This is a genomic window from Haloarcula laminariae (assembly GCF_025457605.1).
Classification (GTDB): domain Archaea; phylum Halobacteriota; class Halobacteria; order Halobacteriales; family Haloarculaceae; genus Haloarcula; species Haloarcula laminariae.
The window spans coordinates 1-57671 of the sequence record NZ_JAMZFY010000005.1; the positions used below are offsets into that span (position 1 = coordinate 1).

Consider the following 57671-nt stretch of genomic DNA (forward strand, 5'->3'; position numbering starts at 1 on the left):
TCGGCCGAGCACGGCTATCGAGGTTGCGTGCGGAGGAGAAACGAATGTTGTACGTCGCCTGTACCCGCTCGCGGGACCATCTAATACTGGCTGGGACCCACGATGCATCACTCGGTGATGAGGGTCATCTCCATCTCGAATCCTGCGAACCCGATGCGGCGGATTCCTGGCGAGATCTGATACAGCCCCACCTGCTCGATGACGAGATACTGCTTGACGAACTGCTCGAATCGGGCGTGGCGCGACGGACTCTCCCAGGCGAGCTCCAGCGAGCCGGATCGGAGACCGACGCCGAGTACATGGTCCGCCTCCCAAGTGAATCCGTACCGGTGGCAGACGATAGCCTCGCGACAGTCCCGGAGCTGGGGCCGACCGTCGATCGACCGGCACAGCCGGATGTGACCTATGCAGTCTCGCCATCACAGATTGCAGACCTTGAGGGGGAGCAGCCCGATGGGCGACTGACCCTCGATGATTCCTCCCGAACGGTATCCTACGAGCGGTTCGATGACGATGACGGTGCGACGACCAGCGGGGAGCCGACGTCCAGGATGGACCCCGACGAACGGCAGCTTTATGGCCGTGTCTTCGGCGAAGCTGTCCATCGGATATGCGAGCTCCGCCCCGGGGATGGCGGCCGGGATGCCGTCATCGATGATACCCTCGTCGAGATGGAGTACGACGGTGAGATTATCAGTGCCGACCGCGAGGCCGTCTTCGACCACGCCGACCGGGCTATTGCGTACGTCGAGAGACAGATGGAAGGCGGGACCGCACGGTACGACGAGCTGGAGCTGACGGCCAACCTCCCAGGTGGGGAGCTGTACGGCTTCATCGACTGTCTCCTGGTCACGGGTGACCGGTATCACATCATCGATTACAAGACCGGAAATCACGATACCGCTGACCTCGAGGCCAAGACAGACTATTATCAGGCTCAACTGGACGCGTATGCGGCCATGCTGGAGGCCACAGGAGACCCGAACCGGGTGACGACATCACTGTACTACACAGCCTGTGATGTGGCCCATTCGAAGACGTACGACAGTGAGGAACTGTCGACCATCGTCGATGATATCGACCGTAGGATACGGGGCCTATGTGACATGGATATCCCCAGCTGAAGCTGGGAAGAAGTCCGACCAGGATCGAAAATTCTTTAATAGAGGGCACCGTGGCCATGGTATGTCCGACGCACCGACTGCTATCGATTTGTTCTGTGGTGGCGGTGGCTTCAGCGAAGGAATGCGACAGGCCGGTTTCGAGATAACACATGCTATAGATATCGAGCCGAAGGCCTGTGAGAGCTACCGGCATAACCATCCCGAGACGGAGGTCATCCAGGCGGATATCCTGGAGTTCGACCCCAACGAGTTTCCCGATGATGTTGATGTGGTGTTCGGGTCGCCACCGTGTACCGAGTTCTCGTGGGCCAAGCAGGGCGGTGGTGGGGACATTGAGGAGGGTATGAAGTTGGTCAAGCGGTTCATCCACTTCGTCGGCGAGCTAGAGCCCGACTACTGGGTCATGGAGAATATTCCACGACTTGACAACTACCTTCCCGAGACCATTGATTTCACCGATATTCCGTGGTCCGACCGGACCGATAGCATCGACATCGAGAAGGCCATCCTGGACGGGGATGACTACGGGACTCCACAGCGTCGGAGTCGGCTCTTCTCTGGTGAGTTCCCGGTTCCGGAGCCGACCAACGAGGACGTTCCATCTTTTGGTGCCATCAGCGAGGCGTTCCCACCATCGACCGACGGTATCCCCGAATCAGGAACCGTCACGGACCCGACCTACGGTATCGAGCTTCCCGCCGCGGAACTGACCGACCACTACTACATCAGTCACGTCACCAACCGAGAGGCCGAAGAAATTCGGGTCCGGAAGGAAGACCACTCGTTCTACGGGAAGATGAGCTTCCCGGACGACCCGGAGGTTCCCTCCCGGACTGTACTGGCGACGAACCGCCGTGTGGCGCGTGAGACACTCGTGATGGAGGACGACAAGGCACCGGAGGGGCTGAGTCGCTTCCGGAAGCCGACAATCCGAGAGATAGCGACCATCCAGGGCTTCCCCATCACGTACCAGTTCACCGGAACCTCCCAGGCACAGAAATGGCGGCGTGTCGGTGATGCAGTGCCGCCGACGATGGCGTTCCGGGTCGCGTGTTCACTCCTCGACGCACTTGGAGAATCAGCCCCGGAGGAACCCGATATCCGGACCAGCACTCCGAAGCCAGATACCAATCTTAACGACCGGGACCTCTCGTACAAGGGCCGTCGAAGCCTGAGTATCTCACGGAACTTCCGCCATCACGTTCCTCACGACAACAAGCAGTCGTTCCGTGTCGACCTCCAGACCGACAAGGATGCAGCGCCACCCCATCCCCTCGACGGAGTCGTCAACGCCGATATCACCCATCCTGTCGAGTTCGAGGTCGAGCTCTACCGAGGCTATTCGACCGATGTCGTCTCGACAACTATCGATCTGGAGGAGACGCTGGCATACATCGATAGACTACGCGAACAGCACCCCGAGCGGGAATCGGATATCGAGGCCATCGCTGAGCAGATACTCGAACGGCTCGGTCCAATGACACCGGATGCGACGACGCTGCAAGGTATCCGGTCTCGGCGGGCAGAACGTGATGAACCCCTGGAGTATGAACTACTGCGTACCATCTCCGACTACGACGACTCCGGCATCGTCGATGCTGTCATCCCCCGTGACCAGATGGAGGAGCTGGAACCACTGGAGTGCCCCGACCTCTTCGATGGTACCGAACTGCCGGTACGTGTCCTGTTCAAGCTGCTATGTGCAAACTATCTCTCGACCAAACTCAACAGGTGTGGTACCTGGGTCCGAGATGGCCCGGAGGATGTGTTCCTCTCGGAGGAAATCCGAGAGGCAATCGATACCGAGAGTATCGACTGGCAGGGCGCAACCTGCCAGGGAGTCTGTGTGGATAATCAGCTCCGCGAACGATATCTGGAGTCCTCCATACCAGAGGCACCTGCCTCGACCGACTGACCGTCGGCCTCAGTCGAGACTTCGGCCACGGTACCTTGCAGTCCGCGGTCGGGAGTCCTCTCTCGGCAATGGGTAGCGATTAATCGATATCACCGGCCAACGAGTGTCCAGCTCTGGTAAGGTCGGTTGCAGCCTTGCCGGCAGCCCTGAGGACATCTACGGCTATCCGTTGTCCGATAAATCGGCAGCTTCGCTCTATGCAGGGCCCTCCGGTAGGTAGCTATCGATAGCAATCGCATCCGCTGCGCGTTCTTTCGAGCGCGCCCAGAGAGCATCCTTCTCGATGTATTGGGACCGGCCATAGTCGATGAGTTCGAGGTCGGCATCCTGGGCGAGCATCTTGACCAGGAACCGTGTCGGGATGCGCCAACTTCTCCGTTCGGGTTTCTCGAGTGTCGGGTGGTCGTTGTTCTTGATGAACGAGCCGGGTTCGTTACTCGAGAAGTCCGAGTTGTGCTTCGGGCAGGTCTGGAGGATATCGTTGCCAGCTTCGCTCTCGCTGAGGTGTTCACCCTCCAGTACCTGGCGACGAATCTCCTCGTACTCCTCTTGTATCTGCTCGTCGAGTTCGTCCGACGGGGACCAGTTCTGCCACCAGACGAAGGGCCACTCACTCCGATTGCCATCGTCATGGACGAACCAGACGATGAACAAATCGAGGAACTTCTTGCGGAGCTTTTCGATGTCGCGCCAGTACTCGGTCTCGGCGAGCTCGCCGTAATCGATGATACCGACGCTCAACGGCTCCTTCGGGTAGAAATAATCACCATAGGAGGTCTTGAGCGGTTTGCACTTCAGTTCCTTCTCGATTTGCCGGAAGTCTGGGTCGGGGTCGTTGTCGTGGTCCATCCCATAGTAGGTCTCGAGGAGCTCGCCGAGCTGGCCCTTGAGCTTCGTCGCATCGTGGTCGGCCATCTCGGTCTGTGCGATGTCACCGAACGTGTGTCCGAGCAGCGCGTTCGACGCTGCCTCTACTTCGGCCCAGGTTGCATCTCGACCTATCGCGTCGCCGTCCATAGGGAACAGAATGAGGTTGATATAGAAAGGCGTCTAGGTATCGCTATTTCGAGTCATCGTGGCACAACACAGTCACGACGTTCATCGGGATTCGAACCGGTAATCTGACGACCGGCCGGTGTCGCGATGAGAGTCGTACTGATTGCTGTCGTGTTCAGGCCGTTGCTTGGATTCCAAGAGCAGCTACTCGCTCGTACTACCGAATACGAGCCCGGAGTCACTGTCCAAGTCATCTGGCGACTGCGTGAGTGTCCGCCCCATCTGCTCGACCAGTCCGACGACCAGCGCGTTCCCCATGCACGTGTACCGCCAAGTTCGTGACATCCCGGTATCGGTCCAACCGTCGGGAAATCCCATCAGCCGTTCCGCCTCGATGGGTGTCAGAATACGGAGGTCGCCGGTCTCTGGATCTTCGACGACGTGTTTCTCTCGTCCAGGGCCCGTAGTCCCCTCGCTCGTGAGCAGCGTCCTAGAGGGACCATCGAGATTGTCCGGGAAGGGAATCGCACCCTCACTGAAGGTGTACTCGTAGCCATCATCCGTGACACGGTCTTCCTCCTTCGCTCCCTTCATGTACTCCCACCGATCCATATCCTCCTCGTCTAAGAAGAACTCGTCGTCGACACCACCCGTCTGGAGTACATCACCGAGTGTCTCCCCCTCGATGTCGATGGGGTCGACATCGCGGGTCCAGATGCCCCCATCGACCATCGAGCCAGCGTGCTCGAAGTCGAACTCGAACTCCTCGCTCGTCTGTTTCGGGTCCCCGAGGAGCTCAGTATCGGGCTGTCTGGCGACCGGGAACTGCTGCTGACCGGAATCGACCGGGAACTCACGGGGGAAGAACCCACGTTGAGTGAAGTAGTGTGGCTGGTCGGCCTCTTCGTCGAGCCATCCGCCCCAGTCGGTATCTCGACGAGCTGCGAAGATGAACACCCGTCGCCGCTTCGTCGGATACCCATAATCGGCCGCATTGAGCATCCGCCACTCGACGTTGTAGCCCAGGTCATGAAGACAGTGGAGTACAACCGCGAAATCGCGTCCACGCTGGTCCGTCGGCGAGCGGAGAAGTCGGTTGACGTTCTCCAGAAGGAGGTACTTCGGGCGCTTCGCACGGGTGATACGTTCTATCTCCCACCAGAGGACACCCTTCTCGCCTTCAATCCCCTCGGCGCCGGTCTGGGCGACTGAGTAGTCCTGGCAGGGGAAACCCCCCACGAGCAGCTCGTGGTCTGGCACGTCCTCTGTGGGGACATCGTTGATATCGATGTTGGTGTGGTCGTCGGCGCCGAAGTGCTTGACGTAGCAGTCTGATGCGTGTTGGGCCTGGATGCTCGGTTCCCATTGGTTGCTCCAGATGACCTCGTGGCCCGCTTCTTCGAGTCCGAGGCGGAAGCCACCGACCCCAGCAAAGAGTTCGACCGTATCCAGACCCATCTTGGATGGTCAATTGCGGAAGGGAGGGTTCAATCTATCGCTTCCTATACTGTCGTCTAGTGGATACGGCTCTGGACCGCTCGAGACTGAGTGACCTTCGATTCATCTCTCAACGGCCATCATAATGGAGATAGAGAGCGTATAGATATCAGCCCCATCTGGGGTCTTCGTACCCCAAGACCGCAATATCCTCGACGAAGAGCACACTCCGGATGAACTCTAGGTTCCGCGTGGTTGCACGATGGAGGTCTCTGGACCCACCATAGTTCGTCGGGACGATGAGGCAGCCAAACTCGATTGTCTGTCGCTTCTCCCGCTGTGTCTTGCCACCCCTGATGAACTTGAGGATGTCGTCGCTGACTCGTTTGGCCTCACTCTTCTCAATCTCGATTGCGATTCGCTCATCTGCGTTGTAGAGGTCGACGCTGTGATCGAACCCCGCATCCGCCCAGAGCTTACAGGCGGAGTTGCGCCCACTAGAATCATCGTGTTCGTGGTCATATCCAGGCAATTCAGATGCTATCTTCGAATCGAACTCCCGTAGCTCGATGCCCTTCTGATGTTCGTGAAATACATCGGCCGGGACTTCCTCGACAGCGGCTTCGATACTCCTGTAATCGCTATCTGGAAACTCTCGGTACTTGCTCTGACCTCTGATATCGCTCAGGAATGCCGTCTTCTCGATTCTCACCATGTGCTATCAGGCCCGATGTGGGGCCGTGCAATCAAGCCAGGGGTCGTTCTGTGGCTGGCAGTATCGAATACGAACCCTTGATTAGCTTCGGACGGAAGAGTTGTTTCCGGCCGCCTGACTCGCAATCCGCGAAGAACGAGAATCGTGGCCCGCCTGGTGCTCGCTGTTACCTATGTTACTCTTGGGCGTATTATTTTAAAATTGGTCTGTGTTACCAGGAAAGTTCATGCTGGTAGCTGTATTCGGTATCGGGGCTTGCTCTACGAAATCAATGCCTGCTTCGCAAAAACGGATTGATCCGTGTTGCTCGATTCAAGCCACACGAGGCGTAGTGGGAGCCCCCGCTATTAACAGGCTCTGTGAGCCAATGTCCATACCAACAATGCGATTTGGAATCCTCAGTACGGCTAATATCGGTGTGACATCGATGATTCCGGCGATTGTCGCAAGTAATCACGAGGTCGGGGCCATCGCCTCACGTGATGAAGGCGCCGCACAGGATGTAGCCGACAAGTTTGGAATTCCAGAGGCCTACGGCAGCTACGACAGACTCATCGCAGAAGCCGATATCGACGCGGTGTACATTCCGCTGCCAAACGGGCTTCATGCCGAGTGGATTCGAGCCGCCGCGGACGCTGGTTTGCACGTCCTTTGTGAAAAGCCGCTCACCGGCGACCCGAGCGAGACAGCTGCTGTCTTTGACTACTGTGAAGATCGTGATATCACCCTAATGGAGGCATTCATGTATCGCTTCCACCCACTCACTGAACGCGCCGCTGACATCGTCGCGAACGAACTCGGTGAGGTTCGCGCAGTCACGTCGACGTTCACCTTCCGGATGCCCGACGGTGCCGAAGACATCCGACTCGACCCGGATCTCGACGGTGGGTCGATACTGGACGTGGGGACCTATGCTGTCAGCGCGGCACGTCTCTTCCTCGGGGAACCCGACCAGGTGTACGCAACTACTCACGACAGTCGTAACTGCGGCGTCGACACCGAGATGGCTGGCATCCTTGAGTACGACTCCGGCGCCGTCGCTCGGGTCCAGTCAGGCTTCGAGACACCACTAACCCAGTACTACCGTGTCGAGACGACCGATGGCTGGCTCCGCGCCGAGCCCACCTTCGACGTCGGTGTCGACAGCCAGACATCGCTCACTTACGCCGTCGACGGGCGGGAAGTGACAGAACGATTCGACGCCGCAGATCACTATCGCTTAGAGGTGGAACATTTCGCCGAGTGTGTCGAGCGCGGCGAGACACCAAGAATCGACCGCGAAGAGAGTGTCACCCACGCTGAGACACTGGCGGCGATAGGTGAGTCTGCACAGTCAGGTAAACGTGTTGTCGTCGGCGAGTAGCAGAATCCGACTTAGTAGTATTGAGAAGACGATAAGCGAGCGGTAAGACGGCTGGCCAAATAGGATAGTTAACCAACATCTATAGGTTTTGCGGCCTCTGTTGGTTAGTATATGGATGACCGAGACCACGCAATCGAGGCGCTCGAACATCTCCGTACGATGGAGTCAGCTGAGAGCGGTGGGTCAACTATAGAACAGCATCGCCAGAACGCCATCGAACACGTGGAAGCACTGGTAGCAGAACTCGAGAAATCGACCCAAGTCGAGACATCTGAGGAGTCAGTTGAGATCCCGGACAACTGGGACGATGATGAGGAGTGGGAGAGTAAACTCGAAGAGGCTCGTGAGAAGGCTTCAATATCTTCATCGAAGGGGACGCTGACGACGAAAACAATCAACGGACGGGAATACTACTACCTCCAGTGGCGGGAAGGTGAAAAAGTCAGGAGTCAGTACATAGCTCCAGTTGACCCCACCTGAGACGACTCCACAGATTATAGGTTGAGTGTTCCGGCGTTCACCGATATGACACACACACACCAGATTCCGAGTGAGTGAGTGATTTAGGGACATCCCCCTGTTCAGATGGGGACTGGGTGGTTGAAGGACTCATTTATAGCGGCTATTGGGGGGAGAACGACCGACTTAACCAACGTTTAGGAAGAGAGGGACGGTTTGTTGGTTAAAACTGAGGAACCCCTACCACACACACCCCCCATTTCGAGTGTTAACCGGTGAGAATCCGTAGGTGGGGGAGTAGCATCGAGATTGTCGATTTGTATATAAAGAGTGGGTACACCACACCCCATTTCGAGTGTTTATCGAGCGGGAAAGCGCTCTACTACTACTACTAACACTAGCTAGTAGAAAGAAATATAAATAAAGGAAAAGACGACAGACAGCTCTCCAGGAATCGCACCGCTTCTAGTAATCGGTGTTCACAACTAAGAAGGCTGCTACAACCTGTTCTCGACATAAACTTGACCTCGATATGTGGCCCCACCCTCCTCATACTAAGAACACTCGAAATGGGGGGTGTGTGTGCCTCCCCATCTCTCCTCCAGACAACACTCGAAATGGGGGGGCACATTTCCGTCAGGGTTTCAACACAAACTGAACTATCCGGTATACTGCTTTTATGGGCTCTATAGCCGATGTTTACACTCGAAACGGGGGGCGTCAATAACCCTTTCAGGTACGAACACCGGAAACACTCGAAACACTCGAACTAGCATTTTATGTACCATCATGATAAGTTCTCAGATAAGATGGATTCGCCGTTCGACGACCCGGGAAAAATCTTCGCCGATAAACGTCCCTTCGACGAAGGGTATACGCCGGAAACGATTCTTTGCCGAGATGAGGAAATCAGTCGCTACTCCGAAGCACTCCAGGACGTTGTTGAGGGATTCGGTCCGAACAACGTTTTCATCTATGGGCAGACGGGCAACGGCAAGACCGTCGTCACGAAGAAGATGATGGGTTTTCTCCGCGAGGAAACCGCACAACACGATATCCCACTCACAATTCTGGAGGTCAACTGCAACAAGGACGATAGCATCTTCAACGTCCTCATCTCGCTTATCAACCAGCTTCGGCCGCCAGATGATCAGGTTCCCGAACAGGGCCCGACGAAGGGCTTTCTCTGGTCGACGCTGTATGAGGAACTCGACCAGCTCGATGGCGACGCGGTCGTCGTCCTGGACGAAATCGATATGCTCGGTGCCGACAACGACAAACTCCTCTATGAGTTTCCTCGGGCGCGGAAAATGGGTTCGCTCGAAGACACTCGTGTTGGCGTGATTGGCATCTCGAACAACCACATGTTCAAGGACTCATTGGATCCTCGCGTCAAGAGCACGCTCTGTGAGTACGAAATCTTCTTTTCGCCCTACGACGCCAACGAGCTGACCGAGATTCTCGACCACTACGCCGAACTCGTGTTCCGTGAGGGGACAATCGATGAGGGAGTCATCGAACTCTGTGCGGCCCGGGCTGCCCAGGAACAAGGTGACGCTCGCGAAGCTCTCGATCTTCTGGAAACAGCTGGGAATATCGCTCGGAAACAAGACGCAACGCAGGTCACACAGGCACATGTCGAAGAGGCTGGCAGCCGTGTCGAGGAACAGCGCGTCCTCACCATCGTTCGCGACCAGCTCACCTCCCAAATGAAACTTGCCTTGCTCGCGACGACGTTCCTCAATCTTGATGACGAATCTTCGCCACGAGCGAAGAACATCTACAACGTCTATGAGAACATTTGTTCGGTCTGTGGCTACGAACCCCGTTCGAAGCGTCGCGTGAACGACTTCCTCGATTCGATTCGTCTGTATGGCCTGCTCGAGCGCAACGAACGCAATCTTGGCCGTGCAGGTGGACGCTCATACATTCATACGCTGGAAGTCTCGCCCGAACTCGTCTTCGAGGGGCTGAAATACGATCAGGAAGGCGCCGAATCGATGCTCGAGCGCTATGATCTCGTTCCGGATCCTGAGGATGCAGACCAAGCACGACTGACTGCATATATGTAATCTCGACGAGCGAGCGTGCCACCCAAATCGGCGTCACAACCCATACCCTCGTGAACAACGAGGCGTTCTTCGTCGCCCTCGAAGTGGCCGGCTTGCTCAAGCGTGTGGACCTCGACACCAGCAACGCCACGAGGTAGTGGATTGACTTCCGTTTCGAGGTTGAGCGACGGTTTTCGACGGCTGACATCGGAGAGCTGTCAGTATATTTTAACCAGTCAACTGCTGTGAGTTGTGTCGTGCTGGTCCCGTGTGTCAACTCGCTATATGACAATATAGATGGAATCGTTGTAACTAAGATGAATTAACAACCCAAAGACACCCTCTAAATACCGATATCGGTAGATAGAGTGGATGAAGAGCCAGATTAGATTACCAAACTCGATAAGTAATTGCAATCTTCATACCAGCTACTAGCATGATCTCACGTCGGGAATTGCTCACGACTTCTTGTATTGGACTTGCGGGGCTAGCCGGCTGTTCGGGCGGTGATGATGGCAGCTCTAACGGTGATGGTGGTGAGAACGGGGCGACTGGAACTGTAACGACAACGGAGGACCAGGGAGAAACCTACCTCATGGGCGTTGGGGCAGATGGGACGTCCGTTGCGGTATCAATCAGTGATGCCGAAACGGTGGCGTCGGTGAATGCAGTTCGCGAGGACGGGGAACTGTTCGCTTCAAAGAAAGTGAATACTGGCGTTTCACAAGTCTCCTTCCCAATGGTTGAAGGTGGCCCTGCTCCAGAAGAAATTGTGTCTCCTGGAGCGCAGCTCACATTCGTAGCTGTCAATGGAAGCGGGGACGAACTTGACTCACTCGAGTGGGCGTATGAACCTCGGCTTGAACTTGCACGGGCATCGACCGGGCAGACGGACTATCCTGAACGTGAGTACTCGGAGCGGTGGCTTGTTGTCGAGATTGAAAACACTGGCACGGGCCCTGCTATCTTTAATGGTATACAACTTGAACATCTAGAAGCGCAGGATGTCAACCGTGTCGAAAAGCCCATTGTTGACAGCTTCATGAGTGACCGGGACCACCCCGCGTGGAACCTGTCTGGTTACACAAGTAATTGGTCCACTCCGGTTCCTTCTGATAATCTTGACGAATTTATAACCCCTACTGACTCGTCTGAATATGCTATTCCAAGCGGTGAATCTCGCAAATTTGTTTATACAGGAGTGTTCATGAGTGGCCGTTCCTACGCAAACCTTGAACAATCTCCCGACTACGAGCGCACATTCGGTGTTACAGTGCGCTCAATCCCAGAATATAATTCTTTTTCGTCGTATGAGGTTACCGTCGAACTATCGGGAGAATTTAACCACCAGGGGCGCGCTACGAGCCTGAAGTTTTGGCCGAGTGAAACGCAAGTAATCTCAAAGACGGAGGTTGACGGGTCTTCTTTTGGTGAGTGATATCCGGGCAGCTTCTTCAGTTCTATTCACTGCCGGTACGGTCTCAGGTCGCATTTCCAACGCCGTTTCTCGTAGGTGTCGTGTGTTGTCCGCCCTTCCTGAGATCTCCATCCACCGCCGACGGAATCGTCATAATTCTCACCTTTGAACTCTGCTACTGGATATGCAGGTCGGTTGAGCAGCGAATTCTCTTAGCCGACACTGAAACAAACCGACTTCCACAGTAGTGACTTGTTTCACAAGCCGTGAATCGGTCAGTACAGGAGAACCACTTAGCAGTAGGTACTTCATCCAACTCTCTTGATTTACGGTATGGTTTCCCGCGAGACTCAGATAATGGTCGCTTCTGCCGTGGTAGCCCTCGCTATTCTTTTCGTCCTACGGGCATTTACGAAATTAGGGGTGTTGCCGAGGTTTGTGATTGTCGTCATCGCTATAATCGTTACACAATCGGCCCTCAAACAGTGCTCTCAGTAAGCAGGTCGATTGAGCAACGAATTCTCTCAGCCGACTCTGAAACAATGAGACTTCCACAGTAACGACTTTTCAGACAAGTCGAAACAAACGCAGATTGTGGTGTTGAAAATCCCAACCCAGAGGCTACCGCTCCGACAACGCGTATATGTGATCACTCCAGATGTACACCATCCTATCCACCACTGTCGGCGATGATCGCACAACGTCCCCTGTCTGATGTGCCCATTGCTCGGTTCCATCGGCTGCCGACAACGCGTACACGCTGCCGTCGTCACTCCCGACGTAGACTGTCCCATCCACCACTGTCGGCGACGACCGTACCTCGTCCCCAGTCTCATATGCCCATTGCTCGGTTCCATCGGCTGCCGACAACGCATACACGCTGTGGTCGAAACTTCCGACGTAGACGGTCCCATCCGCCACTGCCGGTGAGGAATACACCGCGTCCCCGATATCATATGCCCATTGCTCGGTCCCGTCGGCTGCCGATAACGCATACACGCTGTGGTCGTAACTCCCAATGTAGACCGTCCCGTCAACTACTGCCGGCGACGAAACCACATCGTCACCAGTCTCATATGCCCATTGCTCGGCTCCATCGGCTGCCGACAACGCGTACACGCTTTGGTCGGCACTCCCAATGTAAACTGTCCCATCCACCACTGCCGGCGACGCATGCACCGAGCTCCCAGTCTCATATGCCCATTGCTCGGTCCCATCGGCTGCCGACAACGCATACACACTGTCGTCGAGGCTACCGACATAGACCGTCCCATCAACGACTGCTGGCGATGAATACACCCGGTCCCCGGTCTCATATGCCCACTGCTCGGTTCCGTCGGCTGCCGACAATGCGTACACACTCCCGTCGGTACTCCCGATGTAGACCGTCCCGTCAACCACTGCCGGCGACGAATTTAACGGGCTTATGGAGTCATATTCCCATTGTTCGGTCCCATCGGTTGCCGACAACGCATACACACTGCCGGCGCCACTTCCGACGTAGACCGTCCCATCAACGACTGCTGGCGATGACCGCACCTTGCTCCTAGTCTGGAAGGCCCATTGCTTGGTGACTGACGTTTTGGGGCCGGTTTCACTCGGGCGAGAGCCCGTGTTCGCGGTGTCATACCTGAACATGGGGGCTCCGCCCATATCGCCTGAACCGCCGTTAGCATCGCTGGAGTCTTCGGCAGTGTCAATTGCATCTTCGTCAGCATCACTCGAATCTTCGTTAGTATCGGCTGAGTCTTCCCCAAGTATACCAAGACAGCCTGAAAGACCCAGCACTGTGCCCGATATCGAAGCTTTGAGAAAATTCCGACGACGCGACGAATCCATGGAAAATAATTCCTTTGTCAGCACTTATTATTTGCTACCAAATCTGACAAAAAGACAGCTGTAGTCGGCGGCGTTCTCTCGGGCGTCTCGGATATCCGTGTAGACGCTTATCTACAGACGGGGTTAGCCAGACAAGGTCAAACTGTCGTCACGACCAGCGACCTACTGGCATACGCAGTACTGGAGAAAGCCTGGTAGTTGAGGGGGCTGCTTGTCGACTTGTAACCACAGATAGGACGTTTCGCCGATACAGGCGTCAGCTCAAATGGTGGCCGTTGGAAGCCCTCATCCGTATGGTCAGCAACAATCCGGCACGGTGTTTGCCGATGGGCCTTATATCGAGCAGTGACCCAACACCCGTACGGCCCCAGTCCGTAAAGAAAAACTCAGAAACACGTGCGCTGCCCACCGCTGGCACCTTTCGAGAACTGTTTTGCCACTGCACGGTGAGGGTGGAGCTAAGATGGTTATCGTTGAGGAGGTCACCAAACTGAGCGAGCGCCGTACCCAGACCTCGTCTGAGGCATTTCCAGATGAGGCACTGGCGTCGATACGGGCGGCCGTCGAGGCTGTCCCCGCTGATGTCTTCGACGGCTCGACGAAACACAGGGAGGTCGGCGGGTTCGATGCCGGGATTGCTGATAGCCTCCCACAGTACGAGTATGAGGGAGATGCGGGAGGTGGCTTCAACCCGAACTGCAAGCTCTGGTCGCATCTGGGGTTCAACTACAGCGTCGACCTCTACGACGCCGATGCCCGCATCGCTATCGAGGTCGAAAAGAGCGAACGCAAGAACGTCAGCGACGATCTCCTCAAGTTCCAGAAAGGTACCGCACACAGAAGGATAGCCGGCCGAAGATCGAGTTCGGCTGTCTGGTGCTGCCGGTGAACTATCTCGGTCGGCACAACCTCTACCAGCACAGCCTGACCAAGCTGGACTTCATGAAGGGCGTCCTGTTCATCGACGATGTCGCTGTCATCGGCTATCGCGACCCGCGCCCGGACTGACCCGTCTTCCTGGTTGACTCTCAGAATTCGCCGCCACAGGCCGGACAGATGGGCTCGTCACCGTCCGTCGACGGCGCCACGCTGAGCTGACAGTGGTCACACCACAGCCGACGCTCGTCGGTACCGTCTGGTGTGTCGTGGGTCATGGTTGGAAGTAGACTCGGCGGGTGCAAGAAGTCTCGGCGTAGTTAACCAACATGCACGGTCCAGCGGCAGGTCGCGTTGGTTAAGAGAATGCCGGCAGCCCGCCCGCCATGGTCGTCGACGAGTCTCTGCACCATCCACGCCATAGTCGAGACGGTCGATAGCCTCCAGTACAAGTTAGACACCGACCAGAACCTCGGCGTTGGGATCGTACAACTTCGCGAGGCCGACGACCGCAAGGGGTGTCGTGATAAGAGTGCATATACGGACTTGATTCAAACCGGTCAAGAGCTCCCAGAATACTGGATACAATGACGGCGTTTCATTACGTATTCTCGGCTACTCGATATCACTGGCGTGCGCTCGTATCTGTATCGTCGTGGGTTACAGCTCGTCGATGTCGGCCGAATAGTCCTGAGTGTGGTGACGATACCAGGTACCGTGCTCCACGAGCTGGCCCATGCTTGTGGCTGTGTGATCACCAGGACAGACATCCACGAGATTCAGTTCTGGCAGTGGCAGAACTATCTCGATTGGGAGGCAGACAATCAGCGGCCCGGCTTTATCCGGCATGACCACCCAGGCAAGCCGTGGCAGAGCGTCTTGATTTCGGCGATGCCGCTGCCGGTCTGTTTCAGTTGTGGAGCCCTGCTGTATATCATCGCAGATTTCCTTGCCTACCCGTCGTCACTCCTCGCGTTCGGTCTCGGGAGTGTCTTCCTGTTCAGTATGGGGCTGAGCCAGACGGACCTCGGGAATATAGAACGGTATACTGCTGACCTCACCGGGATTGAAGCGTGGATTTGGACTGTATTTGCCCGACTGAGTCGGAATGAGGGACTCCTAATGGGTAGTATCCCTGCGGGAGCGTTTCTTCTCCTTGACCTCCCACTCTGGACCATAGTGTTGGTCGGTATCTGGCATCTGTGTCTCGAGGTGGCGTGTCTGTCGTATGACTGGTGGCACACACAGTAGGAGCCGTCGACAGCATGAACCAGACGAGCGAGGAAGCAAGCCGATACGACAAGCAACTGTCGCATTAGTCGGTGGACTGAGCCGGGCCAATGTACTTCGATTTGATTTTGTCCCCATCTCGCCACTGCCAGTACCGGTAGCGGTTGTCGTTGATTTCCTTGACTGTGACCGATGCGTTGGTCGGAACCGCTGCTGGCCGCTCATCTGGTACGGCAGCAGCCGACTCGTCTTCAGCTTCGTCCTCGGCCTCGAGGCGTGTCTGTCGCTCGCGATACTCGGCCAGGGTTTCGGCATACGTGGCGAGGGCCCGAATCTGGGTTGGAGACAGAGTCGCACACTCGTCGGTGAATCCCGCCGGGAGCGGCGCCGGTGGGGTCGGTTCCTTGGCCATCTGTATTAACCAACAGCCAGTCCATAATCTTCACTATGTTGGTTAAGACACTGTTGTCGGTTTTCGTCCAGAATTACGCGCTTCATCTATCGTGCCATCCACGCGACGGTTGAGACAGTCGATGGCCCGATTACTATTCCTCCCACTCTTCGATGTCGACATCAAAATCTGGGTAATAGATTCTTGGTTCATCGGATGCTGGCTTCGCTGGGATAGTCGTGAGCTCTTTCTGGGCCGCCGTAGCGAGTACCATCGAATCAAGAATATCATCACGACGGACATCTTTCCGATAGTAATCCGTACATGCTTCATTGTAGTGCCTTCTCGGCGTATCGAGTGCATCGCTGAGCAACTTCATTCGGAGGCCTTGACCCCGCTGTGACGATTTCGAGTAGGCGATTGGTTGGCCGTTGAGTTCAGCAAAGCAGAGTTCTGGATGGCTCTCTCGAATCGTGCTGTCATACTCTTGCCCCACGACGCGGTTGACTTCACGGATTTTGTCGCCGATGCTGTAGGCCTGCCTTGAGAGGCCATTCCCGAGCTGATTCCGGTGCTTAGCGTTCGCAGCCTCATAGTCCTCGCAGTCCAGTGCACTCTGGCATGGTGGGAAGAAGACCGAGTTCCCGCGACTGCCAAGTTCCTCACGGGCAGCGAGATCACAGCGGCGCCGTGCTTCAGTTGGGTAGCCGATGGGGATATCGACAAGAATCCGTGTGGCATCGTAGGTCGTACAGAGATTCTCGAATTCGTCGAAGACCGCTGTACTGATACTATCGTCATCAAGGATTGTTGCGAACCACCCAGCCGGACACGCATCGACGCCGACGACAGCTTTGCTATTGCTGCTCATTGGGCCTCAGTGTACTCCATGACGAAGACCGGCAATTCGATAGGGAAATGCTCGCTAAAGAATGGGCCATTTAGTTCTCGCCGTGTCCGGCGCAGAGACGGGTCTCGATCGGTTGGGTACATGAGCACGGCAACGTCGATGGGAAGCGTCTCCAAGCGTTCTGCGGCGGCCTGTATCTTCATGAGATGCCAGCGGGCCCGCATCTGCTCTTTGCGCTCGTGTTCGATGGCCACCCGATGAGCATCGTGATAGGCATCGAGAAACGGTGTGAGTCGCTCTGCATGGGGGCTGTCGGCGGGTCCGAGATCGACTTGGACCTGTGTTTCCCAGCCACCCATATCGTAGAGTGCCTCCGACCGTGCCGAGTAGGATCCCTGGCCAGAGTGTTTTGCCCAGATAGCCGGGAGTTGTTTCAGTTCCCCGAGAACACCTTTCTCGCGTAACCGGGCTTTCCCACCGTTGTGTGAATACGTCTCTAGATGCATCTTCTAAGCGTATTCTGCTGTGAGAATATAAGACCATTTCTGGCGGATGTAACACACGGCAGAATTTATTCGCCCTTCTCGAACGGGTTTTCTAGCAGTCGGGTCCAGGTGCTGAGTGAGATAACCGTCACCGGACCATTCCCGCCACGGTCGAGACGGTCGACAGCCCAATCGCCAGTACGAGCTGGGTACCTCAGAACTTATAACCGGTAACTTCGAGGCCGATAACTCCAGAAAGGGATATTTTGTCACCCGGATTGATTTCGACCCACTGCTTGTTATCAATCGGATTGCCGTTGACTTTCACTGAATTCGGCCCGAGCTGATGGACATAAAAATGGCCGTTGGATTTCTGAAATCCAATGTGTTCTCGATGGATACGTTCGGCTGTTGAGTCGGATATTCCATCCGCAGTAAGGAACGAACGCAGTTGATTGCCAAGGGTTTCTCCATCGTCTACGCGCAGTGTCCGTCCCCGTGCCTTAATCGTGAGTGCCCGTGCATCTTCGGTTGATTGTGTTGACTGGTCACCCTGCGGAATGCGCGTCTGTTGCTTCCGTTGGGCCTCGATTTTTGGAACACGGTGGGGGTCCAACTCTTCGCCACACTGCATGCAATATTTGTCCTCCTCATCGATTGCTGCGTCACAGGAAGGACAACTGGTCAGTATATCTGTGAACTGGATAAGTAGATCTCCGGAATCGCTCTCTCGCACCAGATGAATCAGCTGTTCCCCGTCGATGAATTTCAGGTTGAACTTCTGTTTGAGTTCGATAGCCTGCTTTGTGAACCCGCTCGTGGTCACGATAATGACTTCATCGACGCCGTTTCGCTGCTTGAGTGATGCATATTTCTGGACCTCCGGTCCGGAAACCCGGTTGCCATGTGCATACTTCTTCGCTTGAATGAGCGCTTTCCTCCTGTAGGGGAACGACTTGGTCGCCTTGATATCGATACCCATATCGTTTGATCCGACCGTCACCTCCGTGTCCCAGCCACGGCGAATCCATAATTCGGCAATGAACTCCTCGAAACGCTGAGGATCGAGCGCAATCAATGCTGAGAGAAGAGCATCTGTCTCCCAGATGGAGAGGTCGTCAGTAGACATGCTAGTTAGTGAAATGCAATCATTGTCCACTGCCTATGAATATAACGGGCTCAAAATACTGCTACGGCCTCATGCTTGTTTCAGTAACTAAAAACAGCTCCCGGAATATCGCCCGAAAGCAGTCTATTTTGCAACTTCAGAGTGACTGGGCAAGTGCGACAACCCGATCAAAAAGACCCCGGAAGAACGGATATTCGAAGATGACGAGTCCAAGGATAATCAGCATCGGTGCGAAGGCTGGCTCAACTTGCAACTCGACATAGTGCGAGGCGCCTATTACTATCAGGATTAGACCCTGAACTAGCCGGGCTTGCTCTTTGCCAGATTCGTGAACGGCATACTCGACAGCTGAGCGAAGAGCTTCGCTGTCGGCCTCTGTACCGGCCTTGTCTTTCAACTCTTCAATGTCTTCTTCATCAATTCGAGCGCTGAATGTCGGGGGCATATTCCCTCCCATCAGCGCGAACAACTTATATCTCATAGATAATTCGAAGACTGAAAACTGATTTTTCGCCTGTAAACACAGCTGAGGCGGATGTTTACACCTGAAACGTCTAGCCGTCTTATGTCAGTCCGCACATGATGGACAATTCGGATGTATGTGCAAACTGATTGGCGGTACGACGTGACGGTACATGGGTGGAACAGAGAAGTGGTACTATGATTGCAGCGTCCCTTCAGCTGGAGTTTGTTTCGGCAGTATGGATTGAATGGTTACCACACAGGATTTTGAGCCACCTGACCCCGCTGGCCCTCATCGTTCTGGGATACTTTGTCGAGAAACACTATGTGAGCCGACCTGCGGTGTTTGCCAATGCGCTTGCGATTAACGTCTATATTCGCGATGTCGCTAACCCGCACCAACTCTTGATCCTCTATGCAAATTTGGGTGTGGTGATGGCCGGGATTGGGATGTATACTTACGCTGCTGAGGAGTCGCTTAGCAGCAGATACTACATACTAGCTCAATTGTATGGCTCCCCAGTTGTCGCACTGGTTATTCTTCTCTTCTAACTCACGTCAAGGTCACCACGTAATAGCGACCGTCCTTTCTTGAGGGGGGTCACTTCAGACTCTCCACGTGGTTTGACATACCCGATATGGTCTCAACCAGTGAACCACCAGCACACGGCCCAACGTCCCAGCCGTGCCCCCACGCACGAACACACACCAGTCACCGAGGTGGCCACACGGCGTCTCGTCGAGCTCATGCTTCTCGCCGGCGCCGTTGACGCCGAGGCAGGTCCGAGCAATGCAATCACTACGGAGAGATCACACATGGCCATCGGGTAGGATTGACCCTACTATTATGCCAGCTGGTTACCAGTTCTGGACATGGAGATATCTACGCTCGCTCAAGAGTTTAATTTCGTAGATACAGTCACACTTGAAGAAAACGAGAGTGGCCAGATTGACCTCAAAATGCCCCACTCTCGGTACGCGAAGGCGGATGAAATGCCAGTCCATCAGTACGGCTGGGGGCCTTTTTGCAAATTCTTTGCTGATACTACCGACTATCAACAGGTATCAGGCGTCTACGTCTTTACCGCAAATTACCAGATTGTATACGTCGGGGAGGCTGTAGATATCCACAGTCGTATCCAAGCTGGGTATTCGAATATCTCTCCCAGGAACTGCTTCGAAGGCGGGCAACAGACCAATTGCCGAATCAACAATGCGATTCTCGACGTTATCCGTAACCAGGGTCAGGTTGCACTTTGGGCGTCGGTTACCAGAGATAGAAAACAACGGGAAGCGGAACTAATCGACGAATGCGACCCACAGTGGAACAAGGAGAGAAAAGCAGCTGAGGAGGAATTTCGAGCGGATTCCCAGGCACAGCAAGAATACCACGGAAAATATTCACCGCTAAAACAGTATCTTCGTACAGTACAAGGCGAGGAGATTGAGTTCACCTTTGCCGAGATAGAGGAGATTCTCTCTTTCTCTCTTCCTAAGTCAGCACACAAATTCGATGCTTGGTGGTCAAACGGGAGTAAAAGCCACTCGCGCGCCTGGTTAGACGCAGGATGGAGGGTGAAAGATTTCACACAATCAGACCAAATCGTCTGTTTCGAACGCCTATAGAGGTCCGTGAGCATCACCCTCAACGCCTAACCGCAGTGCTCGCCCACGCCAGGCTTTAGGACAGCCACCCCGGCAGCGCCCAACCTGTCTCGCAGCGACGGCACAGTCCACGCGCTAGCACCTCGAACGAAATTGTTGACGAGCCCGTCAACACGTGGCTACCGTCCCAGCGACGTGGTTAACCAACAAAGTCGGTAGGGTGGACGGCTGTTGGTTAAGCTGCTATGTAAGTCTCTGAAGCAGTCGGTATAGTCGAAGTCGTCAGTTGCGTCGCTTCAATCCCGCAAAGGTTCGTCTGAAACTCGAATGTTTCTCATCGGTCCCGTCGTCGTGGCCCTGCTTCAATCCCAGACGGGTTCGACTGAAACTCTATTATCTCCTTAACCACGTCGAGAGTCCGCCAGCTTCAATCTCGAAAGGGTTCGTCTGAAACCGCGGGTATCACCGGCAGCGCGGGCAACCCCGACACGCTTCAATCCCGCAGGGGTTCGTCTGAAACATCGACGACAGGCGTCTGATCCTCGTAAATCTCGTTGCTTCAATCCCATAGAGGTTCGTCTGAACCGCGTCCACAGGAACAATCGCCTTATCCGTTATATGCCTAGTTGTCTGTTAACCTGAAATAATTTCCGCCAGTACTCTACCGCCTGGGGAAAGGTACAAACAATTGGCCTTTCCATGCAACGAACATGCCAAAACATGGTACAGCGATGGAGCTGATGTAACCAGTGCGCATCGAGTTGGGACTTAACGCGATTGCTGACGCAGAATACGATTCTGCGTATCATCATAAACTTCGAGGACGCATTTGGCGCGGGCTCAAGGACTCGGAGCAGTATGATACTGTTCACGAGACGAGTCATGGTGTTGGCTTCGCCTTTTCGAACGTGTTCCCGTGGGGGCATATCGAGGAAGGCGATCGCCGATACGTCCGCATCGCGTCCCCCCGCCGGGAAGTCCTTGATGACCTCATCGCCCACTTTGGAAGGAACCGAGCGTTCGACATCGGACAGATGCGGTTCGAAATCGCAGATGTAAGCGGCCATGCACCGGACGTTGGTGAGCCCGGTTCGACGGGACTCATGGATACGGGAACGGGCGTGTTCTGTGCCATGGGTCGTGAGCGTGCTCAGGAGTACGACATCGACACGTCGAAAATGGATTCAGGTGACGCAGAGACCAAGATCTTCTGGCGACAGAAACATGGGATGGGTCCGCTCCAAGACACCATCCGACGGTCCCTTCAGCAGACCCACGAACAATACGGTGACACGTATTATGATGGGCCAGCGGAGGTTGATGCCCCTCTCTTCGAGAGTTTCGAACCGATCAAAGACAAGGTAACCTACTCGATACCCTTCCAGCCTGCTACGGAGGTTAATCGGACAGTCATCCTCTCGAAGTGGCAGCTTGGCTATCGGGTGCGAGACGAGACTCATCGCTACCATCTGAATCTCGCACTTGATGCAGGGATTGGACAGCGTCGTGAGCATGGCTTTGGCTTCCTGAATCTTCGAGAACAGACCCCACCACGAGCGACCAACTCATGAGCGACCGACCAACGCCCGACGACTTCCAACGTGCGCTGGATAGCTATTGGCACGGCCGTCCGCCAGCCAGTCTGGAGGATGTGATGGCACTCTACGGTGTGCTGGCAGTCGCTGCAAGTGGTGGTTCCCTCTATACGACGCCGAGTAAGCTCGACCCGTTCGTCGACGACGGTCGCCTAATCACCGTCTCTATCGACTTGACGAGTGATACAGCAGAGATTGTCGATGTAGACCAAGATGTCCTTCGTGAGGACGCTATCCCGAAGCTTGGCTATTCCCACAAGTCGTCTGGACGAGGGGCGAAATATAGCCTCACACAAATCGGCTCAAAAAACGGAAACGATGCCGAAGGTGTTAGCAGCACAATTCTTGGTCGTCTCCGCTCGTGGACGGAGCAAGACAGTGTGCAGAGTGTGACTAGCGATGACGGGCATCCGGATGGATGGCTCCTCGAGGCGCTCGCATCGGTGTTCGAAAAAGACTCTGAGAGTCTAGAATCACTGGAGACAGAGCTTCTCGACCGTCTGCCGGCAGACGAATCGCTTCCATACGTGATGACGGTCCGGCTGAAACTCGACCCGGCGGAGATCGAGTCCATTGACGGAACCAATGAAGCGTGGTACTACCCCGCCGATGTCGGTGTTCTCGAAGAGGCGATGCAACGGTATGCGACTGCCAACGCAGCCGATAAGAACATCAAAAAGGGTGCCTCCGAAGGCCACGCTGTCGGGGTCGTGTCAGGAACCGAAGGCCGTGTCGTTGGCACCCCCGAAAGCCCGCTCGGCATCTTTTCGGTAAAGCATCCCGACGCACAGCCTGGTCTCCGCAAGACGGAGTCGTGGCGTAACTACCCGGTTAGCGACGATGTTGCCATGCTGTTTGCCAAGGGCCAGGACCTGATCGAGCGTTGTGTCTATCGAAACGGTGGCATGGAGACGTATGCACTTCCGTACTTCGCCGGCGAAATAACGGGTGAGAAAGCAGATGCGCTCTATCTGGCGCTTGATTCAGTTGACCCAGAGGGTCAGATTGGTGATTCTGCTGACCCGCCGATGGCACAGGTCACATTTCACCTTACTGAAAACGATGACCCAGCCATTCAGCAGCTGGCTGAAGAAGAGCTCCGGTTCTACACAATCACGATGCCAATCGGTGATGACAAGCATATCATCGCTGAGGAACCCGCGGCATCGGTCTATTGGCCAACGACGATTGCAGAGTCACTCCGAGAAACAATCGAGGGCCCGACGCTCACGCCAGCAAAAGGCGGGTTCGAACCCTTCGACAACTGGCCGTTGCTCCAACTCGATTCCACAGACACGATGCGTGCACGCCGGCTCGCGTACACGCTGGTGACGAATCATGAGTTTACCGACGCTGTGTTCGCGTATCGGGATGAAGAGGGCGATGACTTTCGCCGAATTGTTGACCATCGGCTTCTCTCTGGAACCCCGATAGACGCACACCCTCTGTTCGAGGAGTACCTCCAACGGTACCGCGATGCTGCAGAAGGTGGCGAGATTCCACCACAGCAACTTGTCGCACAACAGCTCGTCCACCTGGAGACGCTTTCACGGGCCGGACTCCTTCGAGGACTCGACACGCAAATCGACCCAACGGATGCTACGATGACAGAACCCACTATCGACACGAGCGACATTGAATCGATTCGCGAACAGCGATTAGACCTGTTCCTAGACAGGCCTCTGTTCGACGATACAACTCGGAAGGCAGCGACGTTAGCGGGCGTTCTCGTCGGCCAGATAAGCTGGCACCAGGATTCGGTTCGGAACGTCGGCCGACCACTCGATTCCGGCACCAAAGGCGATCAACTCACGAAGAACGGACTGGAGAACGTTCTGACTGCAGCGCTGGAGAAGGCGAAGCTCTATGCCCAAGATTCCGACCAGTCGTACCACCGTGACCTGCTCTTCCCAGAGACTGTCGATCGACTCCTGGAAAAGACCGAGGAGATGCCGACGGACTGGGATATTGATAAACGCGAACTTCGGTTCTGTTACGTCCTGGGGCATGCCCACGGTCGACGGTCGATGCCAGTTGCATATGAGATGTACGACGATGGTGACACAGATACCGAAGACGCTACCGCTGCAGAGAGTACCGCGAACTAACTGACCCTCACTAAACCAATGACGACACCAAACCGATCCGAGCTGCTGTTTGTCTACGATGCACAGGACTGCAACCCCAATGGCAACCCGATTGGCGACAACCGCCCACGGCGCGACCCTGACACCGGCCAGGGGATCATCACCGACGTTCGCCTCAAGCGCTATCTCCGCGACCAGTTGCTCGATGATGGATTCGACATCTATGTCAAGAAAGTTGATGGTGAAGCACGGACACGGACTACCCTCATCAAGGACGTGCTCGACCTAGTCGGTGATGCTGAGGAGCTTGACGAAGTCGAAGACCTCGGGAGCGACTTTCTCCAAGCTGCGACTGACGTTCGCTACTTCGGTGCAACGCTCAGTTTCGAGGCCAGCGATGACGAAGCAGACGAGAAGTTCCGGGCCGGGTTAAACGATGCGCTGCCGAACCACTACCAGGGCCCCGTCCAGTTCCTGCCATCGAAATCGCTGAACGAGGTTGAAGAGAACGAGGAGTACGATTCCCTCACGAGCGTGATTTCTACAGGTGAAGAGAATCGCCAGGGTGGCTTCGACCTAGACGACAAGCGAATCAAGTACGGAATCTTCCCGTTCTGGGGGCTCGTCGACAACAACGGTGCCGAATCGACACAGCTGGATCAGGCAGATGTCGAACGGCTCGACACACTGTGTTGGCGGGCGCTGAAAAACCAGACCACATCCCGCTCGAAGTTGGGACAGGAACCGCGGCTATACCTCCGCGTGGAGTACGAAGCGGGGAACTATCATCTCGGCGGGCTACAAGATATGCTCGAGCTGAGTGAGCAGAGTGCTGAGTCGCTCCGGTCGGTGAGCGACGTTGTGGTCGACGTTTCAGAGTTAGTGGCGGCATTGAACAACGCGAGCGACCGGATTGAACAACTCCACCTCGTGAGCGACGACCGACTCACAATCGAGATCGACGGTGAGACCATGCAAGGTGATGCATTCGCAGACTATCTTGAATCGGACGGCCATGCCGTCCATCGGATCGATGTGCTCGAAGAACGGGACTTAGCAGCCTGAACGTGGTGTCGACGATGTCACCAGATATTGACGCGGATGGCGTTCCGGACCGCTGCCTATCGTTTACTGTCAAGTCAACCTGGGGCCATTTCAAACGAGTCGGGCGGAGCGCGACCAAGCAAACGTATCGAGTCCCCCCACGAACGACCGTTGCCGGCATGCTTGCAGCTATCGTTGGTGCCGAGCGGAACTCGTACTACGATACCTTTGGGGCTGACAACGCTGCTATCGCGATAACGCCACTGTCGGACATTCGTACGGTCAATATTCCAACCGTGGGGCTCGGAACCGACCCGAAACAGGATGTCACGACGAACGTCGGTAACTACTATAGTGAGTTCAATCTCACCTACCAGAATACCGAAGGCGACCGGCAACTGCACGCGTACGAAGTTCTTGCGGACCCAGCGTACCGTATCGACGTGGCCCTAGAAGACAACGACTTCTACGAGGAACTGCGGGACCACCTCGAGGCTGGAACAGCCGTATATCCGCCCAGCCTCGGGAAATCCGAGTACCTCGCGACGATAGATGATGTCCAAGCGGGGCATCCGGAACGAGTGAACGCGGACACTCAGCTCGATGTGGACTCGGTTGTGCCAGGTTCGCTCTCGGATACGATTCCACAAAGCGGTGTAACGTACGGTGTTGAGCGGTCGCCTGCGGTAATGGAGCGGCATAATGGCGGCCGCCGGACGACCCGGTTCGACGACTATGTTTACACCCAACAGGCTGATAGTACGGTTCAAATCGGAGCCAGAACGGACGCAATCCCTGTTTCCGTCGAATCGCGTACTGTCGTCTTCCGCTGAGTTCCCCCATCACTCATGCAGCTGCCACTGATTTCACACCCGACACGGAACGAGACGCCCGAGACATACACAGAGGCGCAACTGACGCCGCGTGGCGACCTCCGATTGGCGTCCCACAACCGAGTCGTCGCAGACCGAGCAGTCCGACTCTTCGGCAACAACGATGCCACGACCGATGTACTCCGTGCAGCTGCTGCCCTCCACGATTTCGGGAAGGCAACCCCGCAGTTTCAGGCATACGTCCGCCCGGAGGAGACAGCAACGTGTCCCGACGAGGAGACAACGCATGCCCGTCTTGGTGCGTTGGCGACTTGGTACGTGTTGGGCGAACTGAACGCGCCAGATAGAGACCGTCTCGCGGCGACCTTGGCGGTCGCTCGGCACCATCAGGCGCTACCGAACGCGGCACAATACACCGCAGAAACGCTGGCTCGTGCGTTCGAAGAGCATGCAGAGCCAACCCAGGCACAGCTGACAGCCATCGACGAAGTGTGGCCCGAGGCAGCGGAGGCGTTGCTGGCACAAACACCGGTTTCGGATCCGGACTGGGAGCCGTTCTATTCATGGGCACTCTCCGGTGACATCGCGTCGGAACTTCGTGATGTCAGTGCCCGCGAGACACTCGGGGGGTACACGGTCGAGACTGAGGCGCTCCCCAAGCGACTCTACGACCGAACGCTTCGATTCTGGTCAGCACTCACCCTGGCTGATAAGAGCCATGCAATGGACATTCCGGAGGGCTGGATATTCGACTTGCAGACGTTGGGGCGTGGAGCTATCGAGGACTACATCGGAGAGTTGCGGCGTGAGGCGTCCGAGAACAGTCTCGAAGCACGTCTGAACGACGAACGAGAGCGTGCTCGTCGACAGACCGTGCGGGGAGTCCACGAGTGGTTGGCGGCTTCGAGTTCACAAATTGCAACGTTGACCCTCCCGACAGGCTTGGGAAAGACCTTCACAGGATTATCAGCGGCGTTCGAGGCGAGAGATATCCTCGCAGATGATACACAGCCGACGAGCCTCATCGTCTACGCGCTTCCCTATACGAGCATTATCGAGCAGACACGCGAGATATTCGAGAATCCGGAGCTGTGGGGGGCCGATCCACAACAATCGGCACTGACGGTGCATCACTATCTCAGCGAGACGGTCGTGCATCATGATGAGTATGCGGATGCAGACACGGCAGCCACAGACGACGAGACCGCTGCGTTCCTCGGGGAAGCATGGCGCGATGGGACGATACTTACCACGTTCGTACAGCTGTTCGAGAGTCTTGCTGGCCCGACCAATCGACAGGGAGTGAAACTCCCCGCACTCGAGTCGAGTATCATCATCCTGGACGAACCACAAGCACTCCCCAAAGACTGGTGGGACGGAATCGTCCGGCTGCTCGATATCCTGACTGACGAGTACGACGCACACGTCATCGCTATGACGGCAACCCAGCCGAGTCTGGTCAGGAACCTCCAAACCGAGTCACTGCTTGCGAACGGACTACAACACGATGTAGCAGAGTGTGAAGACTGCCAGCAGGGGCCGACGTACGAGACTGACTTACCACCGGACCCGAAGGCGACGTATTTCGAAGACGCAGAGCGTGTCCGGTACACCATCGATGACACGGCGCTGAGTCGGGCCCCTGGCGTCGAAGAGACACACGTTGCTTACGACTCCGCTGCCGATCGCGTGCTAGCGTCAGTTGACGACGAGGGGTCGACACTGGCCATCTGTAACACTATCGGGAGCTCGAGAGAGCTCACGAATGTGCTCAACGCCCGGCCAGATGTGACCCACCTGGGAGAAGCGATTCAAGATGTCCTCAACGAGCACGATGTGGATGCGGCCGACCCAGCTCGTACCACTGGCGCACTCGTCGACGAAGTCATGCAGCGTGTGTCACCTGCCAGTGCAGTACAACCGCCGAATGACGACCAACCGGACCCAAGCCGAGATTTGGACAGCAGCTCAGAGACGTACTTATTGACACTGACATCACGGTGTCGCCCCTTCGATCGGCAGCTGCTGATTGAAATCGCTGACCGCCTCTCGACACGTGACGAGCGATTCGTGCTCGTTTCGACGCAAGCCATCGAAGCAGGCGTTGATCTTAGCTTCGAGACCGTCTTTCGTGATATCGCACCACTGGATAGCATCGTCCAGGCCGCGGGCCGGTGCAACCGGTCCTACGAGTGGGGACGGAACGGCGGCCGGGTGATCGTCTGGATGTTAGCCGACCCAGATGAAGCGACACCGGCGACCCCGAGCACCGACCCACCAGCCTACTACGTCTACGAGAAAGGGGCGACCGACGCTGGTGTGCCGGGACATCTCGAGCTTATCTCGGAGATCCTCGCTTCGGTCCCCGATACAAGCGATGTCGCCGATGCGACGCTCTCTCGGGACGCTGTCGCAGCCTACTTCGACGCTCTCGAAACCAAGTCGCTCTGGAGTGGCGACTTGCGAGCGGCGATTGACGATGCCAACGCCAGATGGCTCGGCAGCCAATCGCTAATCGGTGGTCGCCCGACGTGTGATGTCATGGTCGCACAGACCGCAGCTGACGAGGGTGAAATCACGGCCATCTCTGACTGTCTCGCGGGCGATGACCCGACCGGGTTCGACAAGTTACAGAACGCTGCTAGTCTGCGTGTCTCACTGCCGAAGTCGATTGTCGAGGACACACCACGACTCCCACGACTCGACAGACGCGAGCGCGATGCAGACGGAGTCCAAGTGTTCGAGCATACCGGTGGGACTGGTCTCAAATACGACCTCGTGAGCGGTGGTTTACACTTGGCAGACGAGCCTATCTCCAATCAGTCCCAGTTCTGACCAAAGCCAAGAATAATACACTCGCGGATGGATTATGACCTCAAGAACGTTTCAGACGAACCCTTGCGGGATTGAAGGGCAACGACCTCTCTTGAGGCTGGGCTCTACCGCAGTTTCAGACGAACCTTTGCGGGTTGAAGCAACCCGTCGAACAGGACTGAGCGTGTCCTCACAGCGGTTTCAGACGAACCTTTGCGGGATTGAAGCACCCCTGGCGGCCCATCGCTGGCCGAGACATGGCGTTTCAGCCGAACCTTTGCGGGATTGAAGCGCCGCCTGCATCGAAATCGAGCGCGACGAGCGGTGTTTCAGACGAACCTTTGAGGGGTTGAAGCTTAGCGTGCCTGTCTATGCCGTCCGCGATATTCGCAGTTTCAGAGGAACCTTTGCGGGATTGAAGCACATCAAGACAGGATACAGGCAGCCTTAGGCGGCTGATTTCAGACGAACCCTTTCGGAATTGAAGCTCTGGCTCGTCAGGCGAATTATTGAGAATACCATAGTTTCAGACGAACCCTCCGGGCTTGAAGCAACGGTATCGAGGTTGCCGACTATGCTGCGCTCGCGGCCTCAGACGAACCTTTGCGGGATTGAAGCTCGTTTTTCGTCCGCACGTCACCCCAAGACGGCTCAGTTTCAGACGAACCTTTGCAGGATTGAAGTGTCAAACGGGCCATGAAGAAGGGTCGCCGTCACGGGTGTTTCAGACGAACCTTTGCGGGATTGAAGCCACCCCTGGGCCGGCAAGAACGACCAGGGCGAGGTTTCAGCCGAACCCGTGTGGGATTAAAGCCAGGGCGTCGCCGTCGTCAACGGCCAGGTCGGGCCGTTTCAGACGAACCCGTGCGGGATTGAAGCGCCTCCTGCTCGCACTGGAGTTCTCGAATCTCGTGTTTCACACGAACCCTCCGGGATTGAAGCGAACTGTTCATCCCAGTGTTTGCCGTGTTCGGTGTGTTTCAGACGAACCTTTACGGGATAGAAGCAGGAAGGCCACCCCGTTGTCACCGTTGTCCCCGGCCGTTTCAGACGAACCTTTGCGGGATTGAAGCGGGAGCATCACCAACGCCGCGAACGGGACGAGCAGTTTCAGACGAACTTTTTCGGGATTGAAGCAACCACGGCGAGCACCGCATTGTCACGCCCCACGGTTTTAGACGAACCCTTGCGGGGTTGGAGTTGCTGCATCCCGTTGGACTCGATGACGATTATCGCCGGTTTCAGCTGAATCCTTTCGGGATTAAAGCAACTGTGGGTTGTGCTTGTACTGGTGCACGTCCCGGATTTCAGATGAACCCCTGCGGGATTGAAGCTCGCACGCCGTGCCCCACTTGTTCGCTCGGTGGCTGTTTTAGACGAACCCGTGCGGGATTGAAGCTACTACCCCGGTTACATCGTGGGCTACCTGCTGAAGGTTTCAGTCGAACCCGTGCGGGATTGAAGCAGGTGCTTGTGGCATAAGGGCGAGCCGTCCCCGCGTTTCAGACGAACCTTTGCGAGATTGAAGCTACGAGACACTGCAGACGCTGGAGTGGCCCAACATGTTTCAGACGAACCTGTGGGATTGAAGCCGCTGCCGCAGCTACTCTAGCGACTCGTCCGGGGTTTCAGACGAATCTTTGCGGGATTGAAGCACGTGTAGGTTGCTGTTGGTGTCGGGGTCGGTCACGTTTCAGACGAACCTTTGCGGGATTGAAGCGACGACGATAACGACAGCTCGACCGACGAGGTCGTTTCAGACGAACCTTTGCGAGATTGAAGCGCGCTAGCCAGGACAGCGAGCGAGAGAACGAATGCCAGGTTTCAGACGAACCCTTGCGGGATTGAAGTTGCTACATCCCGTTGGACTCGATGACGACCATCGCCGGTTTCAGACGAATCTTTGCGGGATTGAAGCGCCAGCACGGAACCGCCGATAATCACGCCCCAAAGCGTTTCAGAAGAACCTTTGCCGGATTAAAGCGACCCTGACGACGCTGCGCCCTGAGATTGGAACCCAGTTTCAGACGAACCTTTGCGGGATTGAAGCACGTGGTACGGCGAGGGAAGTTACATCCTCGCCTTGTTTCAGACGAATCCTCGCGGGATTGAAGCAATATGGCGGGTGTCGTCGCCTATTGCCTCACACGTTTCAGATGAACCCTTGCGGGATTGAAGCGAGGTCACGCTCAGCAACGGCGCCGTCAATGCAACGGTTTCAGACGAACCTTTGCGGGATTGAAACGACCACGACCAGCTAGACGACGCAGAGCTGTGCGAGTTTCAGCCGAACCCTTGCGGAACTGAAGCGACGCATGGGCAGTATCGTTCCAGCCCCCGACAGGTTTCAGACAGAGGGTTTCCAGAAGTACCTGACCCATTATATGAAAACCGACTCCCTACTCGACGTTCGCGAGCGTCGCCCGCCACTCAGTGCTCGCCCACGCCGGGCTCCAGGACAGCCATCCCGGCAGCGCCCTCGGGCTCGTAGCGGCCTCGACGTGTTCGGGCAGCAACGGCACAGTCCACGCGCTGGCATCTCCCATGAGGTCGTCGACGGGTTTGTCGAGACGGGGGCCACCGTCCCAGTCGACGTGGTTAACCAACAACCTCAGGTGAGCGTGGCCGACTGTTGGTTAAGCCGCTACGTGGGTCACCGACTCGGTCAGTACAATAGTATGAAGTAGTATAATCTCCCAAACGTTGTTATGACGAATTACTACTGTATTAGAGGCCCAATCAAAGGAATTGAACACCCTGAAGACTCGCCAATGGAAGGTCCGGTATTTGATGAATTTGTAGTCACCGCTACATCTCAAGAAGCTGCCTTAGAGAAACATCAGACCCACTGCGAGGAGCTTGGAATTGAGTTAGAAGATCTGACTGTAGAGGTATTAGATGAGTATCTAGACGAAGGAGACCAATTGTTTGGCGTTGAAGATACAATTTGGCGACCAGGGGACTCAGCCAAGGAAATACAACGAGAACAACCAGTCGATAGTCTGACTCCTATTCATACTGGCATATTATCAACTATACATTGGATGAATAAGAATAATGACACACCAGTTAGCACTGAACGTATCGTAGAACAGTATGAATCGAACCATGATCGTCAACTAGACCCGTCGAAAGTCCCGAAACTGTTTGATGAGCTCCTTGAGGGTGATTTCGCAGAACGAGAGCGGGAGGAGGGAGTTGGGGTCTATTCAATGACACCAGAACGAGTTAGAGAACTTCGACGATATACACTGAAACAGGCGCGTTTGTATGAGTGGGCGGGTAGAAACCTAGCTGGAGAAAACGACGAATAAACATAAAGTATATTTATCTATGCTCTTGGGATGAAGGCCCTGCGAGCTAAGCTCTGTGTGTATGCATCGAGGTTTTAGAAATACTACTGGAAAGTGGCATTTCGCCAGAGGTCAGTTTGCACCCGCACTGACCGACTGTTCCAGTCCCAACTGGACAAAAATTCAAACCGCTACTCAAATCCGCCGCATCGTCGTCACGACCTCTCGCCCGGCCACCCGCTACTGAAAGCCGTTCTAGACGGCCTCGACCCGCTCGAAGCCGCTGTCTATGAGGCAGAGAGGTTACAATCGCTGCCTGCTCTTTTTAATGCAGGGGTAAGAAGGGCGGGTTATGAGCAAAAGTGATCGGCGTGCGTTATTTATTGATGCAGAAGGACCGAATGAAGAGGCTTTGGAGAAGGCGTTGGTTTGGCTGCGCCAGCTTGGTAAGCAAGATTCGGAGAAGCAAGATGCATTGTTGGCAGTCAATACGAAAAATCAGCTTGATGGTGTGCTTTCCTCGGTAATCGGAGACGGGCCAGCTAACGAGCTGGATAAAAAGAATCCAGTGCAGTTAGGTGATGTTGAGATCCGGTTGATGACGAAACGGATTGATCCACAGGGGTGGCGAAGTGGCCCGATCCTTGCGCTATACCCGGATAAGAAACTATTGGACAAAATTGATGACCTGTATGGTGTGACAGATGTCCTTGTTCTTCCGTGGTCCAAGGACGAGGTTGAGGGTTGGATTGATACGTGGGGTGCGACATCATTAACCGGCGATACAAGTGGCACGAAGCCTGCGATTGATGATTCAGTCGTCAAGGAAGCTGTCGAGACGCTTGATGTATTTGTGAACACATCGACCGGTATAACACATCCATCAGATAGGTCGAAGTGTATCGAAATCTTCGAAACATTGCACCGTGAGGGATACGGGTTTAATCCGGCGACGATCCGAGCGTGGTTAGTTGCGGAGAAAGGATGGAGCCCAGAGGATGCCGATGATGTTGAGGAGATCGCTGAGGGTGTGCAAGCAGGAAAGAGCTTCCAGTATGACCGAGGCGGTTTAGCCGACGATATAGTGGACCAGTGGGAGGATCGAGCAGAAGATGAATGATACAGTATCTGCTTATACGATCAATTGCCACACCGACTGAGCGGCTAATCCGCCGTCTTCGTGAGAAATCAAATCCGCCGCATCGTCGTCACGACCTCCCGGCCGGTCACCCGCCACTGACACCCGTTCCAAACAGCCTCGACCCGCATGAAGCCGCCGTCCGACCGCGGCTCGAACTCGATCTTCCGCTTGGGACCACGGACGGGTTCGTACACGAATCCACGAGCGTCGGCCACAGAAGCGCCGTCCATGCGTCCACCGCCCGAGCGAGGTCGCCGACCAGAGAGCCACCGACACGTGGCCCAACGTCCCAGCCACGCTTCCGACGCACATGCTCGCACCAGTCACCGAGCGTAGCGCAAGGCGTCTCGTCGAGCTCGAACATCTGAGGTACAATATATCGACACCGTGAGAAGCTACTGCAATCTAGTCGTTGTTCCAGTAATACTTGGTATCGTTTCTGTTGGTATCAAAATGCGCTTTATTCTTCAACAAGTTCTTGCTCAGCTTCTTCTCGCGCCTTAATAAGTCGCGCAATCAGTTCACCACTGTTCGTGAGAGTGTAGCCATCATCCCCTTTCGAAGCAATCTTGTCTTCCTTTAAGCTCCGAGCTTTTGGATAATGTGACTGCAGGATACTTCTCCGGTTGCTTGCTTCCTTTTCATCTTCTGGCTTTTCAGGAGCAATAACCCCAGCCTGGCTGAGTAATTCAGCCGTACCTGAGGGAGCATCTGCTTCTAAGAGCTGGAGAATTAATCGTATTTTCTTCTCTTCTGTCTTGTCTGGTAGAATATCACTGAGGTCTAATCCTTGTAGTGGCCCAATCTCAAATGGAGTATCCACAACACCCTGACTATCCGTTTCCGTTTGCGAATGTGAGTTCGGATACTTTTCTGCTACGTAGTATATTGGTTCTCCGTTATCTACTAGGGAACATGCAAAAGTAAGGGCAATAGCAACAGGCTTTGTCCCGCCGGAAACATTCACCAAGACCTCGTTTCCTCGCTTACTTTCTTTATATATTAGCTTGTAAACTTCTACAAGAGCTTCATTGAACCGATAAAAATCAATTCCCGTTTTGAAAACCTCGTCGCGATCGTAGCACAGTGTATAATCCTGCACAATACCTTCAACATTTTTTGTGACATCTTCGTTTAATCCATCATGCATTGCTATCGGATCTTTATTGTATAGAATATACACACGGTCGGGGACCTGTTCTTTCAAACTCTTTGCAAGTCTATCTTCATCCTTGGTCGTGGGCAGCATTTGCACCCTTTTCTTTGACATATGTGCTTTGTTAACACAAATTATAATATAGCTTGCCATCTTTCACAGCAAAGACAAAACTGAGTTTACTGCTGGTATTACTATCAAGACAAATCTTAGTCACGTGAACTGATTTGTAAACACGCACTACGTAAGATATATTGAGTGGTATGTACCAGCACCTGGTTATTTGTAGCATACTAACATAGTGAGTTGTATGCCTCCGCCTGACGGCGGTGATCCCTTGTCGCACGAACTGCGGCATCTCGCCGGGGAGCTTTTCCCGCCTGGAATGCAGGAATTCGGGCATCTTTATCTCAAAAGTGTCGTACTTGCGGTCGCTACTGTTCAAGAATCAGCGCCAGAATGCAGTACTGATGTTGTTGTTCAAAAATACTGTAATCAGCTGCGTGAACAGAATGCCCGTCAGTTTGCCCCATTTTCGATTTACATGGGGGGCCGCTATTCGAAACTACTGGACGATAGTCTTCAGGCATTAGTAGATAGAAATATTCTCCAGCGCCGGTCTTCCAGTCACAAGAAGATAGATGCGCGTGTCTACGAAGTTTCTGAGCAACACGCGGACTCGGCAAAACAGCCCCCTGTCTGGGAAGATATTTTCGAAAACTTCAGGCACCAATTTGACCTGAGGAATCCGTTCAAAGACCACTATTGGAACAACGTCATTAAGCTAGCAGCTAACGAGGACGCCTATGAATGGGTAACCTCAACCCCAGAATCGAGAAATCCTGACCTGTTGGATACTCGTGACGAGTGGAACCGGCACGATGACAGCGCAGAAGTACTCAAAAAGATTCAAGGATTTGAAGAGCCTGAACAGGATGCTGCATCTCTCCTCTATGCGTTGCTAAGAGACTACAAGAGTATTGATAGGCGGCAAAAGCGGTATGGAAATGCTGAGACTGTCGAGGAGTCTCGTCGTCGGTTTAGTACCCACTTCATTCAAGAACACTACGAGCAATACGGAGATGAAATACTCGGAGAGATTGTATTCATCGTCGGCTTCTTCGATATTGGTGAAGAGAACTGGCAAGATCCAGACCCGGATATTGCATATCTTCGAGAACACATTACAGCGACTTCTTCAGTAGGGGTTAAACTACCACCTAGTCTCAAAGACGCCGATATAGATATCCGTTCAATATCAGCAGGTGTCCTTGGAGAATTGTCTGAAAAGAATGGCGAGGTTGTTATCTCGCCTATCGCCTTGGTGAAATCGGATGAGCTCCCGGACAGTATCATCGAGCACCAGAGAGATGAACGCCAGAAGCGCATCGAATCTTTGGAACAGGAACAGACGGAAATCCTTGCTGACTTACAAGACAAAACTGGTGATTTAGACGCTTTAACGGAAGAGAAAGTCAAAAAGCAATTGCAGGAAGCGCTAAGAGATAGCGAATTGGATCAGGATGAAGCAGAAGTTTACAAATATCTCTTGCAATTGCTAGCGACTAGCTCCTCCACGCTTGGAATTGAATGGTTGATTAAAAAAGCGGTAGAGAATTATCCAGAATACGCACCAGAAATCTTGAAGGCGATAGGATTATGACCCTGGACTACAATCGTGCTAGTCCTAAGCATGATCATCCCATCTATGGCTGCTGACTCAAGTGGGGGTGATGTGCCAATTCGAGTAGATTCTAAACGTATTCAGCGGATAGATATATTGGTTAAAGCTGCACACTCAGCTAGGGAAAAAGGAGATAACTCGGCTGCAAAAAAGAACTTCCATAGTGCTCTTCATGAAATCAGCGAATGTACTCAGAATATAAGCTCTACACTCAATAAAGATGACTTATCTTCCTCAGACATTGAAGAGCTTGAAGACACTCAAAAATCATTACAAGAGTTAGAGAAAAAGATCCGCAACGAAGTAAAGCTACTATAGTTTGTATAGTTGACTCAGCATACGTATTTGCCAATGGTGATGTCGAAGAATTCGTGCTATCGCAGTCAACTATCAAAACTGTTGTTCTCCTAATCAGCTACGCCGTTGCGATTACCACGTAATGCTCCCCTCTCGGCTGCACCAGCTGCAAATCTAAATCCTCGTTCAACAACGCCCCGTAGACGTCCGACCGGACACATTCCACGTTCGCGAGCGTCGCTTCCAACGACCAGTCGTGATGCTGTCCTTCAGCTGGCGCAAGAACGTCGACCCCAGCCGTCGGGACCAGTCGCCGCAGCGACTCGGCGGCCCACTGAATCCGCTTGCGGTCACCAACGGAGCAGTTCATGCGTCCACCGCCTGAGCGAGGTCGCCGACCAGCGAGCCACCGACATGCGGGCCGATCTCCCAACCCCGCTCCCCACGCACGTACTCGCACCAGTCACCGAGCGTCGCCAGCGGTGTTTCGTCCAGCTCGAACGTCTCGGCGTCCTCAGCAGACTCAGCGTCCCGGGGCACCACAGCAACAGCGCGCTCGTAGCTGTCCCAGTAGTGGCCGGCGCCGTCACCGTCGACGCCGATGAACGTCCCGGGAGACTGAGTGAGTAATTCGCGGGCGATACGTTCTTGGGGGTTCGCTTGCGTAGTCGTCATTGGTTCACACCGGAACCACGCGCCTCGGTGCTCCAACACCGGGGTGATTTCGTGAGAAATCGACCAGCGGCGCGTGTGTTCCTGTCTAATTCTATGTAACGCAGGCACCATAATACTTTTGCTGGCCGTTAACTAAAGTCTGAGCAGAGATGTCTCAGGGAAAACAGTCGGTAAGTGACTCAGAGATTATCGAATCGTTCGACGATATTGAGGGTCCTTTTGCAGCTGCCTCAGAGGTCGGACAATTCTTCGGACATACCCGCCAGTGGGCTCACAAGCGCCTTACAGAATTGCATGAGGAGGGAGCTGTTGAGCGGAAGAAGACGGGTAATCAGTCTGTCGTCTGGTGGGTCGAAGACTAAGTTTCCCGAGTCTCTGAAAGATACTGACGACCCTCGTCGGTCACCCAGTAGAAACGAGAGTTGCCGCCTGGATTTTTACTGTCTACGTACTTTGAGGACTCCAGTTTTTGCAGCTGTTGATGTCCCCACTGCCGAGTTTTATCGAATTCGTTGCCTATCTCACCAGCAGTAAACGCTGGGTCGGGGGATTGGACCATGTAGAGAAGAATCTCACGCGGGCTCGCCGACGGATCTGGTCCTCTAGGCACAACAAATGACAGTCCGGACTGTCGATTAAGTTATGCGGTATTTTTCATTAACGGCCAGCAAAGGTTAAGTGGCCATAGCCGAACACAGTGAAATAGAGCGGCGTCCCAACACCGCGGCGTCGCGTTGAACCCATGACCAAAGGAAAGCCCACCCACGACGAGAGGCATCGCTGCCGTGCACTACCGACCCCACCAGTCCGACCGCCACAACACTACCGGCAAAACCTACACTTCCGTTCACGGTTCTGCCCACGAAAAACCACCGGAGGGCAGTACTTCCGCTCACTTCCGTTCACTTTCCGTTCATCGGCCGTCTTCGACGGCCAGCGACGCTCTCCGAGCCGTTCAACCCACCCAAACCCCCCGCAAATCGACTTCCGTTCACGCGCCCGCCCCAGCGCCTTTACCCACCCTGTCGACCCCACGATGGAGGACCACCGATGACGACCTACCACGACCTCACGGGCTTTCGCCGGGACTGTCTGCAGGCCATCGCCGCCTGTGAGGGCGAGCCCTACGGTCTCGCGCTGAAGGAATGGCTCGACGACCGCTACAGCGAGCCCATCAACCACAGCCGACTCTACCAGAATCTTGACCGACTCGTCGAGGACGACCTGGTCGCGGTCGCCGAGACGACCACCGATGACGAGCGCCGCACCGTGTATACGCTGACCGACACTGGCCGACAGCTGCTCGAAGCCCACGCCGGCGAGGTCGCCCAGCTCCAACACCAGGGCACACTCATCGCCGACGGCGGGCACAAAGATACTCGCATCTTTCACTGAGCCCACGCCGTGGTCGGTTTCGCCCGGTTCGGTTCCGGGCGTGGGTCGTGCATGTCAGACCAGACTGCAGCCGATGCCCAAGCAAGCGCTGTGGCCAGCTCCAGTGCAGTTGATTGCGAGTTGGGGACCATGGCGGAAGAAGATATCCAGACGCTCCTGACGGCGCTTGGGGAGCGTGACGTCGACCCTGTGGTCCACACGCTGCTGGAAACGCTGGTGGCTGAGCGGGACCGACTTGCAGAGCGGGTCGACGAGCTTGAAGCCAAGCTCGAACGGATCCACGACGTCGCCACGACGGCCAGCGGCAAAAGTGAGGCCACTGACAGTCGCCTCGACGACCTGGAGGACGCCCACGACGAAACACGGGATATCGCCCGGAGTGCTATCGGAAAGGCCCAGCAGCTGGAGGCCGACGCCGACCAGCAGGAAGACGCCGAGACCCTGCCGGATGGAGTCGAGCCCAGCAGTTCACCGCTAGATTTCTTCGCGAACTGTCGGGAGCAGACTGTCAAGGAGGTGTTCGTCGAGGAGAGTAATCGCCAGAACACCTACCGCGCCATCAAGATTGCCAAGCGATGGCCTGAATTCGGGACTAAACGCGTGGATGGCTCCGGCGTTTTCTTCACCAAAGACGATTTGACGACGGCATTGACTGCGGAATTAGGCAAGGAGCCCCATCGCCAGACTGTCAAGCGAGTGTGGTCGAAGCTCCAGGAGTTGGGTGGCGAGGATGCCCGGGTCAAGACCAGAAAGGTGGGCCGGCGCCAGTCGTCGACGGAGATACTAACGATGGACCGGGCAACGGCCGAGGGCTTACTGGAGAAGCGCTACCTCGGGTTGGACCTGCTCGATGGTCACTCCGCTACGACCGGCGGTGTCACGCCCGTTGTGACCGGCGCCGACGGGGCTACGGTGTGACGAGGGGGAGTTAGCAACGGGAGCAGTGGTGTGTGGAGCCGCCGGCACGTGCCCTGTCGGCGTTGACGCCTTGTTCGCTAGCTGCAGCAGGCGGGAGACGGTTGCTGTATAGACACTTTCAGAAGCGGATACACCGGTAGCGGCTACGTCGATGGACTGCATCCGTCACAACGGCTGTGAGCTGTCTATGGGGCGACGCGGGTCACTCGTCGGCCAGTGCATCATAGATGTCGCGATGTGCGTCCCGGCTGTCCTCAGCTAGTTCTCTGAGAATAAGGTCTTCTGCCTCCTCAAGGAACTCGTCAGGAGGCTCCTCATCATTGACCTCGATATATTTCTGTCGGGCCTGCTCCAGCAGCTGCTCAAGGAGGTTTATTGGGGGATCACCAACATCGTCCTTGTCAGCTGCCATCTGTAGATTCAGATTCTTCCTCGGTAAGGTTAACCGTTGTGCCATACTCACGGGTCAGACCGAACTGGTCCCTGACTGATGTCGCATCATCATCCTCGGGGATGATGTCTTCGAGATCCTCATCAGAGTACTCCGCTACAAGCGCAAGAATAAGAACTACGAGGCCAGCAAGCGGGTCAGAGTCCGCATCTGGCGCTACCTCTGTCGTTTGATCGGCGAGATAGGCCGGTCCGGCGGTATCGTCGATCAATGTTTCACGCACTGAGAACAGCTTGAGCATCGACCGAATATCATCACCGTAGTCCAGCTGGTATCCATTCAGTAGATAGAACAACTCAGTTGTGTTGAGCGCAGTTCGTTTATTGCCATCCGCAAACCAGTGGTTCGATGCCAGTAGGCGCATCAAGTGAAAGGCCTTCTCATGGACAGTCGACGGCACCTCACCGAAGTATCCATCGCGGATATACGTGAGGACGAACTCGACGCGGTCCGGGTCGTGAACACCCGAATCCGACGACGAATCCTCAGCGATGATATCAGCATGTAATGTCAAGATGTCGTCGACAGTTGGATACCAGAAATCGTCCTCCGCTGAATTATTCATTTCCCTCCTTATTCCAAAGAGGGGTGACGATTGTAGGTCTGATGATTCTTGCTGCACTCACTGCCAGTTGAACACCGATAGCTTCCACAGGTAACCGGTGCCCCACATCTGTCCTCTTCATTGGTGTCCCCCTGGGAAGTAGTGTCCCCTTCGTCGTCGGCGGCGTTGTCGCTATCGGCATCGATCTAACCCCACACGTCGACGCAACGGCCTTCGCTGCGCTGGTCGCGGGGACCGTTGTGGCCGCCTACACGGGCAGGGTCATGTACCTGCTCGCGCCCGCAGTGCTGCAACGGCTGTACGGGATCGATCGAGGACAGCGATGACGGTCGTCGACCACGCCGGCTGACCACTGGTAGCGCTCGCGATGGTTTCGAACGGGAGGTTTAGAGCCAGACGTGGGCAACATCTGGTCCGAAGAGTGTGGGACCCGGGCCCATCAACGATGGCGCGGGTGGGCGAATGTCAGAGGGGTATCGCAAGCGGGGACCGAGTCCCACCTGCATATGCAAGACGGGTGTGTAATAAGTTTTCAGCCTCACTGCTGCCAGTCACGGAAAGTGCCTGATGACGACCGTCGAAGTAATACCTAGCCGCTCTCTCGCCCGAGCTGTAGGCAAAATACTGGGTTATATTGAGTTTCTATGAGTATTTTCTTGTCTACTATTATAAGACCTAATTTCCCGTATTCACGTCAGATATAGCTTCTTAGGTAGTATCTGGTATTCTCAGTTATATTTTCACAGTATTCCACTCCTAATTTGGTGAAATACGCGTTCTCCAAACTGTTGAGGGGTGTCTGGAGAATTAGATTTATATATGGGTGTTTCAAAACGTCTAACACAGTGGTTTTCAGTATTCTCCAGACTTTTCCAGTTACAACCGGCAAGTGAGATATTCTTAGTTAGACCTCAACGCCGCAAATGGCGAAATCAGCCGTCTCCAAACTGCTGAAGACTCTCCACTCTTTTTCGGAAGGGGTTGAACGAAGCGAAAACGCCTCTACGGCTAAAAATATGGATTGAGAGAGTCTGGAGAGCTTAAATTCCTTCATGGGAGATATCCAAAAATCCTCTCCAGACTATTTTACGAGCTGAAAAGAGATTAGAGCCTCTTTAAAACTGTTAGCTATCTCCCCACACTTTGTATTGTTGGGGGAATAGTCCAAAGAGAAGGGGGACAATAGAACAATAATGGTGTGAAGCCAAGTACGCTCGGCAGCGGGCTACAAACGAGCGCCGCTCTGGGGGACCCCCAAAGGGAGAAGTATCAAAATATGGATACACGGATGTGGAGACGAGTGGGCAGCCAGTGAGTGACGAGAAAGACGACCACCGGGAGGGCGGCGACGGTGATTGATCCCAACATCGTCGCGAACAGCGTCGACGTTGGCCCCATGGTCGGGCCCGACGCCGAACCCTCCATCGAACCGACGAGTCTACCCAGTGGGCTTTGACGAACTATAAAATCGGGATTGGATTGTCATCAGAACGCAGAAATGACCACAGACCTCGGCTCGGTCACCGCCGAGCCGGTCGAAGTTGCAGGGCTGCCCCTCTAGGCGCAGGTCTCTCCACGTCTGAACCTAATCACCGCGACCGAAGTTGTTCCAAAGACTCCCGAATATCGTCCTCAGAAACCGTCAGGTTATGAGTGAGGGATTTGGTTCCGAGGTATGTGAGTGTCCCAGAGACCTCGGGGTTCGTGTCTCCGGGCAGTTGCTGTCTGAGTGCCCAGACATAGAGTCCGACCTGTCGTTTATGCCGGGAACGGAGCGCCTCTCCAGGTTCCGTGAGTGCAATCTTCAGGTCGTCCACGTGCCAGGTGCCGTCCGGAGTGACGGAGACGATGTCGACATGGTTGTGTGCTTCTACCTTGATTCCTGCTACGTTAGCGACTGCATCCACTGGTTCCTCGATAAACTGTGCTGAGCTTGCTTGCAATCGGGTCCATGTTGTTGTGGCTGCAAACTGCGGGCAAACAGTGTTACCCACGAAGTCACGGATAGCCGCTCGCTCGGATAGGCTGGCCTTGGCGGCGTGGTCGGCAACACTAGCGACTAGCGCCTGTTCCAATGGTCCCGAACAGGCCCGGAGGTGCTCTGTACTGATATCCAGGCTGATAGCCGCCGTCAGTACGTCGTGTGCAATCGTTCCGACAGTCTCCGGGCCAACAGCGTCGAACGGGAGCTCCAATTCTGAGTCGGGGTCAGGTTGCTCAGTATGTAACGCTCGGCCTTGCAGATATGGGAGCCAGTGGCGGTCGAACGCTGTCTGGAGCGGTGCGAGTGTACTCCCACTGATGAACCGTGGTGTCCGCCGGGTTTGGACTGGCGGCGGCGATACTGATGCTCGTGGGACTGGTTGAGACGCAGTCGACATGGGCGGTGGATCGAACGGGACATCATTCACACCGACTGTAAGTGGTCTCTGACCGTCGGGTCGCTGTACTGTGAGCTCGTAGCTACCCTGTTGTGGTGCCCGCTCTAGTTCGAGTGCGTGCTGGAGGGTGCCGACCCAGCTGTTTCGTGGCGCTTGTGAGCCGCTTGCTTGCTCATGTGGGAGCGAGAGTACGAGGTGATCTCGCGCCCGGGTTAGAGCGACGTAGAGGAGTCGCCAGCGGTCGGCCCTGTGGGCGATGCCGGCTTCCTGGAGTGACGGTGCGCCGGCGAGGTGGTCATCGACCCAGCGATTAGCTATCCATCGTAGCGGTGTCGACTCGGTTTGGTCCCCCTGTGTATCCTGCTCGACCTGTATCCTGGCTTCCGTTTCCGGGGGTGCCAGTGCGACCGTTTCGGTATGGTCGAGAAACACTTCGCCGTGAGGGCCGTAGGCACCTACAGGTTTGCTTATATCTGCCAAACAGACGACATCGGCTTCGTCGCCCTTCATATTGTGGATGGTTCGGAAGACGATGTCGTAGTCCGCCGTGTTCACTACTGGAACTGCTGGGCCGTGTTTTGGCTCACGACGATACTCGTCAAACACGGCTGAGAGGTCTTCGAGACTGTAGCGGTCGGTCCCTTCCCACTCACCGACATGGTCAAGTAGCGCGTCGATGATTGCGAGGCAGCGTTCCTCATCCTCGACGAGCCCTAGCGGGTCGGTCCGCAAATTGAGCGTCTCGATGATGTCTTCCAACACGAGCTCGCCGGGGTCGCTCGCGTGGCGGGCCTGTCGCGTTGCGAGAGCGCGAAGCCCGCCGATAAACGATTCGACGGCAGGGATGAATTCAGTCTTGTCTGATACCGCCTCGAACTGAAAGTCGTGATTGGATACCACTTCCTTTGGAGCGGTCTCGAGTGGGCTGTCCGCTGGCGGCGTCGCTCGGAGGAATGCACAGGCCTCATCTTCGAACAAGGCCCGCGTCCGGTCTGGGTCGAACGGATTGACAAGCCAGTCGACGACCGCACAGATGAGTTCGACGAGCGGTGTCGCGAACAGCTGTTGGCTCGCGTTGGAAACTGCGAGCCCGCGGGCCTGCAGTTCTCGTTCGAGCAGGTCCATATTCGACCGTCGGGGGAACAGGACGGTAATCTCCGTCGTCGATCCCTGGGTGTCAAACTCAGCTGTCGCAATAGCACTGTGGAGGTAGTTTGCAAGGGTATCAGCTTCACCGGTCTCGAACCATTTGTCGCTTCCCGGAATTCCGTTGGCGTGATATCCCGCCACGTGTACTGAGGGCGTCTGGTTTCCATCCCGATCGGTGGTCACCAGTGGATAGTCCGTCTCCAGCGTCTCGACAGCGCCGCGTTGCGCATCAGTGAATACGTCGGTAAATACGGTGTCGACAGCGGCGGTGATGTCCGGTCGCATCCGGTACGTCTTCGCCGCCTGTTCTCGCTCGTGAACGCGCCAGTCTCTGTTGAAGTAATGGCCCTGTGTGCAGGCCTGTGAGAACAGGTCGGGCCGAGCGTTACGCCAGCTGTAGATACACTGGTTCGTATCGCCCGCGAGCAACACACGGGCGTCATCTGGTACTAATTCCCCGAGTGCGTCGTGCTGAACGACAGAGATATCTTGTGCTTCGTCGACCACCAGCGTCTGGAAATGCTTCGCATGCCGCTGTCGGATGCGCTCACGGACTGTCTCGTCGACCGTATGGTCGGCGCCACGTTGGTCGCCGGTAGCCGTGTCGAAGAACGTTGCAATCCAGTAGGCTACATCACTGTGGCCGATGACGCCGCGGTCGCGACAGGTGCTGTCGTAGACACGTTCGTAGGCGACGACGAGCGAGGTGAACGCGCTGATACAGTCGCGCCAGTGGTCGTGACATTCCTGATCGCGATGAACTGCCGCTTCAGGCGACTCGGCTGGCTCGAACGCGTCCGCCGCAGTATCGTTGTAACTCCGTCTGATGTCGTTACGAATGTCTGTGAGCGTAGAAGGCGGTCCCTCTGGATAGATATCGTCGACGGTGTCTGTGAGCTGGTCACGAAAGGCCCCTTCGGAGAGCCGTCGCTCGCGTTTCGCTTTGCGGCCCGCTTCCAGCAGGTCGTCGACTCTTGTTGACTCGCCGTATGCGTCTTCCAATTGCTCGAACAGCCCGGCGTACTCGGGTTCCTTGCGTAACTCCTCGAGGCTGTCACGACGGAGCGAGGCCAGCAACGCTTCATTCCCGACTGTGGGCATCTCGTCGAAGCCGACTTCTGTCGTAACGCCTTCGAATACTGACCGAAGGACACTATCGATAGTCCCAATGTACTCCGACTGGCGGAGACCACGCTGGAGTCTGTTCGCGGTTTGGTCATCGAGTGACTGTTCAGTCGTCAAGTTGTCGTCGGCAAACGCGGTGAGTACGGCATCTAATCCGGGTTCGATACTTGCGGCATCGTCGCGGGAAAACGAGACAACTGCAAGACAGTCTTCAGGATGTGGTGTGCCGGCGTCTGCAGCAGTAGCCAGTCCCTCGGCTGCGATTTGCTCTGCTGTCGTCGACTTCCCGAATCCGGCAGTACACGCGAGTGTGAACAGACCGGATTCGTGGTTGAGAAACGCCTCACGGATTCGCGCCTGTGCACCCTCTAGTTGTGGGATGTTTTCACTCACTGGCGCCACCCCCACGCACTTCGCTTTCGTTTCGCCCGATAGTCCCTGGCCTTTCGTACGGCTCTCACTGTAGATCACCATCATTAGACGCCGTTTCGGCCGGTGTGCTGGACAGCGGTGCGGGTATCTCATCCGATTCACTGCAGAGTTGGCGTCGAGTATTGTCTTCTACTTGTGTCGGATTTAGTGTCTCCAGTAGGGGCGACCGCTGGTAGCTCACGCCTTCGACATCTTCGCGGAATCGAGTTACGACGAGCTGGTCCGACGCTGTCCGAACGACGTCGGCGAAGTGATCGTACTCCCTGGCTTCGGTCCAGGCTCCACGTACCCCGAGTTGACGTGCCGGCGGCGAATCTCCGTCAACGGCCGCCGCTCGGAACTCGGCCGGAAACGCTCCATGGGTTCGTTGTGGCCACACCCCATCGACGAGTCCGAGTGCGATAACGTATGGATATGACCGTAGCCAGGTATCCGTCGCATCGAGCACGTCGACTCGCTCGGCATTTTTGTGTTCTCGTCGTCCAGGCCGTGCCGTCGCGAGGGCATCAAGAACGTCTCGTACTGAGCCCCACGAGCGGCTGATGTATCCCTGGTTGACCCAATTGCCGTATTTCGCACGCGTTTCCCGAATCAGATGGTCCCCCTCTGTTTCGCCCGCCACACGCTCAACCGCTCGGGCTGTTCGTGAGACATCGGTGTAATCGGGGTCATCATTCTCGACGAGGGATGGAAGGACATTTTGGTCAAACGCGTCGACAAGTGGGGTCAACACTTCGGTGATAGCTTCTGGTTCAGGACGCGTCGGTTGGTTGCGACACCAGTTCAGGAATGCGACTAACTGCTGGATTTGTGTATCCACATCGCCGCCCACGTCCCCAATATGTTCCAACCACGATTCGACCGATCTCGCCTCGCCATCGTCTAGCTGTCGCCGCAGGGCACTCAGCTCCGCAGCGGACATCGGTGTGTTGATCGATCCCCGCTGTGGCGTCCAGTGGAGGGCCAGTGGGCGGAGCAGTTGCTCGATATCGACCATGCCGTTGTGTAGTGTGTCCAGTATTTCACACGAGGCGACGACGAGTTGGTACGGAAGCGTGCGTTTCAGCTCTAGCTGTGACCACACCGAGAGATGGCGGCCGTACACAGCCATCGCTCGTGATAGCGGCCGTTTGTACTCATCAGCGTCGCGGGCGACGAGTGCGATGTCGCTGACTTCGTGGCCGTTTTTGAGGAGTCCATCAACCAGTGCAGCGGCTGCACGGCATTCCTCGTGTCGCGTTGTGGCAGGGATTTCAGTGACGGGACACGTCGGCGTTTGGATGTCCCACTGGCTGTTCGATAGCGATGATGGGTCCCGATTGGTGGACTCCCCTATCCTGCTGTCGAGTCTGTAGCGGATTCTGGGACCGGTCCCGGCTCGGAGATATAGCGCTACCTCTAGGTCAGCTGTGACCGACAGCGAATGGAGGAACTCCAATAACGGTGTCCCGAGAGTACTGATTCCCGCGACCGCGATGCGTTCGATGTGTTCGTACGCTTCTACCCATGCTGCTCCATCCGTTGCTTCGACTACCCGAGTTGCTCTTTCGAAAAGCGCACTCTCGGACACGACGCCGGTAGTGTTCTCTCTCAATTGCATATCGAGCCTCTGGAGCCCTGATAGGAGTGCAGATGTGTCGGCCGCCCCGACAGCTGACAGGCCGTCGGCGACGTTCCGGACTGCGGTCAGGCGGTCCGTATCGGAACCAGCCATGAGTCGTAGTTCCTGGCGTGCAACCTCAATTTGCTCTATCGATGCGGTGAGGTCAGTACCGAATACCGGTTTCAGTTCGTCATAGCTGTCCGGGTTGTCGGCCAATATCGTTTCCAGTCTCTGGATCCGGTTGAGCCGGTCCAACATGTCTGGCGGACTCCCGGACTGTGTCGCGATGACTTTTTGCGCTACATCGGCGGGCGTCCGAAGTGCCAGTGACGAGCGTGGTTGACTCCTGCGCGCGAATGCCCGTTTTAGATTTCGCCTGTGGAGTTGCTCTGGCGTCATCACGATATCCGTCGGTCGTTCGGCTCGTCCGGCCCGAGAATAGAGGCCCCGCTCGTCGGCGATATAGATCTGGTCAATCTGTGGGGTTTTTGATGGTGCGTTCTTGCTAGCTGTGTCCTCAATCACGTCTCTCTGAGTCCTTTCTCAGTCAGGGGATAAATGGCACTGCCACAGAGTGAAAGTTAAATAATGGAAAGAAGCGGCTCTGTTGAAACACTCAGCAGATGACAAATTCTGACCCCGTTGTGGTCAATACAGGCGACACGCTTACGCTGGTCAGCGACTGTTTATCAGAAGCCAATTAGAAATGCCGCACATGACTTAGAGGATGAATCGGTTACTCAGTGTGTTTGCAAATCAGTCAGCGATTGTTTGTTTGAACACTGGTGCCGAGTCAGTAGCTTGGTCAGGGTCACAAACACGAATGGCTCCAGTATTATTTAAGAAGACTGTCCGCTGGCAACTGAAAGCTGAAGGAATATATCTGCTAGTGAGGTGTCACCGGAATTTGCAAACAAGCAATCTATCGCGTCCAATGTGATTAACTGAAAATGGAGGGGGATTTTTATGCCGAAAAGACATCCTGCTATGCGTGTCGCTTGAGAACTTAGCCATCGAAAAGCAAAAAGAACTGTTAGATCTATGGGAGAATGAATTAGATGAAGCATTCCCCTATGGAATACAAATCTCGTCCAGTCCAATAATTGATGATCCAAAGATTATAATTCTTGGACGAAATCCTGGGATTGGAAAGAAAGAATTGGAAAAGGGCCCACCACATTCATCAATGTTAGAGTTACAAGATGAGAATTCTACATTCGGATTTCCAAAACATCATGACTATATTGTGGGTGGTAGCTCCTATCGAATCGCCAAAAGGATGCGAAATATAGTATTTAAAGAGAATCCAGAATTGCTGAGTGAGACCATAGAGATGAATAGGGACTTCCTTCGAACACCCAATAAAAGTGCTCTCCAAGCATGGAAAGAACAGAGTGCAGACGACAACCCAGATATTCTTGAGCAATACAACTCAATCATCAAAAAAACCGTTCAAGATCTTGTCAGTCAGGGTAATCCTAATCTTATTATTTCGTTTACTGGATATAGCGATAATGAGATGTATCCGATGGAGGAAATGAGGAAAATCTACGATTTCGAGCCAGTATTGGAATCACAGTACCGGGTTAAAAAGAGAAACAGGGATAAAAACGGTCAAATTAGAAAAACTGAGTATCGCGCGACGTATGCGGATTTAGGTGAAACCAAATTCATTGGACTCACCCCCCATCTATCCAATCCAAACATCCCAAAACCTGTTCAAAAAATGCTAATAAAATTCATTTCTGACAAAATGCCTAGCTAGTGGGACTTTAACAGTGCTTTGATAGATTTGTACTACTGGCTGTTTATCGGTCGTATCTTCTAGTTCAGTATTGAACCGGGGGCGAGTTTTCTCCGCCAACATTGAAACAGAGTAACTTCCACAGTACGAATTGTTTCAAAGCTGTGAACCTCCTTTCAATTTAGAACGGAAATCCGGTGTGTAGCCGGCGGTCTCGCCGGTTTATGCGACAGAGGCATAACCCCAGTCTTTGGACAGTGAGGGTAAAACACCCTTACCCATATTTTGCTAAACCAGTAATATTATTAGTGCGTCTTCGTCTGGTAGATATCCCGATGTCTCAAAAACTCCGAGACGCCGTTGTCATCGGTCCCGATGCAGAAAGCCAACTGGTTGAGAAAGATTCCGGTCAGCGAGAAATCCGCTGCCGAAGTGAGGCAAGCCGGGCACTTGTTGTCCGAAACCGTCGACAAGTGCTTGAACTCATTCAAGCGCTGGCTCGTTTCGCTAACGAACTCGAGTAGATCCAGTCAATAATTCAGGCGTTGAATTTGCTACTCCATCTACGGCCGCCAGTGTTCTCCCTCCCCCATAATCTGCTAAACCAGTACTGTTATTATCGAGTCTCAACCCGGTCAATATCCCGATGCCCCAAGAAAACGCTTCCCGCCGTCGCTACGAATGGGCCATCTGCTACCCCGAATCCGACTATAAGCAGGGAATTGAGGTCACCGGCACCACCAGTACTGAACCGCTCGCCGATCTGTTTGCACGATGGGCAAAGGGACACGGTGACCTTGCTGAGTGGACAGATGCCAGCCGGTTTGGCACCCTCGTCGCCCAGTATAGCACGCTATCCGCTCCGATCATTGCGGTTTGGCTGGGGCTCGACGCGGATGCCTTGGAGCTCGATAAGCAGCTTATGCCCCCCGATGGGGACCTGTCTTGGGACTTCAGTTCACCGTATGGCCAATCGATGCAGCTCATGCTGACAATCAACACATAACGTTCGCCAATTATCCACGTTCCACACGATGAACTCACGACGGATGATATCGTAGCTGGTGCGGACCTGAAAAATGCCAACCTCGCCGAAGCTACACTCTGTGGGGCCAATCTCTCGGGCGCTGTCCTTAATCAGGCTAATATTGAGTCCGCCAACCTGCGTGGGCCAAGCTGACCGGGGTCTCACTGGTCGAAACAGACTGCACAGGAGCAGCGTCAGGTTCGGCTGGTACCAATCAGTCGATACAGGGAATGTACAAACTGTTTAAGCCAAAGATGAACGATTACTCCGTATTCCGTTCCAGTTCGGCCATAGTGCCGGCTGTGTATCCGACAAATCCAGCACCGAGTACGAGGAATCCGAGTCCGAGCCGGAGTTTGGTCGGAATCGGCAGTGTCGGACCGACACCGACAGCCGCAGCAAGGGTGTAAAGTCCCGCACCAAGAGCGGTCCATCGTCCACTTTTCCAACTATTACTAGTCTTGTAAGAGGGGTACTGGACCATTCGAAGTGTCATAAGGAGACCGCTTCCCAATAACAGTCCTGTAACTGCCGCCAGTCGAAAATGGCCCACGAACCAATAGAGTCCACCGGTGACGACCAGTGTAACGAGGATTCCAACGAGCCTGTAATGAGAACCGTCCATCACATTCTCTGTAAGTCATCTATCCGTTTAAAATTAAGAAGGTTAGAAGAATCCATTTGCATACTTACTGAGCGGCTGTTTCATTCGACAACCTCCAATTTCGCGCTCGCCATCGGTTAATCAATCGGACAGACGCCCTTGCGGATGTACTTGGGGAAGATTGGACGGATATTCTGCTGACAGCACTCCGTGAGTATCTGCAGGAGGCGACCCACAACGATGCACTCGTCCAAGAAATCGCTGCTGCCTATTACGACGACGAAGTGACCTTTGACCAGGTCAAATCACTCGTCGGTGCAGAAGAAGCGGCCAATCTTCGCGTCCTTAAACAGCAACTGGATGAGGGACACATTGAGGACCTTGCTGAGCTATAGATGGCGTCCTCATTGCAGATACGTCGGCCCTCATGAGTCTCGGTGTTGTCGGGAGAGCCTTTACTGATCCATTAACCGTCTGTTTAGACACCTACGAAGTATTACTTCCAGAGATTGTCGTCGACGAACTCGAAGATATCGCATCATACGATGATGCACATGGCTGTGGTGCGCAGGCTGTGCTCGACCAGGCTGGTGGATTTTCCGTCCAGTCAGTGTCGCTCGATGCTACCTTCCCGCTTGATGATGGGGAGAACGCCGCTGTCACGCTCGCGAACGATATTGACGCTGCAATGTTGTTGTGTGACGAATTCAACCAGTTGGGCCTGATTCACGCCTCATTGGCAAACACACGACTGGTTACCACACCGACATTGCTCTCAGTCTTCGTACGGAACGGACAGCTTGATACTGATGTTGCGATGTCGTCCCTCGATGCAATTTCCGAGGCTCGGAGTTGGGATTCAAACCAGTACGTCGACCATGCTCGTTCGCTCGCTACTTGAAGAGTAATGTCGTAGCAGTGTCTACACTGTCTCGACAATCTATGCATCTGAGTCGGTGAACGCTCTGGAAAGCTTCTCTCGCATGAACTCCCGACGGAGCTCTCGCTTTCGCTCTTGTGTGAGATAATCCTCAAATGCGATTTTCGCGCTTGCAGACCCCTGTTCGGCAGCTATATCTTGCACGTGAGTGAGGAGTTCCTGCGTCGTCTGTGAGTAGGCGTCGTACCAGAAGCGTCGGCCCATGTGGGGCTTGCGTTCGACGCCGTCGATCTCCTCGGGGACGCCCGCGTTGTCGGCGAGATCGTGAAACCAGGTGGCGATAGTACTGGGGTAGACATGGCCAGTTTGGGACTGCTTCGAGGGGAACAGGTAACCGTCGACACGGTCGCAGTGGCGTTGTGCCACGTCGGCGCCGTACACGATACTGACCGTCCCCGGGCCGTTCTTTCGTTCCTCGAACTCCACTGACGGGCTCTCCCCATCGAGTACCAGCTGGTCCTCGTGGAGCGCAGCGACCTCTCCAGCTCGGAGGCCCCAGCCAGCGAGGGCGATCAGGAGCATTTTGTCTCGGCTGCGGACAGCCGTGTCGAACATCGCCCGGACGTGCTCTGGCAAAAGTGCTACCGGGTCTGTATCTGAGGATTGTTGCCAGCCGAACCAGTCCTCAGCGCCGTTAGTCGGATTGACAGTGGCGACACGCCGCTCGACGAGCCAGGTGTACCAGTTGCGAATCGCGTCGTGCACCCTGGCGATTGTCGCGTCAGCGAACTGTTCGCCCATATAGGCGAATGTCTCCCGGCACCGGTCGACAGCTTCAGTCTCCGTGATGTCGGTATCAGCGTCGACAGGACTAAGCAGGTCATCAGTCCCGTGGCGCTCCCGATATGAACGTGCGTAGCGGGCAAGCCGGTAGCGAATAGTTTCGCGAGTGCTCTCAGTCCAGTCGTTGGCGGCCTCGTGCTTGGCGTCGAGATATGTTTCGAGGGATTCTCTGGTTTCGTCGTGTTCGATACCCCAGTCGTACTGGGTTTGTTGCTCACCATAGCCGAGCGTCTCCTGCCAGAAGTCGGAGAAGGTTGTCTCATGGTAGGTCGAGAGGGCGTAGGTCAGTCCCCGGAAGCCATTGGTTGAGAGCCATTCGTAGCTTGGGCGGTCTGTTGTTGGGTCCCTGTCCTCGCTTCGCAGCGCAGGCGCCACGACGGCGTCGTAGGCGTCGGCCAGCTGGGCCTCGTTGAGCAGACTCCAGGGGACGTCGTCGGCTGTTTCCCATGGTTTCGTCCGCTCTAAGCCAGGGGAAGACTGGCCCGACTCCGTCTCTGAATCTGAGTCAGCCGATTTGGGCATGCTCAGTATATTAGTCCAATTCGTGATAGTTTTGTCGGGACAGCAGACGTGTACCAGACTGACAGTTCTACGGTCCAGTCACAAATATTGTTGTATATTGTATAGTGCTATACAAAATCTGTTCCCTTGCGCTGCGAATGCCGGTCAAAACGTTCACGGATATCAACACTCCCACGGCCTGAAATGTCGATTTCACTTGAAAATCCCCGGGAGATACCACCAGCTATCTGAGATACCGGCGCAGAATCGAGGAAAACACCGAGAAAACGCGCTGTTGCCTGTTGATGTGGCTCAAGAAGGGCTGACCCGGAAGGGTACTACAGGAGTGAGTCCAGCTCCTTACCAAGCCACTTCAGAAACCGTGAGAGTGAGGTTCTTCATTCGGACATCTAGCTTCGGAACCTAATCACCGGAAAGGATAGCAAGTTCCCGTGTTCGATGAATATCCGCGAGATTGTGTCGGAGCAGTACTTCCCACTCACCGTTCTGGAAAGCGTTTAGAGCTTCCTGGCTGTCCGAGAACGGATCGCACGTTTCTGCCCCGATTAACTGGTCGTATACGCCGACGAGATCGCGTGTTTCATTCGTGTTGAACCGGTCAATGACTTCAAGCATGCCTGCGTATGCCATATCCGGAAACGGCCACGGAGCCCCGTGAGTGACGCAAGAGGTACGAAGAAACAGTAAATCGAACTCGCCCTTCTAGGTTTCGCCGTGATATGCGGTTAGGTAGTGAGCATCAGTGTTAATCTGCTTGTTGCTCACCTCTGCTAGTGCGGTCAAGAGCTCGTATTCGTCCTCACAAACTCTGAGATCGACTCGACCTGCAGAGTGGTTGGTGAGTCACGCCTCCAGTTCATCTGTAAGAGTACTTCACCTAACTCGAAGGCAAGCCCAGCAACGGTGATGACCGAACCAGGTTCTAATCCACTCGTTTCGATGTCGAACGCTGTGGGGGCAAGGTCTCCCATGAGCAATCGGAGAGCATCCGGGGAAAAGAGGTTGAGCGGGGTGTTTCCGAAAATCTGACTCTGTGCTATCATCAACAACAGAGATACACCTACTCGGTTTGAGGACCCTTCCTATTGAGGGAGTCGCCGTATGTACTAACTCTCTGGAATGCGAAGCCACCGTATGAGCGAGATCGGCTATAACGTGCTCGCTATTTTCGGTGGGCTAATTTTGGTTGCATACAGCGTGGTTGGCACTGTAGGCGGTGAGCAGGCTGGCTTGTACCAGTCAGTTCTGTTGTCGATCGGGCTTGTTGTCATGGTGACGCTGGCGTTTCATCTCGGCATGCTGTGGGAACGGAATGATGGAACGTTCCCTGGTTGACCGGAATATTACGTAACGGCGTGATAGCGCTGGCCTTTCGTTTCCCTCACTCCGAAGTAACCCGATTGTTCGAGCTTCGCCATGTAATTCCGCATCGTTCGCTGCGTCTTCGGACTCTCCACGCGAGCACGGTATTTTTCGTAGAACTCACCTCCACCGATTCCGTCGTTCAAATCGGGTAACTCATCGGCCCACCCGTCATTATTCGCATACCAGTCATCACCGTGCGTTTCCGCAACCGCTTCAACTCCGATGAAAGAAGCCACTGCTGATGCAACCTGGTCGTCTTCGGCAGCTGCCCAATACCGTTCTTTATGCCGAACGAGGCCCGCTGCCTCAAGTCGGTTTAATCCCGGGTCGATACTCCCACGTGGAATCCCTGTCTCCTCTCCAAATTCTGCTGGTGTGTATCCTACACTCGGTATCTCCAGCAGGAACTCCAGTAACCTCCGTGCGTTAGTCCCTTCTGCCAGGTCAACGCGAGGGGTCCCGGGTCGTGCGTTTCGAAATCGACAGGCATGTACGAGAATTGTACGTGTACTGTATTAGACATAAGGGAGAATAGAGATACGGCTGGTAGCTTTTCATCTCAGATAATCCGTGAACGTTTCGTGTCGTTCGCAACTACGGGGTTCCAGGTTGAACTCTTGTAGCGCCACCACCAGCCACACTCAGACAGAAAGACCTCGTTCAGAATTACCGCTCCCAAATGTCCGTATTGCAGGTTAGGACCAGCCGTACCCCCACTCGTCAAGTTTCTCCCTGATGAGTTCCGGATTCTCTTCCGCAATCGCCATTGCAGCTTCTGTAACGTCTGTCTTGTAGACATTCTCACCGAACTCAGTCTCCATCTGTGCTACTAGGTCGTCGATGCCGTCTTCGATATGGTCTCGGAGAAAAACCGGGCGCTGGTTTCGGCCGTCCTTGACACCACTACGGGAGTGGATATATGGTAGTGATCGGTTTTGAGACGACCCAGTAGACTCTGTAGAGAGTGTGGAATCAGTCGATGAGAGTCCTGCATCAGTGTCAGTACTATCTGTCTGGTCTTCAGTTGCGGTTTCCTCAGGCTCGTCGTCAGGCTCTTCATCGGCGAACGGATCGTCAGCGGAGCCTTGTTTCATGCTTCCACCGCCTTCTGCTCCCGAATCTTACTTGCTAACTCATCGAACTTCTCGAGGGTTTCCATCTCGTGCTCGCGCTCGCGGTCCCGATGTTCCTCGATATAGCGGTATGCAGTACATTGTTCCGCCCAACAGCCTTCAAGCAACGATGAACGTTCACGGAACCGAATCGAGCTTTCCCACCCGTCTTCAGCCAATTGCTTGAGGAATCGGTCCTGGTCGTTCATCCCCTTGTACCGGTTTGGGACGACCGACAAGACGCCGACCTCAATTCCTAGCGAGTCTTCAAGCCCACTGACGAGCTGGTCGAGCCCCTGGACGGATTCGTACCCTTTCCCGCTGGGTTCGAACGGAATCACCAGATGCCGGGTCGCGTGAATCGCGTTGTGGAGTTTGATGTCGGCACTGGCCGGTGGGTCGATAATCAATGTATCGTAGGTTTCGTGGACGCCTGCTTCGCGAAGCACCCGGAGCAGCTGCTTGTTGGGATTCCACGACTCACCGAAGTCAGCAGCTTCCTCTTCGCGCCGGCGGAGATGTTTGGACGCATACTCGAGGATGTTGTGCGCTGGAACGACATCGATTCCCTCGCTCGTCTTGATGAGGTCAGCAAAATCACCTCGTGGCCGGTCAATCATATGCCGGAGGAGGCTATCCGCCTGGTCATTGTTGCGGTCCTCGGCTACGTCGAGAAGGTGTGACATCGAGGCTTCCTGCGTATCAAGATCGACCGCCAGGACCTTCCGACCCGCTCGTACCTCCGCCTTCGCGAGGTTTGTCGCGAGCGTGGTCTTTCCAACGCCCCCTGCTTCCGAGTAGACTGTGTAGGCCAGCATACTCATGTAGTTGGGCTCATTAGCTATAAAGCTCAGTCAGACAGTATAGCTATATAGCTTAGCTAAGCCAGCCAGCTAAGTTGTATAGCTAGCTTTACTAGCTTATCCATTTGACTATACAGCGGACAAGGTAGAACGGTTTACTGACGAGTTGAGGAAGAGACCGCTCACGATATCTGGGTTGACGAGGAGCTTGGTGACGACTTGGGCAGGTTCTTCGCTGAGACCCCGCTCGAGTTCCAGGGCGAGGAGTTCGATACAGAGGTAGATTTCAACTTGTCCGAATCTGATGTGTCGGTCCTGTATGCGGAGATTACTATTGACCTGAGTAACGAGGAACGGGAAGCGATTCTGGAAGAGGAGGCAGACTGTCTTGAGCCGGGAGATGACCACGCGTTGTACGAGTACTACCCGGACGAATCTGAGGTTGATGAGGCTATCGACGAGTTGCGTGAGGTTCATTCGGAGATCTTCGGCTGAGTTAGCGGGGTACTTAAATACGGGTGCGTCAAATCGAAAGATAGCGGCAGAATCAGGTTGGATCGAATCTATACCCATTTCTCGTTCTAATGTCTTGATATGTCTGAGTCAAGGCGCTCCCGAACCCTGCCAAACGCAGCTAGAGACGTACCGCGAAATCCAAGAGTTGGACGGTGCTCCGCTTCTTGTGGTTCACCTTCACAAGGCGAAATTCGAGCAGCGGAAAGCACTAGAAGAGTACCGCAGTGGCGAACCAGTCTCTGGCTTCCTTCCTAGTGAGGTGTACAACCGGTCGAAAAAATGGTGAGGGTCCGAGGGGAGAACACCGAACGAATCTCGGTGGAAGATGCATGGAAATCGGTGGCCGAAGGTGAGACCTGGGTTGGCTCTCTACCGGTGCAGATGCACAGGAAACAACAGGGCGTCTATCTCAGAGGGTTCCCTTACTTGATCGGATTCAAAGACGGTGGGCCGCGAGTTGTGTTAAACAAGATCTTGTCGAACGACTTGGGGAATATGGACCGTTTCTACGCAAACGAGTGGGCACGTCCCTGGGTCATCGCAGAGATATTGGATGCATTGCCTCCCGATTTAAAGAAGTACTACCGGCGGAAACAAATCAATAGGGGGGGAGGGCGGTGGACGCAGACGGGTTTTCGTGAGGGCGAAGCGCACCGGGCGGCAGGATGGTTACCGATCATCTGCCTCGTCGGTTCGCGGAGTCGAACGAGCGCTATCGGAGGCCCGGAAGTGAGCGTCGAGGCGCTCGGCCCACGACTCGTTGGCGTCGCGCGTGCGACCGGCGATGTGGGGCGTGTGGACGACGTTGTGCCGGTCGAGCAGCGAATCGTCGAGCGGCAGCGGCTCCTTGTCCCAGACGTCGGCCGCAAGTGCGATCTCGTCGGCGAGGACGCGCTCGCGGATCGCGTCCATGTCAACTACGCCCGCGCGAGTGATTAAGACCACGACACATCCCTCCGGCAGCGCGCGGACGTGCTCGGCCGTTATCAGCCCCTCAGTGGCGTCGGTCAGGGGGACCGTCGGCGCAAACACCTCGGCGTCCGCGACGAGGGCGTCCAGCGACCGAACGCGGTCAGCGCCCGACCGGTGGAAGCAGGGCTCGTCGGCGTAGGGGTCGTAGGCCGCGACGTCCGCGTTCAGCGAGGCAACGGCGTCGGCGTAAGTGCTCCCGATGTTGCCAACGCCCACCACTCTGACGCGGGTGCCGGCGACGGTGCCGTTGGTAAACGTCGGATCGTCAGCGAACTGGTGACCGTTCGCGCCCGGAACATCG

General features: G+C 55.0%; 53 protein-coding genes and 1 pseudogene (1 of these 54 running past the window's edge). 29 read left to right on the forward strand and 25 right to left on the reverse strand.

Annotated elements, in window-relative coordinates; all coding sequences use genetic code 11:
* Both NJQ98_RS18530 and NJQ98_RS18535 read left to right on the forward strand, forming a co-directional pair.
* Positions 1-1124: PD-(D/E)XK nuclease family protein (locus NJQ98_RS18530; RefSeq protein WP_262181493.1), on the forward strand; the 1124-nt coding region annotated here is incomplete at its 5' end.
* Positions 1072-3039: a DNA cytosine methyltransferase gene (locus tag NJQ98_RS18535; RefSeq protein WP_262181495.1), complete on the forward strand. Its 1968-nt coding sequence runs from the start codon at positions 1072-1074 to the stop codon at positions 3037-3039. The genes NJQ98_RS18530 and NJQ98_RS18535, both read left to right, overlap by 53 nt.
* 195 nt (positions 3040-3234) lie before the next feature.
* Here the strand turns inward: NJQ98_RS18535 and NJQ98_RS18540 are convergent, their stop codons facing one another.
* The 3 genes from NJQ98_RS18540 to NJQ98_RS18550 all read right to left on the reverse strand — a co-directional run bounded on the left by NJQ98_RS18540 (position 3235) and on the right by NJQ98_RS18550 (position 6187).
* Positions 3235-4056, reverse strand: coding sequence for a MutH/Sau3AI family endonuclease (locus NJQ98_RS18540; protein ID WP_262181497.1), 822 nt, complete (start codon positions 4054-4056; stop codon positions 3235-3237).
* A gap of 183 nt (positions 4057-4239) precedes the next feature.
* Positions 4240-5493, reverse strand: a complete 1254-nt coding sequence (gene dcm / locus NJQ98_RS18545) for a DNA (cytosine-5-)-methyltransferase (protein ID WP_262181499.1) — start codon at positions 5491-5493, stop codon at positions 4240-4242.
* A 148-nt stretch (positions 5494-5641) separates the two neighbouring features.
* Positions 5642-6187, reverse strand: coding sequence for a hypothetical protein (locus NJQ98_RS18550; RefSeq protein ID WP_262181500.1), 546 nt, complete (start codon positions 6185-6187; stop codon positions 5642-5644).
* A gap of 382 nt (positions 6188-6569) precedes the next feature.
* Here NJQ98_RS18550 and NJQ98_RS18555 point away from each other — a divergent pair, with 382 nt between their 5' ends.
* The 5 genes from NJQ98_RS18555 to NJQ98_RS19255 all read left to right on the forward strand — a co-directional run bounded on the left by NJQ98_RS18555 (position 6570) and on the right by NJQ98_RS19255 (position 11975).
* Positions 6570-7550, forward strand: coding sequence for a Gfo/Idh/MocA family protein (locus NJQ98_RS18555; RefSeq protein WP_262181502.1), 981 nt, complete (start codon positions 6570-6572; stop codon positions 7548-7550).
* A 111-nt stretch (positions 7551-7661) separates the two neighbouring features.
* A complete protein-coding gene (locus NJQ98_RS18560) occupies positions 7662-8030 on the forward strand; it encodes a DUF6788 family protein (RefSeq protein WP_262181504.1) in 369 nt (122 codons plus the stop codon).
* 788 nt (positions 8031-8818) lie between these two features.
* Positions 8819-10081: a Cdc6/Cdc18 family protein gene (locus NJQ98_RS18565; protein WP_262181505.1), complete on the forward strand. Its 1263-nt coding sequence runs from the start codon at positions 8819-8821 to the stop codon at positions 10079-10081.
* Between the two features lie 574 nt (positions 10082-10655).
* Positions 10656-11498: a hypothetical protein gene (locus tag NJQ98_RS18570; protein ID WP_262181507.1), complete on the forward strand. Its 843-nt coding sequence runs from the start codon at positions 10656-10658 to the stop codon at positions 11496-11498.
* A 312-nt stretch (positions 11499-11810) separates the two neighbouring features.
* Complete coding sequence (locus NJQ98_RS19255) at positions 11811-11975, forward strand: DUF7987 family protein (protein ID WP_489146085.1); 165 nt, start codon at positions 11811-11813, stop codon at positions 11973-11975.
* 123 nt (positions 11976-12098) lie between these two features.
* Here the strand turns inward: NJQ98_RS19255 and NJQ98_RS18575 are convergent, their stop codons facing one another.
* Complete coding sequence (locus tag NJQ98_RS18575) at positions 12099-13316, reverse strand: outer membrane protein assembly factor BamB family protein (RefSeq protein ID WP_262181510.1); 1218 nt, start codon at positions 13314-13316, stop codon at positions 12099-12101.
* A gap of 463 nt (positions 13317-13779) precedes the next feature.
* Here NJQ98_RS18575 and NJQ98_RS18580 point away from each other — a divergent pair.
* Positions 13780-14324: pseudogene (locus tag NJQ98_RS18580) on the forward strand (hypothetical protein).
* A 20-nt stretch (positions 14325-14344) separates the two neighbouring features.
* Here NJQ98_RS18580 and NJQ98_RS18590 read toward each other — a convergent pair.
* Complete coding sequence (locus NJQ98_RS18590; protein ID WP_262181518.1) at positions 14345-14470, reverse strand: zinc-ribbon domain-containing protein; 126 nt, start codon at positions 14468-14470, stop codon at positions 14345-14347.
* 439 nt (positions 14471-14909) lie between these two features.
* On the opposite strand from NJQ98_RS18590, the gene NJQ98_RS18595 reads away from it, so the two are divergent.
* Positions 14910-15443 carry a hypothetical protein gene (locus tag NJQ98_RS18595; protein ID WP_262181520.1) on the forward strand — a complete coding sequence of 178 codons (534 nt, stop codon included), beginning with the start codon at positions 14910-14912 and terminating at the stop codon, positions 15441-15443.
* Positions 15444-15507: 64 nt separating this feature from the next.
* On the opposite strand, the gene NJQ98_RS18600 is transcribed toward NJQ98_RS18595, so the two are convergent.
* The 5 genes from NJQ98_RS18600 to NJQ98_RS18620 all read right to left on the reverse strand — a co-directional run bounded on the left by NJQ98_RS18600 (position 15508) and on the right by NJQ98_RS18620 (position 18722).
* Positions 15508-15834, reverse strand: coding sequence for a DUF6788 family protein (locus NJQ98_RS18600; RefSeq protein ID WP_262181522.1), 327 nt, complete (start codon positions 15832-15834; stop codon positions 15508-15510).
* Positions 15835-15967: 133 nt separating this feature from the next.
* Positions 15968-16684, reverse strand: a complete 717-nt coding sequence (locus NJQ98_RS18605) for a DUF429 domain-containing protein (protein ID WP_262181524.1) — start codon at positions 16682-16684, stop codon at positions 15968-15970.
* Entirely contained in the window at positions 16681-17022 is a 342-nt protein-coding gene (locus NJQ98_RS18610; protein ID WP_262181526.1) for a hypothetical protein, read from the reverse strand. The genes NJQ98_RS18605 and NJQ98_RS18610 overlap by 4 nt, the downstream gene beginning before the upstream one ends.
* A gap of 340 nt (positions 17023-17362) precedes the next feature.
* Entirely contained in the window at positions 17363-18277 is a 915-nt protein-coding gene (locus NJQ98_RS18615; protein ID WP_262181528.1) for a restriction endonuclease, read from the reverse strand.
* Between the two features lie 136 nt (positions 18278-18413).
* Positions 18414-18722 carry a hypothetical protein gene (locus tag NJQ98_RS18620; RefSeq protein WP_262181530.1) on the reverse strand — a complete coding sequence of 103 codons (309 nt, stop codon included), beginning with the start codon at positions 18720-18722 and terminating at the stop codon, positions 18414-18416.
* A 215-nt stretch (positions 18723-18937) separates the two neighbouring features.
* Here NJQ98_RS18620 and NJQ98_RS18625 point away from each other — a divergent pair, with 215 nt between their 5' ends.
* The 7 genes from NJQ98_RS18625 (at position 18938) to NJQ98_RS18655 (ending at position 28738) form a co-directional block, all read left to right on the forward strand.
* A complete protein-coding gene (locus tag NJQ98_RS18625) occupies positions 18938-19291 on the forward strand; it encodes a hypothetical protein (protein ID WP_262181532.1) in 354 nt (117 codons plus the stop codon).
* A 321-nt stretch (positions 19292-19612) separates the two neighbouring features.
* Positions 19613-20365, forward strand: coding sequence for a GIY-YIG nuclease family protein (locus NJQ98_RS18630; RefSeq protein ID WP_262181534.1), 753 nt, complete (start codon positions 19613-19615; stop codon positions 20363-20365).
* A 728-nt stretch (positions 20366-21093) separates the two neighbouring features.
* Positions 21094-21915, forward strand: a complete 822-nt coding sequence (gene cas6, locus NJQ98_RS18635; protein ID WP_262181536.1) for a CRISPR-associated endoribonuclease Cas6 — start codon at positions 21094-21096, stop codon at positions 21913-21915.
* On the forward strand, positions 21912-24047 hold the full coding sequence (cas8b, locus tag NJQ98_RS18640; RefSeq protein ID WP_262181538.1) for a type I-B CRISPR-associated protein Cas8b/Csh1: 2136 nt from the start codon (positions 21912-21914) through the stop codon (positions 24045-24047). The genes cas6 and cas8b overlap by 4 nt, the downstream gene beginning before the upstream one ends.
* Before the next feature lie 18 nt (positions 24048-24065).
* The gene (cas7b, locus tag NJQ98_RS18645; RefSeq protein WP_262181540.1) at positions 24066-25091 is read left to right on the forward strand and encodes a type I-B CRISPR-associated protein Cas7/Csh2; all 1026 of its coding nucleotides are present in this window, start codon (positions 24066-24068) and stop codon (positions 25089-25091) included.
* 14 nt (positions 25092-25105) lie between these two features.
* Positions 25106-25903 carry a type I-B CRISPR-associated protein Cas5b gene (cas5b, locus tag NJQ98_RS18650; RefSeq protein WP_262181542.1) on the forward strand — a complete coding sequence of 266 codons (798 nt, stop codon included), beginning with the start codon at positions 25106-25108 and terminating at the stop codon, positions 25901-25903.
* A 15-nt stretch (positions 25904-25918) separates the two neighbouring features.
* Positions 25919-28738 (forward strand): CRISPR-associated endonuclease Cas3'', encoded by a 2820-nt coding sequence (locus tag NJQ98_RS18655; protein WP_262181543.1) that lies wholly within the window; start codon positions 25919-25921, stop codon positions 28736-28738.
* Positions 28739-31116: 2378 nt separating this feature from the next.
* Here the strand turns inward: NJQ98_RS18655 and NJQ98_RS18660 are convergent.
* Positions 31117-31263 (reverse strand): hypothetical protein, encoded by a 147-nt coding sequence (locus NJQ98_RS18660; protein WP_262181546.1) that lies wholly within the window; start codon positions 31261-31263, stop codon positions 31117-31119.
* Between the two features lie 162 nt (positions 31264-31425).
* Here NJQ98_RS18660 and NJQ98_RS18665 point away from each other — a divergent pair, with 162 nt between their 5' ends.
* Entirely contained in the window at positions 31426-32031 is a 606-nt protein-coding gene (locus NJQ98_RS18665; RefSeq protein WP_262181548.1) for a hypothetical protein, read from the forward strand.
* A gap of 331 nt (positions 32032-32362) precedes the next feature.
* Positions 32363-33130 carry a DUF1889 family protein gene (locus NJQ98_RS18670; protein WP_262181551.1) on the forward strand — a complete coding sequence of 256 codons (768 nt, stop codon included), beginning with the start codon at positions 32363-32365 and terminating at the stop codon, positions 33128-33130.
* 68 nt (positions 33131-33198) lie between these two features.
* On the opposite strand, the gene NJQ98_RS18675 is transcribed toward NJQ98_RS18670, so the two are convergent.
* Both NJQ98_RS18675 and NJQ98_RS18680 read right to left on the reverse strand, forming a co-directional pair.
* Positions 33199-33381, reverse strand: a complete 183-nt coding sequence (locus NJQ98_RS18675; RefSeq protein ID WP_262181552.1) for a hypothetical protein — start codon at positions 33379-33381, stop codon at positions 33199-33201.
* Between the two features lie 230 nt (positions 33382-33611).
* Positions 33612-34460: an HFX_2341 family transcriptional regulator domain-containing protein gene (locus NJQ98_RS18680; protein WP_262181554.1), complete on the reverse strand. Its 849-nt coding sequence runs from the start codon at positions 34458-34460 to the stop codon at positions 33612-33614.
* Between the two features lie 157 nt (positions 34461-34617).
* Here NJQ98_RS18680 and NJQ98_RS18685 point away from each other — a divergent pair, with 157 nt between their 5' ends.
* Together NJQ98_RS18685 and NJQ98_RS18690 are read left to right on the forward strand one after the other, a co-directional pair.
* A complete protein-coding gene (locus NJQ98_RS18685; RefSeq protein ID WP_262181556.1) occupies positions 34618-35970 on the forward strand; it encodes a hypothetical protein in 1353 nt (450 codons plus the stop codon).
* A gap of 45 nt (positions 35971-36015) precedes the next feature.
* A complete protein-coding gene (locus NJQ98_RS18690) occupies positions 36016-36309 on the forward strand; it encodes a hypothetical protein (RefSeq protein WP_262181557.1) in 294 nt (97 codons plus the stop codon).
* Between the two features lie 97 nt (positions 36310-36406).
* Here NJQ98_RS18690 and NJQ98_RS18695 read toward each other — a convergent pair whose 3' ends face one another.
* Together NJQ98_RS18695 and NJQ98_RS18700 are read right to left on the reverse strand one after the other, a co-directional pair.
* Entirely contained in the window at positions 36407-36658 is a 252-nt protein-coding gene (locus NJQ98_RS18695) for a hypothetical protein (RefSeq protein WP_262181559.1), read from the reverse strand.
* Positions 36655-36963, reverse strand: a complete 309-nt coding sequence (locus tag NJQ98_RS18700; RefSeq protein ID WP_262181561.1) for a hypothetical protein — start codon at positions 36961-36963, stop codon at positions 36655-36657. Before NJQ98_RS18700 ends, NJQ98_RS18695 begins: the two co-directional genes overlap by 4 nt.
* Positions 36964-38013: 1050 nt before the next feature.
* Here NJQ98_RS18700 and NJQ98_RS18705 point away from each other — a divergent pair.
* Together NJQ98_RS18705 and NJQ98_RS18710 are read left to right on the forward strand one after the other, a co-directional pair.
* Positions 38014-38358: a PadR family transcriptional regulator gene (locus tag NJQ98_RS18705; protein WP_262181563.1), complete on the forward strand. Its 345-nt coding sequence runs from the start codon at positions 38014-38016 to the stop codon at positions 38356-38358.
* A gap of 51 nt (positions 38359-38409) precedes the next feature.
* Entirely contained in the window at positions 38410-39276 is an 867-nt protein-coding gene (locus NJQ98_RS18710) for a hypothetical protein (protein WP_262181565.1), read from the forward strand.
* Positions 39277-39478: 202 nt separating this feature from the next.
* Here the strand turns inward: NJQ98_RS18710 and NJQ98_RS18715 are convergent, their stop codons facing one another.
* From NJQ98_RS18715 to NJQ98_RS18730, 4 genes are all read right to left on the reverse strand, one after another.
* Entirely contained in the window at positions 39479-39688 is a 210-nt protein-coding gene (locus NJQ98_RS18715; RefSeq protein WP_262181586.1) for a hypothetical protein, read from the reverse strand.
* Positions 39678-40292, reverse strand: a complete 615-nt coding sequence (locus NJQ98_RS18720; protein WP_262181590.1) for a type II toxin-antitoxin system death-on-curing family toxin — start codon at positions 40290-40292, stop codon at positions 39678-39680. The genes NJQ98_RS18715 and NJQ98_RS18720 overlap by 11 nt, the downstream gene beginning before the upstream one ends.
* A gap of 1589 nt (positions 40293-41881) precedes the next feature.
* On the reverse strand, positions 41882-45340 hold the full coding sequence (locus tag NJQ98_RS18725; RefSeq protein WP_262181593.1) for a UvrD-helicase domain-containing protein: 3459 nt from the start codon (positions 45338-45340) through the stop codon (positions 41882-41884).
* A gap of 64 nt (positions 45341-45404) precedes the next feature.
* The gene (locus tag NJQ98_RS18730; protein ID WP_262181595.1) at positions 45405-47507 is read right to left on the reverse strand and encodes a PD-(D/E)XK nuclease family protein; all 2103 of its coding nucleotides are present in this window, start codon (positions 47505-47507) and stop codon (positions 45405-45407) included.
* 466 nt (positions 47508-47973) lie between these two features.
* Here NJQ98_RS18730 and NJQ98_RS18735 point away from each other — a divergent pair, with 466 nt between their 5' ends.
* From NJQ98_RS18735 to NJQ98_RS18750, 5 genes are all read left to right on the forward strand, one after another.
* On the forward strand, positions 47974-48747 hold the full coding sequence (locus NJQ98_RS18735) for a hypothetical protein (protein WP_262181598.1): 774 nt from the start codon (positions 47974-47976) through the stop codon (positions 48745-48747).
* 625 nt (positions 48748-49372) lie between these two features.
* Entirely contained in the window at positions 49373-49732 is a 360-nt protein-coding gene (locus NJQ98_RS18740; protein ID WP_262181600.1) for a hypothetical protein, read from the forward strand.
* A gap of 66 nt (positions 49733-49798) precedes the next feature.
* The gene (locus NJQ98_RS19180; protein ID WP_431357509.1) at positions 49799-49906 is read left to right on the forward strand and encodes a pentapeptide repeat-containing protein; all 108 of its coding nucleotides are present in this window, start codon (positions 49799-49801) and stop codon (positions 49904-49906) included.
* A 591-nt stretch (positions 49907-50497) separates the two neighbouring features.
* Positions 50498-50752: a hypothetical protein gene (locus tag NJQ98_RS18745; RefSeq protein ID WP_262181684.1), complete on the forward strand. Its 255-nt coding sequence runs from the start codon at positions 50498-50500 to the stop codon at positions 50750-50752.
* Positions 50749-51258, forward strand: a complete 510-nt coding sequence (locus NJQ98_RS18750; protein ID WP_489146086.1) for a PIN domain-containing protein — start codon at positions 50749-50751, stop codon at positions 51256-51258. The genes NJQ98_RS18745 and NJQ98_RS18750 overlap by 4 nt, the downstream gene beginning before the upstream one ends.
* A 39-nt stretch (positions 51259-51297) precedes the next feature.
* On the opposite strand, the gene NJQ98_RS18755 is transcribed toward NJQ98_RS18750, so the two are convergent.
* From NJQ98_RS18755 to NJQ98_RS18765, 3 genes are all read right to left on the reverse strand, one after another.
* A complete protein-coding gene (locus tag NJQ98_RS18755; protein WP_262181605.1) occupies positions 51298-52602 on the reverse strand; it encodes a tyrosine-type recombinase/integrase in 1305 nt (434 codons plus the stop codon).
* 402 nt (positions 52603-53004) lie between these two features.
* On the reverse strand, positions 53005-53232 hold the full coding sequence (locus NJQ98_RS18760; RefSeq protein WP_262181609.1) for a hypothetical protein: 228 nt from the start codon (positions 53230-53232) through the stop codon (positions 53005-53007).
* A 149-nt stretch (positions 53233-53381) separates the two neighbouring features.
* Positions 53382-53573, reverse strand: a complete 192-nt coding sequence (locus NJQ98_RS18765; protein ID WP_262181612.1) for a hypothetical protein — start codon at positions 53571-53573, stop codon at positions 53382-53384.
* 163 nt (positions 53574-53736) lie between these two features.
* Between NJQ98_RS18765 and NJQ98_RS18770 the strand changes: the two genes are divergently transcribed.
* Complete coding sequence (locus NJQ98_RS18770) at positions 53737-53937, forward strand: hypothetical protein (RefSeq protein ID WP_262181615.1); 201 nt, start codon at positions 53737-53739, stop codon at positions 53935-53937.
* A 725-nt stretch (positions 53938-54662) separates the two neighbouring features.
* Here the strand turns inward: NJQ98_RS18770 and NJQ98_RS18775 are convergent.
* Positions 54663-55061 carry a DUF7970 domain-containing protein gene (locus NJQ98_RS18775; protein ID WP_262181617.1) on the reverse strand — a complete coding sequence of 133 codons (399 nt, stop codon included), beginning with the start codon at positions 55059-55061 and terminating at the stop codon, positions 54663-54665.
* Positions 55058-55897, reverse strand: coding sequence for a ParA family protein (locus NJQ98_RS18780; RefSeq protein ID WP_262181619.1), 840 nt, complete (start codon positions 55895-55897; stop codon positions 55058-55060). Before NJQ98_RS18780 ends, NJQ98_RS18775 begins: the two co-directional genes overlap by 4 nt.
* 204 nt (positions 55898-56101) lie before the next feature.
* On the opposite strand from NJQ98_RS18780, the gene NJQ98_RS18785 reads away from it, so the two are divergent.
* On the forward strand, positions 56102-56377 hold the full coding sequence (locus NJQ98_RS18785) for a hypothetical protein (RefSeq protein WP_262181622.1): 276 nt from the start codon (positions 56102-56104) through the stop codon (positions 56375-56377).
* A gap of 690 nt (positions 56378-57067) precedes the next feature.
* Here the strand turns inward: NJQ98_RS18785 and NJQ98_RS19125 are convergent.
* Positions 57068-57671, reverse strand: the 3' portion of a protein-coding gene (locus NJQ98_RS19125) for an NAD(P)-dependent oxidoreductase (protein WP_262181624.1). It continues 455 nt past the right edge of the window; the window shows 604 of its 1059 coding nt (coding positions 456-1059); its start codon lies beyond the right edge, outside the window — the gene reads right to left on this strand; its stop codon occupies positions 57068-57070.

Coding starts and splice junctions, on each gene's coding strand:
- NJQ98_RS18535 (WP_262181495.1), top strand. CDS start 1,072: ATGATATCGACCGTAGGATACGGGGCCTATGTGACATGGATATCCCCA.
- NJQ98_RS18540 (WP_262181497.1), bottom strand. CDS start 4,056: ATGGACGGCGACGCGATAGGTCGAGATGCAACCTGGGCCGAAGTAGAG.
- dcm (WP_262181499.1), bottom strand. CDS start 5,493: ATGGGTCTGGATACGGTCGAACTCTTTGCTGGGGTCGGTGGCTTCCGC.
- NJQ98_RS18550 (WP_262181500.1), bottom strand. CDS start 6,187: ATGGTGAGAATCGAGAAGACGGCATTCCTGAGCGATATCAGAGGTCAG.
- NJQ98_RS18555 (WP_262181502.1), top strand. CDS start 6,570: ATGCGATTTGGAATCCTCAGTACGGCTAATATCGGTGTGACATCGATG.
- NJQ98_RS18560 (WP_262181504.1), top strand. CDS start 7,662: ATGGATGACCGAGACCACGCAATCGAGGCGCTCGAACATCTCCGTACG.
- NJQ98_RS18565 (WP_262181505.1), top strand. CDS start 8,819: ATGGATTCGCCGTTCGACGACCCGGGAAAAATCTTCGCCGATAAACGT.
- NJQ98_RS18570 (WP_262181507.1), top strand. CDS start 10,656: ATGGGCGTTGGGGCAGATGGGACGTCCGTTGCGGTATCAATCAGTGAT.
- NJQ98_RS19255 (WP_489146085.1), top strand. CDS start 11,811: ATGGTTTCCCGCGAGACTCAGATAATGGTCGCTTCTGCCGTGGTAGCC.
- NJQ98_RS18575 (WP_262181510.1), bottom strand. CDS start 13,316: ATGGATTCGTCGCGTCGTCGGAATTTTCTCAAAGCTTCGATATCGGGC.
- NJQ98_RS18590 (WP_262181518.1), bottom strand. CDS start 14,470: ATGACCCACGACACACCAGACGGTACCGACGAGCGTCGGCTGTGGTGT.
- NJQ98_RS18600 (WP_262181522.1), bottom strand. CDS start 15,834: ATGGCCAAGGAACCGACCCCACCGGCGCCGCTCCCGGCGGGATTCACC.
- NJQ98_RS18605 (WP_262181524.1), bottom strand. CDS start 16,684: ATGAGCAGCAATAGCAAAGCTGTCGTCGGCGTCGATGCGTGTCCGGCT.
- NJQ98_RS18610 (WP_262181526.1), bottom strand. CDS start 17,022: ATGGGTGGCTGGGAAACACAGGTCCAAGTCGATCTCGGACCCGCCGAC.
- NJQ98_RS18615 (WP_262181528.1), bottom strand. CDS start 18,277: ATGTCTACTGACGACCTCTCCATCTGGGAGACAGATGCTCTTCTCTCA.
- NJQ98_RS18620 (WP_262181530.1), bottom strand. CDS start 18,722: ATGCCCCCGACATTCAGCGCTCGAATTGATGAAGAAGACATTGAAGAG.
- NJQ98_RS18625 (WP_262181532.1), top strand. CDS start 18,938: ATGATTGCAGCGTCCCTTCAGCTGGAGTTTGTTTCGGCAGTATGGATT.
- NJQ98_RS18630 (WP_262181534.1), top strand. CDS start 19,613: ATGGAGATATCTACGCTCGCTCAAGAGTTTAATTTCGTAGATACAGTC.
- cas8b (WP_262181538.1), top strand. CDS start 21,912: ATGAGCGACCGACCAACGCCCGACGACTTCCAACGTGCGCTGGATAGC.
- cas7b (WP_262181540.1), top strand. CDS start 24,066: ATGACGACACCAAACCGATCCGAGCTGCTGTTTGTCTACGATGCACAG.
- cas5b (WP_262181542.1), top strand. CDS start 25,106: ATGTCACCAGATATTGACGCGGATGGCGTTCCGGACCGCTGCCTATCG.
- NJQ98_RS18655 (WP_262181543.1), top strand. CDS start 25,919: ATGCAGCTGCCACTGATTTCACACCCGACACGGAACGAGACGCCCGAG.
- NJQ98_RS18660 (WP_262181546.1), bottom strand. CDS start 31,263: ATGGGAGATGCCAGCGCGTGGACTGTGCCGTTGCTGCCCGAACACGTC.
- NJQ98_RS18665 (WP_262181548.1), top strand. CDS start 31,426: ATGACGAATTACTACTGTATTAGAGGCCCAATCAAAGGAATTGAACAC.
- NJQ98_RS18670 (WP_262181551.1), top strand. CDS start 32,363: ATGAGCAAAAGTGATCGGCGTGCGTTATTTATTGATGCAGAAGGACCG.
- NJQ98_RS18675 (WP_262181552.1), bottom strand. CDS start 33,381: ATGGACGGCGCTTCTGTGGCCGACGCTCGTGGATTCGTGTACGAACCC.
- NJQ98_RS18680 (WP_262181554.1), bottom strand. CDS start 34,460: ATGGCAAGCTATATTATAATTTGTGTTAACAAAGCACATATGTCAAAG.
- NJQ98_RS18685 (WP_262181556.1), top strand. CDS start 34,618: ATGCCTCCGCCTGACGGCGGTGATCCCTTGTCGCACGAACTGCGGCAT.
- NJQ98_RS18690 (WP_262181557.1), top strand. CDS start 36,016: ATGGCTGCTGACTCAAGTGGGGGTGATGTGCCAATTCGAGTAGATTCT.
- NJQ98_RS18695 (WP_262181559.1), bottom strand. CDS start 36,658: ATGAACTGCTCCGTTGGTGACCGCAAGCGGATTCAGTGGGCCGCCGAG.
- NJQ98_RS18700 (WP_262181561.1), bottom strand. CDS start 36,963: ATGACGACTACGCAAGCGAACCCCCAAGAACGTATCGCCCGCGAATTA.
- NJQ98_RS18705 (WP_262181563.1), top strand. CDS start 38,014: ATGACGACCTACCACGACCTCACGGGCTTTCGCCGGGACTGTCTGCAG.
- NJQ98_RS18710 (WP_262181565.1), top strand. CDS start 38,410: ATGTCAGACCAGACTGCAGCCGATGCCCAAGCAAGCGCTGTGGCCAGC.
- NJQ98_RS18715 (WP_262181586.1), bottom strand. CDS start 39,688: ATGGCAGCTGACAAGGACGATGTTGGTGATCCCCCAATAAACCTCCTT.
- NJQ98_RS18720 (WP_262181590.1), bottom strand. CDS start 40,292: ATGAATAATTCAGCGGAGGACGATTTCTGGTATCCAACTGTCGACGAC.
- NJQ98_RS18740 (WP_262181600.1), top strand. CDS start 49,373: ATGCCCCAAGAAAACGCTTCCCGCCGTCGCTACGAATGGGCCATCTGC.
- NJQ98_RS18755 (WP_262181605.1), bottom strand. CDS start 52,602: ATGCCCAAATCGGCTGACTCAGATTCAGAGACGGAGTCGGGCCAGTCT.
- NJQ98_RS18760 (WP_262181609.1), bottom strand. CDS start 53,232: ATGGCATACGCAGGCATGCTTGAAGTCATTGACCGGTTCAACACGAAT.
- NJQ98_RS18765 (WP_262181612.1), bottom strand. CDS start 53,573: ATGGGAGACCTTGCCCCCACAGCGTTCGACATCGAAACGAGTGGATTA.
- NJQ98_RS18770 (WP_262181615.1), top strand. CDS start 53,737: ATGAGCGAGATCGGCTATAACGTGCTCGCTATTTTCGGTGGGCTAATT.
- NJQ98_RS18775 (WP_262181617.1), bottom strand. CDS start 55,061: ATGAAACAAGGCTCCGCTGACGATCCGTTCGCCGATGAAGAGCCTGAC.
- NJQ98_RS18780 (WP_262181619.1), bottom strand. CDS start 55,897: ATGCTGGCCTACACAGTCTACTCGGAAGCAGGGGGCGTTGGAAAGACC.